This is a genomic window from Nocardioides sp. SR21 (genome assembly GCF_022761125.1).
GTDB lineage: Bacteria > Actinomycetota > Actinomycetes > Propionibacteriales > Nocardioidaceae > Nocardioides.
Genome location: NZ_JAKWJR010000011.1, coordinates 1 through 57,671 on the forward strand (window position 1 = coordinate 1; position 57,671 = coordinate 57,671).

The following is a 57,671-nucleotide window of genomic DNA, read 5'->3' on the forward strand; positions in this document are numbered from 1 at the left end:
CCACCCGGGGGTTCTCTTTCACGTCAATGACCAGGACCGCTACCAACGTCCCGGCCGGGTACAGCTAGCAGCCGTGGTTGACCTGGGCGCAGGTGTGCGGGCCCCAGTCGAGCGCGTAGTGCTCCTGCACGCCTGAGTACGACACCGTCACCTCGATCGGCGGCTGCTTCATCTCGTTCCCGGCGGTCTCATAGGTGTGCACCACGCGCCACCACGTGTGCCCGCCACCCTCGGTGGTCTCCGCCCGGACGGTCTGGCCGTCGGGGAAGGTGTACGCGACGTCGAACGCCATGGCTCCGTCGGGGACCACCCCGCCGGCGACCCGCGTCACCTCGCCCGAGGCGGTGTAGACCGAGCTGACGGCGTACGTGTCGACCTGCTCGGCCGGCTCCAGGGACCGCGGGCCCTGCACGGTGGTGCGGTCCCGCTGGTCGCACAGCGCGAACCGGTCGCCCTTGACCCAGAAGCTCGTGTGCTCGTCGAACGACGCCGCCAGCTCGGCACCCGGGAGCGGGTGGCGCAGCTCCTGTGCACACGGCCCGTGCCCGGCCCAGTGGTCACCGGGGTCGTCCGGGTCCTCCGGGCCCGTCGCCGTCGGCTCCGGCTCCGGTGTCGGCTCCGGAGTCGGCGCGCTGGTCGGGGCGACCGCCGGACCTCCGGACTCCTCGCCCGGCCCCAGCTGCACCGCCCAGGCGGTGAGCGCGGCGACGAGCACGACCGCCGCCGCCACGCCGGCCGGCACCAGCCAGCGGCGCGACCGTGACGGCGCCTGCGCCGTCTCGAGCAGCTCGGCCCGCATGCGGGCCCGGGACTGGTCGGGCAGCGGCTCGTCGGGCGGCGGGTTCAGGTCACTCATCTCGGTCCCCTTCAGAGGTCAGTCCGGCGAGCCGGGCGCGGGCGCGGGAGAGCCGGGACCGCACGGTCCCGACGGGTACGTCGAGCGCGGCGGCCGCCTGCTCGTAGGTCAGGCCGGACCACGCGACGAGACCGAGCACCTCGCGCTCGCGTGTCGGGAGGGCGTCGATCGCGCTCAGCACGGCCTGCATCCGCGCGGTCGATCCGAGGCGGTCGGTCACGCGCTCGGCGTGGTCCGGCTCGGTGACCGGTCGCGGCAGCGCCGAGATCGCCCGCTGCCGGCGACGCCGGGACCTGGTCAGGTTGCGGCAGACGTTCGTCGCGACGCCGTACAGCCACGGCAGCGCGCTGCCGTCGTGGAGCTGCACCCGACGCCGGTGCCGCCAGACCTCCAGGAAGACCGTCGACGTCGCATCCTCCGCCTCGGCCCAGTCACCGGTGGCGCGGAAGCAGTGGTTGTAGATCCGGTCGCCGTAGTGGTCGAACAACGCGGCCAGGGCGTCAGGGTCGCCGTCGTGCAGCCGCTCCACGAGATCGCGCTCGACGGCCACCGCTCCTCCTTGCTGCATACCCGGACATGTCCGCAGCCCGGGAGGGGTTCCCACGCATCGTTCCCCGCGAGGCGTGCGCTCACCCGACCTGGGGGATGCGGACCCGCACGGGCGAGCGTTGACTTGAAGGTCCCCTCGCTCGGAAGGAGCACCTCGTGCGCGCCGTCGTCTTCGAACAGTTCCAGACCTTCCCCTCGCTCACGGAGATCGACCGGCCCGCCCCAGGCCCCGGCGAGGTCCTGCTGAAGATCGCGGGCGCGGGCGCCTGCCACTCCGACGTCGCGGTCTACCGCGAGTTCACCGCCGACGGGCCGGCCTCGATCCCGCCGCCCTTCGTGCTCGGCCACGAGAACTCCGGCTGGCTCGAGGAGGTGGGCCCGGGCGTGAGCGGGTTCGAGAAGGGCGACGCGTACCTGGTCTACGGCCCGATCGGCTGCGGCCACTGCGCGGCGTGCTCGCGCGGCCAGGACACGTACTGCGAGAACGTCGCCTCGATGCCCTACCTCGCGGTCGGCCTCGGCCGCGACGGCGGGATGGCGGAGTACATGACCGTGCCCGTCCGCAACCTGGTGCCGCTCGGCGACGCCGACCCGGTCGATGCCGCGCCGCTCGCGGACGCCGCACTCACCCCGTACCACGCGATCAAGCTGTCGCTCCCCCAGCTGGGCGGCGGCGGCAAGCACGCACTGGTCGTGGGCCTGGGCGGCCTCGGCCAGATCGCGGTCCAGATCCTGACCGCGCTCACCGGCGCGACCGTGATCGCGACCGACATGAAGGAGGAGGCGATGCGGCGCGCCGAGGCCAACGGCGCGGTCACGGTGCCCGGCGGGCCCGACCAGGTCGCGCGGATCCGCGAGCTGACCGGCGGGCGTGGCGTCGACGCCGCCTTCGACTTCGTCGGTGCGAGCGGGACGATCGCCGCGGCGCAGGGTGCGATGGCGCAGCGCGGCCGCCTCACGGTGGTCGGCATCGCGAACGGCAGCGCCACCTGGTCGTTCTTCACCAACCCCTACGAGTGCGAGCTGACGAACACCTACTGGGGCACCATCGAGGACCTGCACGAGGTGGTCGCGATGTACCGCGCCGGCCAGATCCGCCCCGACGTGCAGCGCTTCGGGATGGACCAGGCCCTGGATGCCTACGAGCTGCTCGAGTCCGGCGGCCTGAACGGACGCGCCGTGGTGATGCCGAACAGCTAGTGGCCTGAGTCGTCTGGATTCAGGCCACTTAGCCCGCGAAGCGGCGGCGGTACTGCTGCGGGCTCAGCCCGCGCACCCGGCCGAAGTGGTGGCGCAGGGTGGCGGCGTTGCCGAAGCCGACCTCGTCGGCGATCCAGTCGATCGAGTGGTCGGTGCGCTCGAGGAGCTCCTCGGCGGCCTGCACCCGCTGCTTGGTCACCCACGAGTGCGGCGTCGTCCCCGTCTCGGCGCGGAACCGCCGGGCGAACGTGCGCGCGGACATGTGGCTGCGCCGCGCGAGCGTCTCGACGCCGAGGTCGTCGGCGAGGTTCTGCACGATCCACTCCAGGAGCGGCCCGAGCGTCTCGGCCTCGCAGTCGGGCACGGCGTTCGCGATGAACTGCGCCTGTCCCCCGTCGCGGTGCGGGGGTACGACGATGCGGCGTGCGGTCGCGGTCGCCACCTTGGCGCCGAACTGCTCGCGCATCAGGTGCAGTGAGGCGTCGATGCCGGCGGCCGAGCCCGCGCCGGTGAGCACGCTGCCGTCGCGGCAGTAGAGGACGTCGGGACACACCTTGGCCTCGGGGTACATCTGCGACAACAGGTCGGTGTAGCGCCAGTGCGTCGTGCACTCGCGACCGTCGAGCAGGCCGGCGGCACCGAGCTCGAAGACGCCGGAGCAGTGCGCGTAGATGATCGCGCCGCGCTCGTACGCCGCCGCCACGACCTCCAGGACGGCCGGGTCGTGGTCGAGGAAGCCGTGCTTGGGGCTCAGGCAGACCAGGTCCGCGTCGAGTGTGGCCTCCAGCCCGCGGTCGACGAACAGGTCGTAGTCGGAGCGGCCCTTCACACGGCCCGGGCGCGGGGTGCACACCTGGAAGTCGAAGACCGGCGTGCCGTCCTCGGGGTGCTCCGGCTCGCCCCACACCTCGACGAGCGAGCCCAACCCGAACGGCTCGGCGCCGTCCTGCACGATCACGGCCACCTTCTGCATGAAGACAGCGTGCCTCACATGTGGCAGGAAATCAACGAACCCTGACTTTTCTGCCACTCGTGGCAGGATCACAACAGGCGCAGGATTACTGCCATGACCTTCCTGATGATCCTCCTCGTGATCGCAGCCGCCATGGCCGTTGCGACGATCCGCTCCATCGCCCACGACGGCCGCGGCCCCCAGCGTCCGCCCACGTCCCACTGGGACGACACCCGCTTCCGCGCCCCGCTCGCCGGCTGACCGAACGACCTGACCGCACCGTCAGCGCAGCGGCAACGGCGCCAGCGTCGTCCGCTCGATCCGCTCCAGCTTCGACCGCAACCGCTTGAACTGGGCCCGCTGCGCGTTCGTCATCTTCGCCGGGTCGTGGGCCAGGTTGTGCCGCTCGAGCGGGTCCCGCTTGAGGTCGTACATCTCCCACTCGGTGGGCTCGACGTCGTTCGGGTCGAAGTACTTCGCGAGCTTCCAGCGCTTCTCGCGCAGCGAGCGGATGTGGTTCGGCTGCCGCACGTAGGGCCCGGACTTCTGGCCGGCCTGGTAGTCGTCGTACGTGAACACCACGCGGTCCTGGGTCTCACCGGACGCCGTGCCCAGGACGTGCCCGGAGTAGTCGATGCCCCGCCACTGCCTGCTGCGTGCCTCGTCCGGCGCCTCCACCAGGGAGGCCAGCGTCGGCAGGATGTCGACGTGCGAGACCAGCTGCCGCGAGGTCCGCGCCTTCGGGAACAGCTCCGGGTTCGAGTAGACGAGCGGGACCTTCATGGTCTCCTCGTAGAAGTTGAAGTTCTTCTGCTGCATCTGGTGGGCCAGGCCCTGCTCGCCGTGGTCGGACGTGCGCATCACGAGGGTGTCCGCCAGCTGGCCGTTGGTCTCCAGCAGGTCGAGGATCTCGACCAGGTAGCCGTCGACGAGCTTCATCAGGTTGCCGTAGAAGTTCAGGTAGTTCTGCTTCTCCTCGATCGTCCGCGGCCGCCCGAAGGCGTTGAGCAGCCGGACGTAGCTCTTCTGGGCCGACGGCTTCGTGGAGAGGTCCTCGTCGTGGGTGACCGGGATGCCGATGTCGCCGTCGTACCAGGATGGGTCGCCGTACCCGGCCTGCTCCCACTTCGGCGGGTCCATGTTCGGCGGGCCCGGGTAGAACAGCACGTCGTGCGGGTTGATCAGCGACACGATGAGGCACCACGGCTGCTCGGCGCCGGCCCGCGCGTTGAGGAACGCGTGGACACCCTCCTTGCCCTCCTCGTTCGGTCCGTCCTCCGAGAGGTAGCGCCAGTCGTTGTCCGCGACCCCGCCGCCGCCCTCGACGATGTCCTGGTTGCCGCCGGCGTCCGGCGGGTTCCACCGCGAGAACCCGAAGCGCTCGAGGTCGGCCTGCGTCCAGTTGCCCGCGTAGCTGCCGTCCTCGCGCTCGACCACCCCGTCCAGCGGCTTGGTCAGGTGGAACTTGCCCTTGAAGACGACCTCGTAGCCGGCCGCTGACATCACCGACGCGATGTTGGTGAGGTCCGGCGACAGCTCGGTCTGCGGGTAGAACTCGGCCGGCATGTCGAGCTCGAGGGTGTTCTTGACGCCGTGCTGCGCCGGGTAGAGCCCGGTGAACAGCGTCGCCCGCGACGGCGAGCACATGCACGCGTTGCAGAAGGCGTTCTCGAACGAGACGCCGTTGGCCTTCAGCCGGGTCAGCCCGGGCAGGTTCTCCTGCTCCCAGCCGGCCGGGAAGTGCTGGATGTTGCGCTCCTGGTCGGTGATGAAGATCAGGATGTTCTTGCCGGCCGCGGCCGACTCGGCCGCGCGTGCGGGATCGGCGTACGCCGACGCCTCGGCGGCGGTGAGGGCGATGGCCGGCGGCGCCGCGGCGGCCGACTGGAGCAGGCTCCGACGGGTGATCGACATGGCCCGAGATTAGGGCGGCTCCGCCGGGCGCGTCTTGGTTTCGAGACAGGTCCGAACGGCTCGAAAATGCCCGAAGGCCCGCCCTGGTCTCCCAGGGCGGGCCTTCGTGGTCTAGCGCAAGCGGATCAGTTGCCGCCGCCGGTCAGCTTCTCGCGAAGAGCCTGCAGCGCCTCGTCCGAGGCGAGCGAGCCGCCCTCGGACTCGGCGGCCTCGTCGGTGCCACCGCTGGAGTACGACGTCGCCTCGCCGGCCTCGGCCTCGGCAACCTTCGCCTCGGCCTGCTGCTTGACGTGCGCCTCCCAGCGAGCGTGCGCCTTGGCGTACTGCTCCTCCCAGATGGCGCGCTGGTCGTCGAAGCCCTCGAGCCACTCGCCGGTCTCCGGGTCGAAGCCCTCGGGGTAGACGTAGTTGCCCTGCTCGTCGTACGTCGCCGCCATGCCGTACAGCGTGGGGTCGAACTCCTCGACGTCCGCCGCGGTCGCGGTCTCGTTGGCCTGCTTGAGCGACAGCGAGATCCGGCGACGCTCGAGGTCGATGTCGATGATCTTGACCATGACGTCGTCGTTGACCTGGACGACCTGCTCCGGGATCTCGACGTGGCGCTCGGCCAGCTCGGAGATGTGGACCAGGCCCTCGATGCCCTCCTCGACGCGGACGAACGCGCCGAACGGGACGAGCTTGGTGACCTTGCCCGGGACGATCTGACCGATCTGGTGGGTCCGGGCGAAGTGCTGCCACGGGTCCTCCTGGGTCGCCTTCAGCGACAGGGAGACGCGCTCGCGGTCCATGTCCACGTCGAGGACCTCGACGGTGACCTCGTCGCCGACGGCGACGACCTCGGACGGGTGGTCGATGTGCTTCCACGACAGCTCGGAGACGTGGACGAGACCGTCGACGCCGCCGAGGTCCACGAACGCACCGAAGTTGACGATCGAGGAGACGACACCCTTGCGGATCTGGCCCTTCTGGAGCTGGGTCAGGAAGCCGTGGCGAACCTCGGACTGGGTCTGCTCGAGCCAGGCGCGGCGCGACAGGACCACGTTGTTGCGGTTCTTGTCGAGCTCGATGATCTTCGCCTCGAGCGTCTGGCCGACGTACGGCTGCAGGTCGCGGACGCGACGCATCTCGACGAGCGAGGCGGGAAGGAAGCCACGCAGGCCGATGTCCAGGATGAGACCACCCTTGACGACCTCGATGACGGTGCCCTCGACGACGCCGTCCTCCTCCTTGACCTGCTCGATGGTGCCCCAGGCGCGCTCGTACTGGGCGCGCTTCTTGGACAGGATCAGGCGGCCTTCCTTGTCCTCCTTCTGGAGGACGAGGGCCTCGACCTTGTCGCCCACGGAAACGACCTCGTTGGGGTCGACGTCGTGCTTGATCGACAGCTCGCGCGAGGGGATGACGCCCTCGGTCTTGTAGCCGATGTCGAGGAGAACCTCGTCGCGGTCCACCTTGACGATGGTGCCCTCGACGATGTCGCCGTCGTTGAAGTACTTGATGGTCGCGTCGATCGCGGCGAGGAAGTCCTCTTCGGAACCGATGTCGTTGATCGCAACCTGCGGCGCGTCGTAATCGGGAAGAGTGGAGATGGTGCTCGTCATAAGGGAGGTAGTTCCTTGGATGGATGGAGTCGTGCGGGCACGTCGAAAGGGCTGTTTCGTCAACTCAGGCGAGTCGTCGAGCGAGAGTCCACTCCGTCTGGGATTCAGGCAGACCTCCGGCGCAGCGTTCAGCCTACGCGGGCGCCGTGACGTACGTCCAACCGCGGGAGGCACTGCACCCACCCCGAGGGTGACATAGGGCACTCGGGTGTGGGTACGGTCGGACCGAGTGGCGTTCGCCCTCGATGGTAGGCGCCACGCCGGAGTTTTCTCGGACTCCGTCAAGTGCCTGTGCTCCGGGCGCGTTCGAGGCGAGGTTCGAGGCATGGGACTCCGGTCCGCTCCTCGGTCCTTGGAGGCCCGATGAGAACTCGCCCATCCCTCGCCATCGGCGTGGGGCTCAGCACGATCGCGCTCTACTCCTTCACTCCGGTCGGCGCTCCGACCACCGCCGCCGGCGCCGCGCCACCGACAGCGGTCAGGGCGGCCACGTCGGCCGAGATCCTCCACGTGACCGCTCTCGACGTCCCCGGCGTCACGACGCTGGCCGACGCCGGCGTCGCCACCGCCACCGGTCGCGTCGACGGGGACGCCAACCCGCGCAGCACCGCCGCGGCGTCCAACCTCTCCGTGGCGCTGGCCGAGCAGGCCCTCCCCGACCTGCTCACCCGCGTCGAGCAGACCGCCAGGCCCGACAACCACACCCCGGCCAGCGGTCGGACCGCGGGCGGGACCGTCCCCGGTCTGCTCGAGCTCGGCGTCTCGACCGCGAGCGCCCAGGCCCGCTGGGCCGGGGACACCGCCTGCCCAGCGCCCGGCGTCCCGCTCTCCACGTCGACGATCTCGACGGCCGACGTCAGCACCACCGCGGTTCCCGGGGCGGGGCGGCTGCTCAGCCTCGACGGCACCGCGTCGGTCCGGCAGGCCACGAGACTGGTGGGCGCCGGCTCCCGGTCGGTCGTCTCGACCGCGCGCGGCAGCGCCGCCGACCTACGCCTCCTCGGCGGGCAGGTGCGGGTCGCCGTCGCGGACGCCCCGACCCTCACCGCGAGGGCGAGCGGAGGCGCAGGCGGTGCCCAGGTCCGCTGGTCCGCCCCGGTCGTCACGGTCAGCGTCGGTGGCCAGGAGCGGACGCTCCCGGCCGACGGGAGCCCGATCGACTTCACGTCGCCGGACAACCCGCTGCTGCACGTCGAGCTGAGCGTGGGCCGGCCCACGAACGTCGTGGAGAGCGCGAACGGCACCCGCGCCTCCGCCAGCGCCTCCCTCCTGCACGTGGAGGTCGGGCTCAGCGAGGCGACGCTCCTCGAGGCGAACCTGTTCCCGTTGCGGGCAGCCGCGACCTCACCGGTCGGTGGCGTGACCTGCGACGCCGGCTCGGCCGACGCGGACGGCGACAGGCTGACCGACGCCGAGGAGGAGTCCGGCACGGCCAACGACGGGTTCGAGAACGAGCCGACCGATCCGTCGGACGCCGACAGCGACAACGACGGCATCGACGACGGTGACGAGGTCGCCGCCGGCACCGACCCCAACGACGCGGGCGACCCCGGCGACGGCGGCTCCGGGTCCGAGGGCCCCGGGCTCCCGACGGTCGACGACCCCGACGGTGACGGGCTCGACGACGAGGAGGAGCAGCAGGCCGGTACCGATCCGGCGGTCGCGGACAGCGACGGCGACGGGCTGACCGACGGCCGCGAGGTCGACGACACGGACACCGACCCGACGGACCCGGACACCGACGGCGACGGGCTGACCGACGGCCGCGAGGTCGACGACACCCAGACCGATCCGAACGACCGGGACACCGACGGCGACCGCCTGACCGACGGACGTGAGGTCAACGGGACCCGGACGGACCCGACGGACCGGGACACCGACGGCGACCGTCTCTCCGACGGACGTGAGGTCATCACGACGCACACGTTGCCGACGGACCCGGACACCGACGGCGACCGCCTGGAGGACGGCCGCGAGGTCACCAGGACGCGGACGAACCCGAAGCGGAAGGACACCGACCGCGACGGGCTGACCGACGGGCGCGAGGTGCTGCGCCACGCGCCGGGCTACCGGAGCTGCTTCAGCAACCCGAAGCGGAAGGACACCGACCGCGACCGGCTCAAGGACGGGCGCGAGGTGAAGCACGTCCACACCAACCCGTGCGACTGGGACACCGACGACGGCGGCAAGAGCGACGGCGAGGAGGTACGACGGGGCAGCGACCCGCTGGACCGCCGCAGCAGCCCGAGCAACCCGCGCGTGGCCCGGACCGCCGCGACGAGCTGGTGGTAGCGGTCGCCGGATACGCTCCGCACCGTGGAGAACCATCCCCCGGTGCGGGTCGAGCGCCGTGCGGTCTCGGAGGAGGAGTCCCGCCGGGCCAACGGCCCGGACTGGGACCGCTACGCCGACGAGTACCAAGCCACCCACGGCGAGTTCCTCGGTGACGCCGGCTTCGTCTGGGGTCCCGAGGGACTGACCGAGGCCGAGGCACGAGTCCTCGGGGACGTCGCGGACCGCGACGTCCTCGAGGTCGGCTCGGGCGCCGGCCAGTGCTCACGCTGGGTGCGTGCCCAGGGCGGTCGTTCCTACGGCCTCGACCTGAGCATGCGCCAGCTCCAGCACTCGCGGCGGATCGACCTCGAGACCGGCGCACCCGTGCCGTCGGTCCTCGGCACGGCGACCGCGCTGCCGTTCGCCGACGACTCCTTCGACGTCGTATTCTCGTCGTTCGGCGCGCTGCAGTTCATCAGCGACATCGAGACCGCCGTGGCCGAGACCGCGCGGGTGCTGCGGCGAGGCGGGCGCTACGCGTTCTCGATCACGCACCCGACCCGGTGGATGTTCCCCGACGACCCCGGCGAGGAGGGCCTGACCGCGAGCCAGTCCTACTGGGACCGCACGCCGTACGTCGAGGTCGACGACGAGACCGGGCGGGTGTCGTACGTCGAGCACCACCGCACCCTCGGCGACTGGGTCGCGCTGCTCGCCGGCCAGGGGTTCGTGATCACCGACCTGCGCGAGCCGGAGTGGCCGGACAACCACGAGCGGGTCTGGGGCGGCTGGTCCGGCGTCCGCGGTCAGTTCACGCCGGGCACGGCGATCTTCGGGGCGACGTACTCCCCCACGACCACGCCGTGAGCGGTGTAGAGCAGCCGGTCGTAGCCCGCTGACCAGACCTCGTCGACCGGCACCTCCCGCCACCGGTTGCGGTGCTGGTCGCGCCGCAGCGCACGCAGGGTGAGGCCGAGCTCGCCGGAGCGCAGCTGCGCGTCGAGGTCGGGGTTGTAGCCCACCGGGTGGGTGATCCACAGGCGTCCGCCCGGCTTGAGCAGCGAGCAGAGGTGCCCGACCGCGCGGGCCGCCTTCTCCGGGTCCCGGACGTCCTCGTCCAGCCCCACGTGCTCCAGGGTGGAGACCGCCAGGACGAGGTCGAAGCGACGATCGGTCTCGAAGTCGACGGCGTCGACGTTCAGGACGCCCGGTGCCACCTCGTACTTGTCGATCACCAGGTGGTCGACCGGGTGGTAGTGGCTGAGCACGTTGCCGACCTCGAGCACGTCCGCACCGCCGTGCTCGGCGAGCGCCTCCAGCGCCAGCGGCGTCTCGACGGCGCGCTCGTTGAGCCAGGTGTAGTGGTACGCGTGGCTGAAGTACGGCACGTCGCGGCCGTCCCAGCGGAACGTGCGCGTCGACGGCCGGCCGGCACGGGGCCGCCCGGCCACCCAGCCGACCGCCCAGCCGAGACTCGCCCGCAGCACCGAGACGAGACCCCTCTCGCGGCTCAGCGTGACCAGGCGACCAGCGATGTCGGTCAGCATCATGGGCCACGAGGCTAGCGACCCTCGCGTGCGATAGTTCGGACCATGCCACTCGAGGAGTCCCGCGCCGTCGTCGCCCGGGCCCGGGGCACCCTCCCGGCGCTCGACTCGATGCGCGCGGTGGCCTCGATCGCGGTGCTCGCGACGCACGCGTCCTTCTGGGGTGGCGCCTACGCCCGTGAGGGCTACGGCACGGCGCTCGCCCGGCTCGACATCGGCGTCGCGATCTTCTTCGTGCTCTCGGGCTTCCTGCTGTCGCGGGCGTGGTTCGAGCAGCACGCGCACCGGGCACCCGCTCCTCGCACGAACGTCTACTTCTGGCACCGCCTGCTGCGCATCTACCCGATGTACGCCGTCGCCGCGGTCGCCGCACTGGTGCTCCTCCCGGGCAACGACGACGCGAGCCTCCTGACGTGGGCCCAGACGCTCACGCTCACCAACATCTACGCCGACACCCAGCTGCCCGACGGCCTCACCCAGATGTGGAGCCTGGCGACCGAGGTCGCGTTCTACCTGGTGCTGCCGCTGCTGATGTGGCTGGTGCTCGGCCGCCGCCGCGAGCGCCTGACGCTGGTGCTCACCGGCATGCTCGTGGCCAACATCGGCTGGCTCGTGGCGTCGGCCACCGTGCTCAGCGACACCGGTGCGAACGTCACCGTCTGGCTCCCGGGCTACCTGTCGTGGTTCGGTGTCGGGATCGCGATCGCGGCCGCCGCCGTACGCCTCGAGGCCGGCCCGGACGCCGCCGGATCCGTACGCGTCGCCGACACCCTGCAGCGGATGGGCCGCTCCCCCGGCACCTGCTGGGTCGCCGCGCTCGCCCTGTTCGCGATCGTCTCCACCCCGATCGCCGGCCCGGCCTCGCTGAGCTCGCCGGCAGCCGGAGAGGCGATCGTGAAGAACGTCGCGTACGCCGTGATCGCCGGGCTGGTCATCCTGCCGGGGGTCTTCGCCCTCCCGAGCGGTGCGTACATCAAGACGTTGTCGTGGGCGCCGCTGCGCCACCTCGGCCGCATCTCCTACGGCATCTTCTGCGTGCACCTGGTGATCCTCGAGCTCGTCGCCCGCTGGCGGGACATGGAGCTGTTCGCCGGACGCACGCTGGAGCTCTTCACGCTGACGCTGGTCATCAGCATCGCGGTCTCAGAGGTGCTCTACCGCGTGGTGGAGCGCCCGGCCCTGCGCTGGAAGAACGTCTTCGACCGCCCGTCGTCGAGCACCAGCGCGAGCAGCACGCCGAGCCCGGCGAACACCAGCAGCTGAGGCGCGATCATCGTGCCGGCCCAGCCGTCGGGCGAGCCGAGCGGGCGCCACCAGTAGAAAAGCCCGGCGGATCCGGCGAGGAGACCGCTGACCCAGGCGGCGCCGTCGCGCGGCAGTCCGCGGTCCAGGGCCAACCCGGTCAACGCCAGTGCTCCCCCGCTGACCGCGAGGGCCCACCAGCCGCCGACGACGCCGTACGTCACGAGCCCCACGACGGCGACCAGCGCCGGCGGCAGCGTGCGCGCACCGATCGCGGGCAGGTCCGAGGTCTCCCTGCGGCGGACGACCGCCAGCGCCACCAGCAGCAGGAGCAGCACGCCGCCCACGAGGAGCGCGACGCGGTAGAACGCGTCGGGGACGAACCGCAGCTCGATCCGGTCGACGTCGCCGTCCAGGCGCCAGGCCTGCTGCCAGCCGTCGACGGTCATCGACTCGACCGTGCCGTCGTCCGGCGTCGTGCCCACCCAACCCGGGTTCTGGTTCTCCCGGATCGCGGCGATCGAGGCGTCGTCGGTCGGCACCTCGAGCACGCGCGACGCCGGCGACTCGTCGACGAGCTCGGCGGGGGTCACCTCCGCCGACGGGACCGGCGCCCGGGTCAGGACCAACCGCCGGCCCTGGAACGCCGGTGCCGGCGAGAGCACGACGCGCGTCTCCCCCGACTCGAGCCGCAGCTCGTCGGGGCCGCACACCCGGGCCGGCAGCAGCCCTCCGTCGAAGAGCTGCTGGGCCGAGGCCGTCACCGCGCTCGGGTAGAAGGAGCCGTCGACGCGCACGGTCGGCCCGAACTCGCAGCCGAGGTCCCGCGGCACGTCGGACAGCGTCACCGGCAGCAGCCCGACGCCGCGGAGCCGGACCTCGCTGACGCCGACGCCGAGGGTCTGGGTGCTGCCGTTCGGAGCGAGGTTCTCGGTCTCGTCCTTCGACGTCAGGTACAGGTCGACGCTGGTGCTCCGGAACGGCTCGACGTCGGCGTGCCCATCGTCCAGCTCGACGGTCTGCTGGCCGCCCGGGTAGCGGAGCACGACCTTCGTCACCGGCGACGCCGCGGCGTCCCGGTCGAGCCTGAGGTCGAGGCCACGGACCGTGCGCTGGCCGATCCAGTTCAGCGACAGCGCCGGACGCTGGTCGTCGGGGTCGGCGACCCAGGTCGTCCCGAGGTCGCCGTCGATCGCGGCGATCGCGGAGGCACGGGCGTCCTCGACGGCCTGCGACGACGCCCGCGCGTTGATGAGCTGGTCGCGCTGGATCAGGCCGTGCAGGGCCTGGCCGTCGGTGGGGTTCACCTCGACCGCGACCTGGTACGCCGCTCCCTCGCCGAGCCGGACGGTCCGGTCGAGGGCGCCCGGCTCCTCGCCGCCGCGCCCGCGGCTCGGGGAGCAGCGGACGTCCTCACCGACGGTCACGCACGCGTCCCGCCACCCGGCGGTCGAGGACAGCAGCACCGACGCGGGCGGGCCCCAGCTCGCCGGCACCTCGGGCAGCACCAGGGTGCGGTCGACGTCGATGCCCGTGGCGTAGACCTCCGCGACCGCCATGGCGCCACCGCCGACACGGTGCCGGATCACCGTCACCGAGGACGTCTCGCCCGCGGGCACCGCGACGGTCACGGGCTCGCCGGCTCGCGCCTCGACAGGATCGCTCGACCCGTTGTCGGTGAGCACCCGGATCACCTCCGGCTTCGTGCGTCCGGTCTCACCCGCGACGACCACGACGCTGCTCAGGTCGACGGGCTCGGCGAGCTCGACCCGCACCCACGGGGCCTCGTCGTCGAGATCGGACTCCCACTGCGTCGACGTCAGCCCGTCGAACGCCGAGAACGGCTGGTACTCCGGGACGACCGGCCCCGAGCGGTCGGCGTACGCGCGCGACGACGAGGCGCTCACGGACGTCGCCCCCTCGAGCTCGGCGTACGTCTCCCACCGCTGGTCCCCGAGCGTGTAGTCACGGGCCGGAGCTTCTCGGCGCCCGGGGTCGTCGCGCTCGAGGGTCGCGGACGCCGCGTCGCGCAGCCGGCCGAAGTTCCGCTCCCGGCGGCGCAGCCCGTCGGTGAGCACCACGTCGCTCGTGTCGACGTCCTCGGGCGCGTCGGCCGCCAGCACCGCCGGGGCGTCGCCGATCAGCCCGGTCTCGAGCAGCTCGAGCAGGTTCTCCGGTCCACCGACGACCAGCGGCCCCCGGGTCGAGGCGACGGCCTGCTCCGCGCCGTCGACCGCGTAGATCTGGACCGCGCGGTAGCGCTCCGACCACCCGTTGTCGATCGCGACCCGCTCTTCGTCGTCGTCCTCGTCCGGCGTGACCACGGGCCGGCTACCGACCACGGGACCGAACGCCGCGACCTCGGTGATGCCGGGCGAGCCGTCGAGCACCTGGTGGACGGCGACGGCCGGGACCTGTTCCGCACCGCGCAGGTCGTTGCGCACGACGAGGTGGCCGATGCCGGCGCGGGTGAGGTAGTCCGCGAGCCCGGCGGACGGCCGCCCGGACGCGAGCTGCTCCTCGATCGCGTCGAGCATCCGGATGTTGCCGGCCGGCGCGAGCGGGACCGCGTTGCGGACCGCCCACGGCGACGACGCCAGCGGCTGCAGCGGCTCGTCGTCCGGGTCGCCCCACGTGTAGTAGCCGAAGCTCGAGCCGGGGACGAGCAGCGCGGTCGTGTCGCCCGCGTTGTCGTCCAGCCAGGCCGCCGTCCGGTACCAGTACGACGGGATCTCGTCGAAGTCGTTGGCGGTGCCGAGCCGGCCGGCGACGGCCGGGCCCGCGATGCCGACGACGGAGGCGATCGTGAGCACCAGGGCGCTGAGGTGCACGAGCCGGTCGCCGACCGCGTCGGAGCGGATCGACCGGTCGCGCTCCCGGGCCTCGCGAGCGCGCGCGGCCGTGACCGCGAGCAGGTGCGCGAGTCCCAGGACCAGCGGGATCCGGATGATCGGGTCGAACTTGTGGACGTTGCGGAGCGGGGCCAGCGCCGCGTCGAGCAGGTCGCGCTCGGCCCCGGCGAACCACCCGGCCAGCTCCCCGCCGTGGCCGGCCGTGACCATCAGCAGCCCGACGAGCACGGACAGCACGAGGAACTGGCGGTGCGGGTTGTGGCGCAGGGCGAGCCCCGCGACGCCGAACGCGACCAGGGCGCCGGTGTTGATCGCGATGTACGCCGCCGTGATCAGGTCGTTGCCGGCCTGCCACGTGGGGTCGACGTACGGCACCCAGTGCGAGGTGCCGCGCAGCGCGTCGAACGCGGTCGTCGGGATGGTGGTGACGCTCGCGCTCTCGATGTAGTCGAGGAACGGTGGGCTGTAGCGGCCGAGCAGGAACAGCGGCACCAGCCACCACGCGGTGCCGACGAGCACGAACGCCGGCCACCACAGCATCATCGAGCGCCGACGCGGGCCCGGCTGCCGCGTCAGCAGCCACACCGCGCCGAGCGGGATGACCGCGAACGTCGCCGCCGCGTTGACGCCACCGACCGCGGCGACCGCGAGCGCCGAGAGCAGCGCGGCCCGCCGGGGCGAGCCGCGGCTCGCGCCGATCACCAGCGGCACCAGCACCCACGGGGCGACGGCGCTCGGCCAGCCCTCGATGGAGATCGGGCCCAGCACCGTGAGGATCCGCGGCGACAGCGCGTAGGCGAAGCCGGCCACGATCCGGGTCATCGGCGAGCCGAGGCCGAGGACGCCGCACAGCTTGACGATGCCCAGGAACGCCACGACCAGCAGCAGCGACCACCACGTCCGCTGCACGACCCAGGCGGGCAACCCCACCAGGTCGCCGAGCCAGAAGAACGGTCCCATCGGGAACAGGTAGCCGTAGCCCTGGTTCTGGACCTGCCCGAAGCTGCCGTTGGCGTCCCAGAGGTGGAGCGAGCGGGCCAGCAGCCCGCCCGGGTCGACGACGAGGTCGAGCTTGGTGTCGCCGACGATGCGGCCGGGTCGCTGCGAGAAGGCGACCGCGACCAGGACCAGGCAGCTCGCCACGAGCCGGAACCGCCAGGTGAACCGATCCGGGGCGGACCCCGAAACAGGCTCCGTCATCGCCGCCGCAGGACGATCACGAGGTTCCACGTGATCAGCTCACGGACGAGCGGGACCCGGGTCAGCCAGTAGGCGAACCGCGGGTTGTAGCGCGGGATCAGGTCGAGGACCTCGGCCTGGTCCTGACGCCCGGCCCAGTCGAGCCCGGCGGCGACGGTGACGGCGAACAGCGACTCGCCGAACTTGTTCTTGGGCTCCTTGCCGTGCCGGCGCCGGTAGCGGGCGCGCGCCCGCCGGCCGCCGAGGAAGTGCCAGGGCGCGGTCTCGTGGCCGCCCCACGGTCCGTACCAGACGGTGTAGGAGATGAACGTGACGCCGCCCGGCTTGGTGACCCGCACCATCTCGTCGGCCATCCGCCACGGGTCCGGCACGTGCTCGAGCACGTTGGACGAGTAGCAGAGGTCGAAGGTCTCGTCGCCGAACGGCAGGTCGAGGCCGCTGCCGATGACCGTCCGGCGCTCGATCTCGCCGAGCCCGGACAGCTCGCCGACGTCCGCGTCGAGGGCGAAGTACGTCGCTCCGCGCCCCTCGAACGCCCGCCGGAAGTAGCCCGGCCCGCCGCCGACGTCGAGCATCGCGGCGCCGTCCAGGGACAGGTAGCCGGACAGCTGGTCGGCGGAGTCGGTGGCCAGCGCCTCGTAGAAGACCGCGGGGTCGGTCTGCTCCTTGCGGAACGCGCGGAACAGCCGGACCGATCGCCGCAGGTCAGCAGCCCAGACGGGCGCGCCGGAGCGACGGTCGTGAAGCACGCGCCGACCCTATACTGCGCGCATGTCGGCCAGCACGAGCGTGTCGGTGGAGGAGGACACCTCGCCCGCCGAGCCCCAGTCGGACCGCGAGGTCCAGGTCGCCGCGCTCACCGGCCTGCGCGGCTTCGCGGCGCTGGTGGTCGTGCTCGTGCACGTCTCGGTCCGCACCGACTACCCGTGGCTCGGCCTGCCTGCCTACGGACCGATCTGCCTCTTCGTGCTGTCGGGCTTCCTGCTGTACCGACCCTGGGCGCGCTGGACGCTGCGCCTCGGTCGCGAGCCTGGGATCCGGGGCTACACCCGGCGACGGCTGGCCCGGATCTTCCCGGCCTACCTCGTGGTGGTCTTGGCGGTCGCGGTGATCTATCCGCCCTCCCGACCGGACGGCGCGGCCGACTGGTTCTACAACCTCACCCTCACCTGGATCTACGTGCCGGGACACTTTCCCGACGTGATGGCCCAGTCATGGAGCCTGTGCACCGAGCTGTCGTGGTACGCCGCACTGCCCGTGATGGCCGTGGCCAGCGGGGCGTTCGCGCGCCGGTACCCCCCGGCGACCGCGCTGCGGATCATGACCGCGCTCATCGCCCTGTCGCTTCCGGCCACCGTCGGCTGGTGGGTCTGGCTCCATGCGAACGGCCTGCACGTGCACTTCACCTACCGGTTCTGGCTGCCGGGCTACCTGGTGTGCTTCGCCGGCGGCGCGCTGATCTCCCTGTACGCAGAGGCGAAGGCGGCCGGGATCGCCTCGACGTCACGTCTCGAGCGGCTCGCCTCGGACCCGTGGGCGCCGCCACTCCTCGCCGTGACCGCCGCGCTGTTCAGCACCTCCACGTTGGGAGGCGCCGACGGCTTCGGTTACCGGCCACTCAACTTCTCCGAGGAGCAGCTGCGCCTGGCGACCTCGACGCTGGTCTCGCTCGTCCTGCTGCTGGTGGTGGTGTTCGGCCCCGCGGCCTCGCCGATCAGCAGGCTGATGAGCACCCGTCCGCTCGTGGCGTTCGGCCGGTGGTCGTACAGCATCTACCTGTGGCACCTGCCGCTGCTGGTGATCCTCGACTACAAGGTCCCCTACCCCGAGGGCTCACTCCCGGAGCTGGCCGTCAAGCTGATCTGGGCACTCGCCCTCTCCGTCCCGCTGGCGGCGGCGACCTACGTGTGGGTCGAGAAGCCCGCCATCGACTGGTCGCGTCAGCCGTGGTCCGGACGGCGCTCACGCGGCCGTCGAATCGCCGAGCCCGCGCCGAGGACCCCGAGGCCGGTCGCGAGCAGCACGACGAGGAGCCAGCCAGCCGACGCGACGAGCGCGCCCCGGGTGAGCGCCTCGCCGGAGGTGTAGCGCACGGTCACCTCACCGTCGCCCGCCGGCACGACCCAGCCCTGGGCCCACCCGTCGAGCGTGACGGCGTCGAGGTCCTCGCCGTCGACGCTCGCCCGCCAGCCGGGGTCGGCCGGGAGCGCCAGGGCGAGGGTCCGCTCGCGAGGAGCGGTGCCCAGGTCGATCGTGACCGGCTCGGAATGGTCGTCGCGGCCGAGCAGGTCGGCGGCGACCGCCGCCGGGGCGCCCGTCGTCATCACGGTCGACGACCTCGCGGCGAGCAGCAGGCCCCGGGCCCACCAGTCGAACGTCGTCCTGAGCGTCACGTCGTTCTCACCGGTCCCGAGCACGGGGCGTCCGCAGACGGTGGCCAGCACCGTCATGCCCCGGACGATCTCGCGCGGGGTCACCCGCATCGAGGTGCCGTACTCGACCCCGTCGACGCTCACCGGCGGTCCCTGGTCGCAGCCCAGCCGCTCGCTCCGGTTGGCGTCGTACCGCACCGGCGGTCCCCCGACGAGCTCGACCTCGCCGACGGCGACCGGCATCCGGTCGATGTCCGCGCTCGTCGAGTCGGCGGTCGGCACGTCGGTGTCCTCGAGGATCGTGATCGCGAGCTCGCGGGTGTAGACCCGCGGCAGGTCGATCGTGCCGTCGTCCTCGACGTCGACCTCCGTGGCCAGGCTCTCGACCGGCTCGCCGGTACGCCGCCCCAGCTGCTCGGCCTCGACCCGGACCCGGGTCGGTCGCGAGCCCGGGTCGCCCTCAGGCGCGATCAGCCGCACGGCCGACAGCTCGGCCGGCCGTCGCCACGACAGCGTCAGGCGCGGCTCGCGGTCGGCCGCCGCGGGACGCCAGGCGGTGGTCGGGTCGGCGTCGGCCGCCGCCTGCGGCCGGGTGCGCAGGTCAGCGGCGGCGACCGAGTCGCTCGACGCCACGACACTCGGCCCGGCGATGCCGTCGGCGAGCGACGCTGCCTGCTGGGTGCTCGACGCCACCAGCCAGGCGCGACCGACGACCGGCGTCGGCCGCGACGCGAAGACCACGCGGTCGAGCACCCCGCCGTCCGGGCCGCTCACCTCGAGCTCCCCGTTGCAGGCGGTGCCGGAGACGTCCTCCGTCCCGCGCGGGACGGCCGGGACGCAGTGCGCGGTGCTGCCGGGGCGCAGCGCCATCAGCCAGGCGGGGGCCGGGGTGTGGTCGAGGGCCAGGGGCGCCCGGACCTCGACGTCGGGGACGCTGACCTCGACGATGCCGACACTGTCGCGCTCGCCGTACGTCTCGTTCACCGCGGTGACCGTGATCCGCAACCGGCGCACCTCGCCGACGTCGTCGAGCACGACGAGCCCGTCGTCACCCACGGGGTACGTCGCCTCGTCGCCATCGGTCGAGACGAGCACCTGGGCGGCCGCGCCCGCGCCGACGGCGTTGCGCAGGACCCGGATGCTGGTCCCCGAGAGCGGGGTGGGCTCGCCGAGGTCGACCTGCCACCACTGGCCGACGCCGCTGCCCGGCCTCGACCGCCACGACGTGAAGGGGTTGCCGTCGATGCCCGCGACGGGCGCCGCGGTGGGGTCCCGGTCGGAGGCGTCCAAGTCCGCGGCGGACGACGAGGCGGTCACGGCCCGAGCCCCCTCGAGCCGGCTGTACGCACTCGTCACCGGGGCGGCGTCGGCGGGGACGACCGACCGAGGCGCACCGATGCCCAGGTCCGGTCCGTAGGGATCGGTCGCGACCCGCTGGTCGACGTCGCGGCGGCGGGCGCTGTCGGAGACCAGCACGGCAGGCGCACCGGACCCCGGTCGCAGCACGACCGCCCGGTCGCCCAGCACGCCGGCCGAGGCCAGGTCGCTCACCGTGCCGGCATCGCCGACCGCGTCGATCGGCGGACCGGCGTACGCCCAGCCGTCGGCGGCGGTCCGTGGCGCCCAGACCTCGACCAGGGGCGTGCTCGTGCGGACGCCGAAGTCGATCAGCGCCTCGGGCCCGTCGGCTGCCGGGAGCACGGCGAGGCGCTGCGCCCCGAGCGAGTCGAGGGAGGCGCGCACGAGCGCCGTCGGCCGGTCGCGATCCGCCTCGACGGGACCGCCGAGGCGCACCAGCACGTAGGTGACGCCGAGCCGCCGCAGCGCGCTCGACGTGCCGGGACCGGCGTCGCCGCGCCCCAGGCGGGCGACCAGGTCGTCGAGCGCGGTCGTCCCGGCAGCGCCGGACGTCGGCACGTCGTCGCGACCGATCCAGGGGCGGGCGCCGAGCGCGGACCCGATCGCCGCGAGGTCGGTGCCGCCGGTGTCGACCGGCATCACCAGGACCCGGCCGGCCGGTGCAGAGGCCGACCAGTCGGCGACGGCGTCGAGCAGGCGGTTCTCCTCGGCGCTCTCCGGCGCCGGCTCCGCGACCGTGGCGGTGATCCCGGCGCACACCGCGATCGTGGCGAGGACGGCGACGAGCGTCCCGGCGACCTCGCGCCCGCCGGTCGGCAGCCGTCCCTCCCGCGTCCAGGCGAGTCGGCTCCGCAGGTCCTCGACCAGCGGGCACCAGGCCACCAGCCCGGCCAGGCCGAGCACGCCCAGCGCCGGCGACACGAGGCCGGCGGGGAGGACACCGGACGCCGGCGCGGGCACGTGCGGGCGCCAGTCGCCGACCCAGACGAGCAGCACGACCGCCGCCACCACGACGAGCGAGGCCGCCACGAAGAAGCGCTCCAGCTGCGGGCTGCGGAGTGCGAGCGCCCCGACAGCGATCACGAGCGAGCCCGCGACGACCGCCACGAGGAGGAGCAGCGCGAGGTCCGTGCGGCCGACGGCGGCGGCCACCTGCGCGCGCAGGGTGTCGGCGCTGAGGGCTGCCACGTCGACGGTGTGGCGGGTCTCCCACACGAGCAGGAACCACCACCACGCCGAGGCCGCGGCGGCGAGCACCAGCCATCGCCAGGCGAGGGCGAGGTCGGCGCGGCGACGGGGTACGACGGCGAGCCCGCCCACGACGAACGCCGCGACCGCCCAGCCGGCGCTGCCGACTCCGGCCAGCCCGAGCCACGCGGCGGACGCGGCCGCCGCCCGCCAACCGCGGCCGGGCCCGAACAGGGGCGCGACGACCCATGGCAGCGTCGCCGCGGCGAGGGCGTCCACCGGCGAGAGCACGCTCGTCGGGACCAGCACGGTGCCGAGGACGAAGAACACGGCCCCGGTCCACGGCGCCCACGACTGCGCGGAGTCGGTACGACCGGACCGTGACGCCAGGGTGCGGGCGAGGTGGACCGCACCGAGGACGGCGACCACCAGGACGAGGATCCGCCAGCACGTCTCCACGGTGTGGGCGGACAGCCCGACCTCGGTGCCGACGGCGAGGGCCAGCGCGAACGGCAGCTCTCGAAGGCCCTCGACGGTGCTGCCGCCGAGCGTGCCCACGAACGTCCAGCCGTCCCCGGCCGACCGGACCGCGGCCCACGGGTCGGTGGCGATCCGGGCGGTGACAGCGGACACGGGCTGCGACAACGACCACCGCAACGCGATCACGGCCACCAGCAGCGCGACCAGCGCCGTACGCATCCGCGGGATCACGCCGTCTCCTCGACCCGCTCGCGACCGAACAGCACGCGTCCGGCGACGATGCCGACGACCCCGGCCGTCAGGACGTCGGCCGCCGACGGCGGGGTGATCACCGTGCTGACGTCGCCGATCGAGACCGTCACGGCGACCGCGAGCAGGGACGCGCAGGCGGCACCGACCTCGGCGAGGCTGCGGCGGCGCGCCGCGACGCCGGCGAGGGCGCCGACGGCGAGGGGGAACGAGGCCAGCGCGAGCAGGCCGCAACCCGCGGCCACGGCGACCGCCATCAGCACGGGGCCGGGCGACGCGGGTGCTCTGGGGGCGGCGGCGCGGAGCCGGGGCGGCCGCCGACGGAACCACACCAGCGTCACCAGCGCCGCCACGTTGAGCAGGCCCGCGAGCACCAGGCCGATGACGATGCCGTTCTGGAACGACGACTGCGGGACGAAGACCAGCTCGACCTCGCCGACCGAGCCGGCGGGGACCCGCCAGGCCTGCTTCCAGCCGTCGACGACCACGGTGTCGAGAGGCCTGCCGTCGAGGCGCGCCTCCCAGCCCGGGTTCTCGCTCTGGGACACGGTGAGGATCGACTCGCCGGAGGTGCGCACCGCGATCGTCCGCGCGGTCGGCGTCCAGCGCACGACCCGGACGTCCGACGCGTCGGCTGCCGGCTCCGGCGACGGGGATGCCGGGGTCAGCCACAGCCGCGAGACGGCGAAGCCGGCGGCGCTCGTGACCCGGATCCGCTGGGTGCCGGCGCCCATCCGGACGGGCTCGTCGCCGCAGGGGACGATGGTGAGCTCGCTCCCGTCGACGACCTCGGAGAGGTCGCCCACGATCCTGGTCTGCACGGTCCGGCCACCGACCTCCACGGTCGGGCCGAACCCGCACACCACGCCCGTGGCCGCCGTCGGGTTCGCGGTCTGGCGCAGGTCGTCGAGGCCCAGGATCTCGAGCTCGCCGATACCGACGCCGACGCTGCGCAGCGGGTCGGCGACCGCCGTGATCCGCAGCCGCGTGGTCCGCACCGGCTTCATGAACCCGGCCCGCTCCCCGGTCGTCGACACGACCTGGGGCGTGCTGCCCGGGATCATCGGGTCGACCGTGAGCGACTCGGGGAGCACGCCCGGCTGGTCGGCGCCGAGCCTGGCCAGCACCGACCTGATCGTGCGCGGCTGTCGCCACGACAGCTGGATCCCCGGGGTCGGGTCGAGCGGCGACGCGTACCAGCTCGTGTCGTCGAGGCCGTCGTACGCGTTGACGCCGACGACGGCGGGGTCGCCGGCGTACGTCGAGCTGACCTCGACCTCGACCGCCCGGCGGCCGAGCGGGGCGAACAGGCGCTCGATCGCGGCGCCGCCGGTGGCGACCGCGCGGCCGGACAGCTCCCACAGGCCGGCCTCGGTGACGGTGACCGTGCGGTCGAACCCCGGGGTCTCGGGCGTCTCCTGCTGCCAGCCGCCGCCGCAGGTGACCCGGATGTCGACGACGACGCAGGCGCGCCGGCTCGGCTCGCTGCGGAAGAAGATCGAGGTGTCGGCGGAGACCTCCCCGGGCACGCGCAGGCTGCGCCGGACCTCGACACCGCCGATCGAGACGTTGGCCAGCCGGACCTGCCGCCTGTCGCCGCGGATGTCCTCGACGGTGATGCGCAGCGTCGAGGTGAGACCGTCGGGGAGCTCGATCCCGTCCGCGATGCCGTCGGCGCCGACCTCGGCCGTCACGGAGCCGGCATCGGTCGACAGCCGGACCAGCGACACGTCGGCACCGGCCCCGTTGTCGAACAGCAGCGTCACCGGGCCCAGCCGGGCGGGCGCGGCGAACTCGACCTCGATCCACTGTCCGACCGGATCGGCGAGCGGCGCGGTCGTCCAGGCGGTGAAGCCGGAGGCGTCGAAGGCGGCGTACGGGTGCTCGCCCGAGCGGATCGGACCGAGGACGTCGGCGTACCCGCCCGACGACGAGGCGGTGATCGCGGTGATCCGGCCGTAGTCGGCGACGGTCGTCGCCTCCGGGACGGACCCACCGGTGAAGTCGTGCTCCCGGCGCCCGAGCCGGTACGGCTCGTCGCGGGTCATGACACCCGAGACCGCGTCGGTGATGCGCCCGAAGGAGCGCTCCACCCGCTGGTTGCTGTCGGTGACCACGTCGACCGGCTCGCCCTCGGCCGCGCCGCCCGCGGCGTCGGCGAGCAGGACCGGCTCCTCGGCGGACACCAGGCCGACCTGCGCCAGGTCGTTGACCGCCTCGGGCCCACCCTGGACGATCCGGCGGCTGTCCCAGTCGTCGAGCGCGACCCGCGGGTCGTCGCCATCGGGCTGCACCTCGAACACCGCCACCGCGGGGTACCCGTCGCTCGTGCTCCCGAAGACCGCGGCCGAGGTGAGGCCGGTCGTGCTGCCGAGCGACGCCATGACCACCGGCACCGGCGGGGCGTCGGTCTGCGCGGGGTCCAGGTCGTTGCGCGCGACGACATGGGTGATGCCCATCCGGCGCAGCGAGGAGGCGAAGCCGGAGATCGGGTGGCCGTCGGCGATCTGGTTCTCGATCGCGTCGAGCAGCCGCAGCGTCCCGGCGGGGGCGACCGCGCTCTGCGAGCGCGACGCCCAGGGCGGTGCGTTGAGCACCTGGATGGGCTCGTCGATCGTCCGGCCCCAGGTCTGCACCGAGAAGATCGTGCCCGGGAGCACCAGGACGCCGACGGGTCCCTCCTGCTCCCGCAGGTACTCCGCCGCGTCCTGCCACGACGTCGAGATCCGGACCGCACCGTCGGCGACGCGCAGGTCGCCCGACGCCGCGGGCTGCGCCGCGGCACCGACCAGCACCACGACGGCCGCCGTCAGCGCCACCGCGGCGGTACGCCGCCGCGGCGCCGAGAGGCGGCGGGAGCGCGCGACCAGGCGCGGCACGGCGGTCGTCACGAACGCGCCCAGCCCCAGCGCCAGCGGAAGCCGGATCAACGGGTCGAACTTGTGGACGTTGCGCAGCGGCGCGAGCCAGGAGTCGAGCGCGTCGAGCCACTCCCGGCCGAACACCGACCCGGCCGGCTCCGGGCTGCCGACGGTCAGGAACGCGAGCCCGACGAGCATCGAGGTGACCAGCACGCGGCGCGCCCACAGGCCCGGCTCCATCAGCCCGAGCAGGCCGATCCCGGCGACCGCCACGGTCGTCGCCAGCAGGACGGCGGACGAGACCAGCTCCCAACCGCCGACCCAGCCCGCGCTGCCGCCGCCGGGGAAGAACGCCACCCAGTGACTGGTGCCGCGGAACGACGCCAGCCAGCCGGTCTGGCTCGCGGTGTCGGCAGCAGACTCGATGAACGAGAGGAACGGCGGTGCGTACTCCCCCATGAGCAGCAGCGGCACGAGCCACCACAGGCTGGCCAGCAGCGCGGCGCCCGTCCATGCCGCCGCGTCGCCGATCCGCCGTGGCCAGCTGCGGCCGTCGGTCAGCAGCATGAGCAGGCCGGGGAGCATCAGGCAGGCGACGACCAGGGTGGCGTTCTGGCCTCCCATCCACGGGATCGTGGCGGACGACCACAGGATCGCGACCCACCAGCGCAGCCGCCCCCGCAGGTAGAGCACGACGGGCAGCACGGTCCACGGCAGGATCGCCGACGGCAGGGTCTCCCCGCTGAGGCCGCCGACGGTGGTCAGCACGCGCGGCGCCAGCATGTAGGTGAGGCCGGCGAGGACCGCGCCGGTGGCGCCGATCCCCGGCCAGCTGCGGGCGAGCCGCAGCATGCCGAAGTACGCCAGCAGCATCACCGCGGCGGTCCACAGCCGCTCCCAGATCCACATCGGCAGGTGCAGCAGGTCGCCCAGCCAGAACGCCGGCCCCATCGGGACCAGGTAGCCGTACGCCTGGTTCTGGAGGCCGCCGAGCGTCCAGTCACCGGTCCACACGTCGAGGCTGCGGGTCAGGAACCCCGTGACGTCGAACTGCAGGTCGAGCTTGGTGTCGAACGTGACGAGGCCGGGCTGCTGGATCAGGTTGAGGGCCAGGACGCCGACGGTCACCACGAGCGACACGAGACCCTGGGCACCGACGTGCGGTGCCGGCGCGTGCCGATCGTCGACCGGGGCGCTGTCTGCCAATGCGCCTCCCTTTGTCCACGCGCGGCCCGGAGTCTATAGGGTGCAGCGCAGGCTCCAGCCCGGTGCCGAGAAGCAGAGGAGGAGCGGATGTCGCAGCCGAGGAGCACGGACTTCTCGAGCGCGTGGGCCGTGTCCTCCGACATCGCCGGATGGCTCACGCAGGACCAGGCGGCACTGCTCTGGGACGCCACCGAGGACCTGCCCGACGGCGCGGTCGTCGTCGAGATCGGCAGCCACCAGGGCCGGTCGACGACCGTGCTCGCCGCCGCCCTCCGCGGCCGGGGCGGCCGGATCGTGGCCATCGACCCGTTCGTCGACGGCCGGCTGTTCGGCGGCAAGAAGACCCGCGAGATCTTCGAGGCCAACATCGCCCGCGCGGACGCGACCGAGGTCGTCGAGCTGCTGCCGGAGTACAGCACCAGGGCCCGGCCGACCTGGACCACGCCGTTCGACTACCTCTACATCGACGGCAAGCACGACTACTGGACGCTGTCGGACGACCTGAAGTGGTCGGCGCACCTCCCCCCGGGCGCGCCCGTGCTCATCCACGACTGCTACTCCTCGATCGGCGTCACGCTCGGCATCCTCGCCCACGTGCTCCCGTCGCGGAGCCTGGTCTACGAGCGCCGGGCCGGGTCGCTCGCGCTGTTCCGCGTCGGCCGCCCGACCCTGCGCGACCGGATGCGGATCCTCGGCGAGATGCCGTGGTGGCTGCGCAACGTGATGATCAAGGTGCTGCTGCGGCTGCGCCTGAACCGGGTCGCGGCCGCCGTCTTCAACCACGACAGCCCGTACGACCCGTACTGAGTCCTACTGGGTCCGACCGGGTCCTACCGGGTCCTACCGGGTCCTACCGGGTCCTACCGGTAGATCCGCCGCTCCAGCACCGGGTCGTCGGGCCGGTGCATCTCGGGCTTGACGATCTGGTTGTAGCGCAGCTCCACGCGCCGGCGCCGGCGCTGGGCGCGCGCGGTCAGCACGCTGGTGAGCCGCTGGACGACGACGGTCTCCCACGTGCGCTGGTGTCCCGGCGCGGCCATCGCCGCAGCCGCGAACTCCGGGTCGAGCTCCCCCTCGACGCGCAGCTTCACCGCACCCGTCCAGTGCAGCTGGATCACCCGGTGCTCGAACCGGCTGTTGAGCACGTCGTCGAGCGCCTGCCGCACGCCGGCCTGCTCGATGTAGGCGTTGATCTCCGGGTCGAAGTACGGCGCGGTCTTCGCGGTCATCACCAGCGTGGGCGCGGCCGCGTCCTGCTCGTCGAGGCGGCACCACCAGATGTGGCTCGGGAAGTCGACGATCTTCGCGCTCGCGGCCTCGGGCACCTCGATGTAGCCCGCCCGGGCGACGCGGGTGAGCTCGGAGGCGACGCCGACCGGGTCGGTGACGTGCTCGAGCAGGTTCGAGCAGATCGCGTAGTCGAAGACGCCGTCGGCGAACGGCATGTCCGCGGCGTCGGCGTCGAACAGGGGCCGGCTCACCCGCGCACTCGACCGGCCGGAGCGCTGGGCGGCGTACTCCGCACCCGCGTAGCGATCCAGGAGGACGTCGGCGCGCCAGGACGGCTTGTCGCCGCTGCCGACGTCCAGCACCAGGTCGTCGTCGCCGACGGGAACGCGGATCCGTCTGTCGAGGAACGACTGCCACTGCGAGAGGACCGACACGAGCGGAGAGTATGGCATCGGCGCAAAGGTCGGCCCTTCTCGTGACCGGCGAGTAACCTGTTGTCCATGCAGGGAGGGAGGCCCGAGCGCATCCGGGGCCGACACGTCGTCTTCTTCAACTGGCGAGACACCGCCAACCCCGAAGGCGGCGGTTCGGAGCGCTACGTCGAGTCGATGGCGCGCGGCGTCGTGCGCCACGGCGGTCGGGCGACGATCTTCTGCGCCGCGCACGGCGAGGCGCCCTCCGAGCAGACCGTCGACGGCGTCCGCTACGTGCGCGAGGGCGACCACGTCATGGTCTACCTGCGTGGCCTCTGGAACCTCGCCCGGCGCCGGTTCGGCAAGGTCGACGTCGTCGTCGACGTCCAGAACGGCCTGCCGTTCTTCACCCGTCTCGGCACCCGCAGGCCGGTCGTCGTGCTGGTCCACCACGTGCACCGCGAGCAGTGGCCGATCGTCTTCCCGGGGCTGATGGGCACCGTGGGGTGGTTCATCGAGCGCCGGCTCGCGCCGGTGCTCTACCGCCGCAGCCAGTACATCGCGGTGTCGCGGGCGACCCGCAACGAGCTGGTCGAGCTCGGCGTGGGCCGTGAGCGGATCGCGGTGGTCCACAACGGCACCGCCCCGCCGCCGGTCACGGACGCGCGCAAGTCGGCGTACCCCTCGATCGTGGTCGTCAGCCGCCTGGTGCCGCACAAGCAGATCGAGCACGCGATCGACGCGGTCGCGGCGCTGCGCTCCGACCACCCCGACATCCGGCTCACGATCGTCGGGAGCGGCTGGTGGGAGGACGACCTGCGCAAGCACGCCGCGGACGCCGGTGTCGGCGACGTCGTGTCGTTCGAGGGCTTCGTGACCGAGGCCCGCAAGCACGAGGTCCTCGCGGAGTCGTGGCTGATGCTGCTGCCCTCGGTCAAGGAGGGCTGGGGGCTGGTGATCGGCGAGGCCGGCTCGCACCGGGTCCCGACGATCGCCTACACGTCGGCCGGCGGCACCCGCGAGTCGATCGCCCACCTGCGCTCCGGGCTGCTCGTGGAGGACGAGGCGGAGCTGATCTCGGCCACCCGCCGGTTGCTCGAGGACGCCGAGGAGCGCGAGCGGCTCGGGACCGGGGCGCTCGAGATGTCGCACACCTTCTCGTGGACGCACTCCCAGGACTCCTTCGCCCACGTCCTGAGCGACGTGCTCGCGGGCCAGCGCGTCAGCGTCGAGGACCCGGACGGCCCCTGAGGCGAGCGGGCGGAAATGACAGAACCCGCCGCGTTCGACGCGGCGGGTTCTGTGGAGTCTGGTGCGGGTCGACTACTTGGTCGAGCCGTAGGAGATGACCTCGCCGTTGGACTGGTTGCCAGAAGGAGCGGTCGCGGCGTTCACGACGCCGAAGGCGGTCGCGCCGGCGAAACCAGCGCCAGCCAGGAGTGCCACCGCACCGATGATGATTCCCTGCACGTTCAGTCCCTCTCCACTAGGTGGGCACAACCTACCAGCCAGTTGGGCATTTCAAAGCATTTCCGACGAGCCTGATCTAGAACACGTTCCGATGGGCTCGCGTACGCCGCCGCAGCAGGGCCGCGACCGCGGCGGCGAGGGTGCCGAGCCCGGCGAGCCACGCCACGGCCATGGCCACCTCGCGCGCCGTGCCGGCCCTCGCGGGGTCGGCTCCGGGCAGCTCCCAGACGACCAGGTCGGTGCCCTCGTGGACCACCGGCAGGCCGGCGAGGTCGGCCGACGGCGCGGCGTCGCCGACCATCTCCTGAGCGTCGCGCTCGAGGACCACCCACGCGATCCCCTCCGCGGCGAGCGCGCCGGCGAGCGCCTCGGGCTCCAGGTCGGACTCGAGCAGGTCGCTGACCCGGGCCGCGCGCTGGTCCTCCCCCGCGATCGCCTCGCCGTCGACGTAGAGCACGTCGCTGGCGAGGTAGTTCGGCGTGAGGTACCGCCCGGTCGGGTCCAGCGTGGGCCGGTCGTCGTTCCAGGACGGCAGCCGGTAGGAGCTGAACGGCAACAGCAGCACGTCACCCTCCACCCCGGCGTCCTGCCGCTCCTGGATCGCGCTGCGCGCGGCGGCATACTCCTCCGGGTAGTCGACGGCCGACAGCCGTCCGGCGAGGGCGAGCCCGAGGTCGGGCATCAGCGCGAGCGGCACCAGCGCCAGCACGGTGGCGACCAGGATCCTGCTGGCCCGCTCCGCGACCTTGGCCACCAGCACGGCGGCACCGGTGCCGAACAGGCTCGCGGCCAGCGGCGCCAGCAGCGCGACGAACCGGGAGCCGTCGCGGAACAGCCCGCCGCCCGGGATGTTCGCGACGACCCAGCCGAGCAGGTCCGGTGCGACGCTGCCGACCAGCGCGACGACGAGCCCGATCACGGCGGCGAGGCCGAGCCCGAGCCGGTCCCGGAGCAGCACGCGCGAGCGCCACGTGCTCACGCCGACCAGGCCGACCGCCACCACGACGACGAGCTGCACGACCGCCGCCCAGCCCTCGCGCGACGGCGGCACGACCTCGGCGTTCCAGATGCCGCCCAGGCCGAGCAGGGTGAGCGGTAGCGGGAGGTAGCCCTCGGCGCGCGCGGCGAAGGCTTCGACGCCGCGCGGGTCGCTCAGCGCTCCGCTGCCGTGGAGCGCGCCGGCGACCAGCCAGGGCGCGTTCACCGCGACCGCGGCGGCAGCGACGAGGACGGAGCGTCGTACGGCGTCCCTGCTCCGGCCCGCCACGCAGACGATCGCGAAGACGGCGGCGATGACGCCCCCGGCGGCGCTGAGGCTGGCCAGGCCGAGCCACAGCACGAGCTGCGGGAGCGTCCGCTCCCCTGCCCGGCCGCGGCGGGCCGCGTCGTAGATCCACGGCAGCGCGGCGTAGGTGAGCAGCAGCGGCCAGTGGCCGATCCCCAGCCGCTCGGCGACGAAGGGGCTCCACAGGTACAGCGAGGTCGCAGCCAGCTGGGCGGCGACGCTGTCGTCGGCCACCAGCCGCCGGGCGCCGGTGCCGGCGAGGCCCAGGGCCGCCAGCAGCAGGACCTTCTGGAGGACGTCGCCCGGCACGACCGTGTCGAGCGCCGCGACCACGGCGTCCGACGGCACGGCGCGCGGCAGGCCCGTGCCGAGGCCGAGGAAGTCCGACCGCATCGCCAGGTCCGGGACGAAGACCATGTCGTACGTCAGGACGTAGCCGCGGCCCAGCAGCGGGCCCAGCACCAGGAACGCCAGCAGCCACGGCCAGAGCCGCACGAGCACCAGCTGCGGACGGCTCACCGGCCCAATGTATCGAGGTCAGGGCGGTCTCGTAGGCTCTGCGCCGTGACGAACGGCCGGTCGACGACGCTCTGGCGGTCCGGCGCATTCGTGGCCGTCGCCATGGGCGTCATGAACGTCGGCACGTACGGCTTCCAGATCATCGCGGCCCGCGCCCTCGGCCCGAGTGAGTACGGCGCGGTCGCCAGCCTGATGGCCGTGCTCATCGTGGTCGCCGTGCTGCAGCTCGGCCTCCAGGCCACCGCGGCGCGCCGGATCGCCGGCCAGCCCGGGCACGTCGCGCAGATCGAGCGGGAGATCCTGCGCGTCACCTACCGCGCCGCCCTCGCGCTCGGCGCCCTGATGCTGGTGCTCTCGCCGGTCGTCTGGCAGGTGCTGCGCCTCGACGGCCTCGCGCCCGCCATCGTGCTCGCGGTCGCCGCCGTACCGGTCACGATCATGGGCGGCCAGGCCGGCATCCTCCAGGGCGAGCGCCGCTGGCAGCCGCTCGGCCTGCTCTACCTGGGCGTCGGCATCCCCCGCGTCGTGATCGGCACCGTCTGCGTGGCGATCAGCCCGACCGAGACCGGCGCGCTGGTCGGCGTCGCGATCGCGATGTGGGTCCCGGTCGCGATCGGCTGGTGGGCGCTGCGAGCCCACCGCGACCCGGGCGAGACCAGCGAGGAGCACCGGATCCGCCCGATCGCCGCCGAGGCGGTCACCGCGTCGCTGGCGCTGCTCGCGTTCTTCCTGCTCTCGAACATCGACATCATCGTCGCCCGCAACACCCTCGACGAGCACGACGCCGGCCTGTACGCCGGCGGCCTGATCCTCACCAAGGCGGTGCTGTTCCTGCCGCAGTTCGTGGTCGTGATCGCGTTCCCGGCGATGTCGACGGCGAGCGAGCGCCGCAAGGCGTTGGTCCGCAGCCTCACGCTGATCGCCGCGCTCGGCGCGGTGTGCATCGCGGGCGCATGGCTGCTGTCCGACCTCGCGCTGGTGTTCGTCGGCGGCGACGAGTACGCCGAGGTCGAGTCGAAGCTGTGGCTCTTCGCCGTGCTCGGCACGGTGCTCGCGATGCTGCAGCTGCTCGTCTACTCCGTGCTCGCACGCCGCGGCACCCGCTCGACGTACCTCGTGTGGGCCGCGGTCGTGGTCATGGTGCTCGCCACGCTCACCGCCAGCTCGCTCGACACCCTGCTGGTGACGGTGATCGTCGTCGACACCGCGCTGCTCGTAGTGCTGACGGCGATCAGCTTCTGGCGCCTGCGCGAGCCGATCCCCGAGCCGGACGCGCAGGTTCCCCTGGCTGGTTAGTGAGCGGCCTCGTGCCAGCTGCGGCCGAACCCGACCGACACGTCGAGGGGTACGGCGAGGTCGGCGGCGCTGCCCATCTGCTCACGGACCAGCGCCTCGATCGCGTCCTTCTCCCCCGTCGCGACCTCGAACACGAGCTCGTCGTGGACCTGGAGCAGCATCCGCGACTTCAGCCCGGCGTCGAGGATCGCGCGGTCGACGTTCAGCATCGCGATCTTGATCAGGTCAGCCGCTGAACCCTGGATCGGCGCGTTGAGCGCCATCCGCTCGGCCATCTCCCGGCGCTGGCGGTTGTCGCTGGTCAGGTCGGGCAGGTAGCGCCGCCGGCCCTTGATGGTCTCGGTGAAGCCGGTCTTGCGGGCCTCCTCGACGACACCGCCGAGGTAGTCGCGGATGCCGCCGAACGTCTCGAAGTACTCGTCCATCAGGCCGCGCGCCTCGCCCGGCTCGATGCCGAGCTGCTGGCTGAGGCCGAACGCCGACAGCCCGTAGGCGAGGCCGTAGTTCATCGCCTTGATCTTGGCGCGCTCCTCCGTGCCGACCTGGTCGGCCGGCACGTCGAAGACCCGCGCCGCGGTGATCGAGTGGAAGTCGTGGCCCGACCTGAACGCCTCGATCAGCAGGGCGTCCTCGGACAGGTGCGCCATGATCCGCATCTCGATCTGGCTGTAGTCCGCGGTCATCAGGCACTCGTAACCGGGCCCGACCATGAAGCCTTCGCGGATCCGGCGGCCCTCCTCGGTGCGGACCGGGATGTTCTGCAGGTTCGGGTCGGTGCTCGAGAGACGTCCGGTCGCCGCGATCAGCTGGTTGAACGTCGTGTGGATCCGGCCGTCGCCGGCGACGGTCTTGAGCAGCCCCTCGATGGTCTGCCGCAGCCGCGACACGTCGCGGTGGCGCAGCAGGTGGAGCAGGAACGGGTGCTCGGTCTTGACGTACAGCGCCTGCAGCGCGTCGGCGTCGGTCGTGTAGCCGGTCTTGGTGCGCTTGGTCTTCGGCATGTCGAGCTCGTCGAACAGCACCACCTGGAGCTGCTTGGGCGAGCCGAGGTTGATCTCCTTGCCGATGACGGCGTACGCCTCCTCGGCGGCGTTGCGCACCTCGGTCGCGAAGTGGCCCTCCAGCGTCTCGAGGTGCTCGGCGTCGACGGCGATGCCGGTCTGCTCCATCTTCGCGAGCAGGTCGACCAGCGGCAGCTCGATGTCGTTGAGCAGACGGGTGCCGCCGCGCTCCTCGAGCTCCTCGTCGAGGGCCGCGGCCAGGTCGAGCACCGCCCGGGCGTGCAGCATCTCCACCTCGCCCGCGGAGTCGTCCTCGAGCCCGAGGCTGAGCTGACCGTCGTCGACGGCGCCGCCGGTCTTGAGCTCGCGCTTGAGGTAGCGGACCGTCAGGTCGGCGAGGTCGTAGGAGCGCTGGTCGGGGCGGGCGAGGTACGCCGACAGCGCGGTGTCGCGGTCCAGCCCGGACAGCGGCATCCCCCACGCCGCGAGCGCGAGCATCGGGCCCTTGGCGTCGTGCAGCACCTTGGGCTGCGTCGGGTCGGCGAGCCAGGTCGCGAGGACCCCCTGGTCGGCGGTGTCGAGGTCGTCGGCGCCGATGAACGCGGCCGTCCCGGCCGTGGTCGCCAGCGCGAGTCCGGTGACGTCACCGGAGCCGGCGCCCCACCGGCCCACGACGTGCACGCCGACCCGCTCGCCGGCAGCGGCGTGCTCGGCGAGCCAGGGTCCGAGCTCCCCCGCGCCGAGGAGCTTTGTCGACATGTCGAACCCGCCCTCCTCGATCTCCTCCTCCGAGGAGAGGGTCTCGAAGAGCCGGTCGCGCAGCACCCGGAACTCCAGGCCGTCGAACAGCGTGTGCACCTCCTGCCGGTCCCACGGCTGCAGCGCGAGGTCGGTGGGACCGAGGTCGAGGTCGAGGTCCCGCACCAGTGCGTTCAGCTGGCGGTTGCGGATCACGTCGCCGAGGTGCTCGCGCAGCGCCTCGCCCTTCTTGCCGGTGATCTGGTCGGCGTGGGTGATGACGTTGTCGAGGCCGTCGTACTCGTTGATCCACTTCGCGGCGAAGCCCTGACCCACACCGGGGACACCCGGGAGGTTGTCGGAGGTCTCCCCGACGATCGCGGCCAGCTCGGGGTAGCGGCTCGGCGGGACCTTGTACTTCTCCTCGACCGCGGCCGGCGTCATCCGGGCCAGGTCGGACACCCCGCGCATCGGGTAGAGCACCGTCGAGCGCTCGGTCACCAGCTGCAGCGAGTCGCGGTCGCCGGTGAGGATCAGCACCTCCATGTCGTCCTCGGCGAGCGCCTGGGTCACGAGCGTGGCGATGATGTCGTCGGCCTCGTAGCCGTCCTTCTTCAGGAACGGGATCCGCAGCGCGTTCAGCACCTCCTCGATCAGCGGCAGCTGGCTGCTGAACTCGGAGGGCGTCTTGTTCCGCTTCGCCTTGTACTCGGAGTACTGCTCCAGGCGGAACGTCTGGCGCGACACGTCGAACGCCACACCCACGTGCGTGGGCTGCTCGTCGCGCAGCACGTTGATGAGCATCGAGGTGAAGCCGTAGACGGCGTTGGTGTGCTGGCCGGTGGTCGTGGAGAAGTTCTCCACGGGCAGCGCGAAGAACGCGCGGTAGGCGAGCGAGTGACCGTCGAGCAGCAGCAGGCGTGGCACCCTGCGACTCTATCGGCGCCCGCCGACAGGCAGGATGGCGACATGAGCGACGAGCTGAACATCGACGACTTCCTCGCCCAGATGCCCCACGGCATGGGTGGCCTCAACGAGAAGATGGGCATCGAGCTCGTCGAGATCTCCGCCGAGCGGGTCGTCGCGACCATGCCCGTCGAGGGCAACACCCAGCCCTACGGCCTCCTCCACGGCGGCGCCTCCGTCGTGCTCGCCGAGACCCTCGGCTCGATCGGCTCGGCCATCCACGCCCACCCCGACCGCCTCTCGGTCGGCATCGACATCAACGCCACCCACCACCGCTCGGCCACCTCGGGCGTCGTGACCGGGACCGCCACCGCCATCCACCTCGGCCGCACCAGCGCGTCGTACGACGTCGTCATCACCGACGAGCGCGGCAAGCGGGTCTGCACCTCCCGCATCACCTGCGCCCTGCTCCCCAAGGAGCGCCTCGTCGGCTGATCGGAACCGCGCCAGCGGGTCCGATCGTCGGTGGTCGAGTAGGACGTCGCGACTGAGGAACGAAGTCGCCAAGGAGCGCCTCGTCGGCTGATCGGAACCGCGCCAGCGGGTCCGATCGTCGGTGGTCGAGTAGGACGTCGCGACTGAGGAACGAAGTCGCCAAGGAGCGCCTCGTCGGCTGATCGGAACCGCGCCAGCGGGTCCGATCGTCGGTGGTCGAGTAGGACGTCGCGACTGAGGAACGAAGTCGCGACGGTCGTATCGAGACCCGGTGACGCGAGAACCGGGGCCGAGTGGTCTCGATACGCCGTCGCTCGTTCCTCGCGACGGCTACTCGACCAACGAGGCGGTTGTCAGCCCTCGGCCGAGGCTCGCGACCTCCGCAGCGACCGCCGCGCCGCCAAGACCTGAGTCAGCTGACGCCCGCCCGCCCCCGACTGCCGGGCCGGGCGGCGCTGGGCACCGAGCCGGTTGCGGACCGCGTGGGTCGTCGCGACGCGCAGGACGGCGTACGGCCCGAGGGCGATCCGCGCCATGAAGCGGTTGGCGTCGCGCGAGCCGGCCACGGCGGCCGTGGCGACGTGCCCGACGCCGAGGTCCTCGGCCCAGGTCACCGCTGCGTCCATCAGGGCGCTGCCGATGCCGTGGCGTTGAAAGCGCGGCAGCACGTGCGGCGACAGCGCGCGGACGACCGGCTCGAGGTTGAGAGCGGACATCGTGGTCGTCTGGAGGTGCACGGCACCGGCGAACTCGCCGTCGTACTCCGCCACCACGATGCGCTCGTCGACCGAGTCCGTGAGCCTCGCGAGCACCGCCTCCATGTCGACCACCTGGTCCTCGGGACCGGTCCGACGCAGCACGTCGGTCCACAGCCCGGCGAGGTCTGCTGCGTCGCTGAGAACCGCTGGACGCAGGCACACCAATGAGCGGGTCATCGAGTCATTACCTTTTCGACCTCCGCCTGTTCGCCGTGTCTCCTGTCCCCCGAACACGGCACCACTGCACGAGACTACGCTCAGGGCCGCTGTCCTGTCAGAGGAGTCCTGTGATCCCCGGTATCGGCACCGCCGTGAACGTCGCCACCGTCCTGCTCGGAGCCACCCTGGGGGTCCTCCTCGGGAACCGCCTCCCGACCCGCACCCGCGACGTCGTGACCGACGGGCTGGGCCTGCTGACGCTCCTGATCGCGGGTACGTCGGCGATGGCGGTCCTCAGCGACGACCTGACCGACGAGGTCGGGACCGGCGCCCCGATGCTGATCGTGCTGGGGGCACTGCTGCTGGGCGGGATCGCCGGCTCGCTGCTCCGGCTCGAGTCCCGTGTCGAGGGCCTCGGCGGCTGGCTGCAGTCGCGGCTGAGCGGTGAGACCGGCTCGGTCGAGCGGCACCGGTTCATCGAGGGCTTCGTGGTGACGTCGCTGCTCTTCTGCACCGGGCCGCTGACCATTCTCGGCTCGCTGAACGACGGCCTGGGGAACGGCGCCGAGCAGCTCTACCTGAAGTCCGCGCTGGACGGGTTCGCCGCGATCGCGTTCGCCGCGTCGTTCGGCTGGGGCGTCGCCGCGAGCGCGATCACCGTGCTCGTCGTGCAGGGCTCGCTGACCCTGCTGGGGCTCGGACTGGGCGACGTCCTGCCCGACGCGCACCTCGCCTCGCTGGAGGCCACGGGCGGGCTGCTGCTCGTCGGCGTCTCCTTCCGACTCTTGCGAGTACGCGAGATCCCGGTGGCCGATCTCCTGCCCGCCCTGCTGTTCGCGCCAATTCTTTGCGAATTGGCGGTCGCGCTTCATTGACGTAACGGTTCGCTAACGACAGGGTGGCGCCCATCCCGTTGCCAGACTGCCGGTCCTACGGTGGCAGGGCTATGCCCAACCTTTCGGGGGGCGGGCGCGGTGAAGTGCATCAACGCGACAGAAAGGTTCACCCCGTGAATCGAACGAAAACCGCCTCGTGGGTCAGGCTGATGGCGGGCACTGCCGTCCTCGGTCTCGCCCTGGCAGCCTGCGGCAGCGACTCCGAAGGCGGAGACGAGCCGACGGCCGAAGACACCCCCACGGCTACCGCCTCTGAGGAAGCTCCGCCGGCAGACACATTCACCGACGACAAGTGCTCGGCAGCCCAGACCAGCGCGGACACCCTCCGCGTCGGCGGAATCCTGCCGCTCACCGGAAGCCTCGCCTTCCTCGGCCCGCCGGAGATCTCCGGTGTCGGCCTGGCCGTCTCCGACATCAACGCCGCCGGTGGCGTCGCGGGCGCCCAGGCGTGCCACGACGTCCAGGACTCCGGTGACTCGGCCGACATGTCGGTCTCGACGCAGTCCGCCGGCACGCTGGTCGCCACCAAGCCGTCGGTCGTCATCGGTGCCGCGTCGTCCAGCGTCTCGCTGAACGTCGTCGACACCTTCGCCGACAACAAGATCGTCCAGATCTCGCCGGCCAACACGGCCGTCGACCTCTCCGGCTACTCCGACTGGTACTTCCGGACGGCTCCGCCGGACGGCGTCCAGGGCAACGCGCTCGGCACCCTGATCACCAACGACGGCTACTCGAAGGTCGGCTTCCTGGTGTTCAACGACACCTACGGCACCGGTCTCCGCAACGCCATCGAGGCGACGGTCACGGCCGCTGGCGGCGAGTGCACGTACGGCTGCGAGGGCAACGGCGAGGAGTTCCCGCCGGCTCAGACCACCTTCTCGGCCGAGGTCGGAGGCGTTCTCGCCTCCAAGCCCGACGCGATCGTGATCCTGGCGTTCGACGAGACCAAGTCGATCGTGCCGGAGCTGAAGTCGCAGGGCTGGGACATGTCCAAGACCTACTTCTCGGACGGCAACACGGCCGACTACAGCGAGGACTTCGCCAAGGGCACCCTCGAGGGCGCTCAGGGCACCATCCCCGGTGCCGACCCGGACCAGACCTTCAAGGACCGGGTCAGCGGTTGGGCCGAGGTCGGCCTGGGCGAGCCGCTCAGCGACTACTCGTACGCCGCTGAGTCCTACGACGCCACCATCCTCGCCGCGCTCGCCGCGGTGAAGGGCGGCGCCACCGACCCGGCGACCATCCAGAAGAACCTGGCCGCGGTCTCGGGTGCCACGGACGGCGAGGAGTGCACCACCTACGCCGACTGCGTCGCCCTCCTCGATGGCGGCAGCGAGATCCGGTACACCGGTCCCTCGGGCATCGGTCCGATCGACGACGAGAACGACCCGTCGTCGGCGTTCGTCGGCATCTACACCTTCAACGCCGACAACAAGAACGAGCTGACCTCGGCCGTCGAGGGCAGCAAGTGATCTGAGGCTGGTTCCTGACTCGTCAGGGCATCAGTCAGCAGCAACGCGAAGGGCCCCGGACCTCACGGTCCGGGGCCCTTCGTCATGCCCGGGGTCCACCCGCCGTCGTACCGCCTGGCTCCGGGGCGACAGCTCGTCCGATGTCACGGCCGCGCCCCACGGGTGCCCAGGAGTGCACGAAGGCCCCAGACCGGCGGTCTGGGGCCTTCGTGGAGGTGCTCTGCGGTCTAGTGCTCGCGCGACTCGTCGACGTCCTTGGCGAGGGTGCCGAGGTACAGCTCGATCACCTTCGGGTCGTTGGCCAGCTCGCGGCCACCGCCGGTGTAGGCGTCCCGACCCTGGTCGAGCACGTAGCCGCGGTCGCAGATCTGCAGGCAGCGGCGGGCGTTCTGCTCCACCATCACGACACTCACGCCGGTCTTGTTGATCCGGCGGGCACGCAGGAACGTCTCGTCCTGGCGCACGGGCGACAGACCCGCGGACGGCTCGTCGAGCAGCAGCACCGAGGGCTCCATCATCAGCGCCCGTGCCATCGCCAGCGACTGGCGCTCACCACCGGAGAGCGCGCCGGCGCTCTGGTTGCGGCGGTCGTGGAGGACCGGGAACAGGTCCCACATCGCGGCGAGCCGCTCCTGCACCTTCTTGGGGCGCAGGTAGAGCCCCATCCGGAGGTTCTCCTCGATGCTCAGCGAGGGGAAGACGTTGTTGGTCTGCGGCACGAAGCCGACGCCCATCTCCACCAGCTTGTTGGTGCGGAGGTTCGTGATGTCCCGGCCGCCCAGCATCACCGAGCCGGAGTGGATCCTCACCAGGCCGAACATCGCCTTCAGCAGCGTCGACTTGCCGGCGCCGTTCGGGCCGATGATGCCGATCATCTCGCCCGGATAGGCGACCAGGCTGCACCCGTTGAGGATGTTCACGCCCGGCAGGTAGCCGGCGACCAGGTCCTTGGCCTCGATCACCGCGTCCGTCCGGGTCGGCGTCGCGGTACCCGCGCCGCCCTGCTGCTGCTCACTCATCGAAGGCCCTCCGCCTCTTCCTCGGCCTCACGTTCGGCATCCTCGGCCGCGACCTCCTCGGCCAGCTCCTGCATGTGCTCCTCGCTCAGCAGGGCGTCGTCGCCGAGGTCGGTGTCGTGGTGCGCACCGAGGTAGGCGTCGATCACGGCCGGGTCCGACATCACGGTGTCCGCGGAGCCTTCCGCGACCAGCCGGCCCTCGGCCATCACCGCGACCCAGTCGGAGATGTGGCGTACGACGTGCATGTCGTGCTCGACGAACAGCACGGTCATGCCCTCGTCGCGCAGCGACTGGATGTGCCCGAGCAGCGACTGCGTCAGCGCCGGGTTCACGCCGGCCATCGGCTCGTCGAGCATGATCATCTTCGGGTCGCTCATCAGCGCGCGGGCCATCTCGAGCAGCTTGCGCTGGCCGCCCGACAGGCTGCCGGCGTAGTCGTACTTCTTCTCGTAGAGCTTGAAGCGACCGAGCAGGTCATCGGCCTTGGCCTCGATCGCCCGCTCCTGGGCACGCCAGGTCGGGCGGAACATCGACTTGAAGAGGTTCTCGCCGGCCTGGTCCTGCGCTCCGAGCATCATGTTCTCGATGACCGTCATCCGGCTCAGCGCCTTCGTGAGCTGGAACGTGCGGACCATGCCCGCACGCGCCACGCTGGACGCGCTGGTCTTGTCGAGCGTGCGCCCGTCGAAGGCCCAGTGCGCGCCCTTGCCCGCGCTGGTCGGCCGGTCGAAGCCGGTGATCAGGTTGAAGAACGTCGTCTTGCCGGCGCCGTTCGGGCCGATCAGCGCGGTGATGAGCCCACGCTGGACCTCGAGGTGCTGGACGTCGACGGCGGTCATGCCGCCGAACTGACGCACGATGTTGTCGACCACGAGGATCGAGTCCGGCTTGCTGGCGCCCGGGGTGGCCTCGAAGCCACCGACCAGGGCCGCGCGAGCGGCCGGGTCGGCGAGTCCCGACGGGTTGATGGTGTGCTCAGACATTGAAGCGCAGCTCCCTCTTGTCGCCCAGGACGCCTTGCGGCCTGAAGATCACCAGCAGCATCAGCGCGACGCCGACCACGATGTAGGAGAAGAAGGCAGCCTCCTGGGTGTTCAGGATGCTGTCGGGGACGTAGGCACGCGAGGCCTGGAAGATGAACGCGCGGCCGACGTAGAACATGATCGTTCCGAGGACCGGCCCGAAGATGGTCGCCGCGCCACCGAGCAGCAGCGCCGTGTAGCAGAAGAATGTCAGCGTGCGGCCCATGGAGTCCGGCTGAACACTGCTGGCGAGCACGTAGACCATGCCGCCGAGAGCACCGAACAGACCGCCGATGATCAGCGCCTGCATCTTGATCGCGAAGACGTTCTTGCCGAGCGAGCGGATCGCGTCCTCGTCCTCGCGGATACCGCGCAGGAGGCGGCCCCAGGGGCTGCGCACCAGCAGGTAGACGATGAAGCAGCAGACCGCCACGAGCGTCCAGGCGACGAAGCGCAGCCACCAGCCGTTGACGCCGACCTTCTGGTAGTCCAGCGGGAACAGGAACAGCAGCAGGAAGACGCTGAACACGACGAGCAGCACGACCAGGCCGTTGCGGGCGACGCCGCTGAACTTGTCACCGCTGCGCAGCAGGTAGACGAGCGATGCGATGGCCCCGATCGCGATCGCCCAGCCGAGCAGTCGCACCCAGACGGCGCCGTCGGCGACGTCGTGGTAGTTGAACGGGAGCAGCACCCAGGAGCCGCCGCCGGTGAACGGCCAGAAGGCCACGCTCCGGAACGGGTCGCTGTACTGGCTGCCCGGGATGCCCTGCGCCGAGCCGGTGAAGTCGGTCAGCAACGACGATCTACCGACGTACCTGATGATCTCGGCGGCCGAGATCGTGACGATCGCCAGATAGTCACCGCGCAGCTTCAGCGTCGGGACACCGAGGATCAACGCGAAGATCAGGGCGGCTCCGAGGCCGAACAGGATGCCGACCGCGAACGGCAGGCCGTGCCACACCGAGATGCCCATGCCGTAGGCGCCGAGCAGCATGAAGCCGGCCTGGCCCATGTTGAGCAGCCCGGTGAAGCCGAAGTGGATGTTGAGGCCGATGACCGCGATCGCGACCGCCGCCGTACCCGGCGACAGCATCTCGCGCATCATGCCGTTGAGAATCAGCTGGATGTTGTCCATGATCCGTCCCCTTCCTCAGCCGACCCGCTGCGGCTTGCCGAGGAGGCCCTGGGGCCGCACCAGCAGGAGCAGGATCAGGATCAACAACGCGGTGGCGTACTTGAAGTCGCCCGGCATGCCGAACACCGGCGCGAGCTCGACCACCAGACCGATGATCAGCGCACCCAGGAGCGCACCGAACGCGGTGCCGAGGCCACCCAGCGTGACCGCCGCGAAGAGCAGCAGCAGGATCTGGAGACCCGAGTCCCACTTGATGCCGTTCACGACCAGCGCGTAGAGGATGCCGGAGAGGCCGGCGAGCCCCATCGCGACCGTCCACACGAGGCGGATCACCTTGTCGGTGTCGATGCCGGAGGCCATCGCGAGGGCCGGGTTGTCGGAGACGGCGCGGGTCGCGCGACCGACGCGGGTCCGCAGCAGCGCGAAGCCGACGGCGGAGAGCACGACGACCGAGATCACCATCGCCACGATCGACTGGTGAGTGATCGTGACCGGGCCGAACGTCGAGACCTCGGGGTTGTCCTGGACGACGCGGACGGTGCGGGCGCCGACGACCAGCTGGTAGGTGTACTGCAGCGCCAGCGAGAGACCGATGGTCACGATCATCATCTGGGTCAGGCCGAGACCTCGGCGGCGTAGCGGCTGCCAGAGCCCGCGGTCCTGGAAGTAGCCGGTACCGGCACAGAAGACCACGACGCAGATGCCGCCGAGCCAGAGTGGGAGCCCCCACTGGTTGACGAAGAAGTAGCCCATGATGCCGCCGAGCGTCACCTGTTCGGCGTGCGCGAAGTTCGAGAGCCCGGTGGTGCCGTAGATCAGCGAGAGGCCGACCGAGGCGAGCGCGAGCAGCAGACCGAGACGCAGACCGTTGACGGTGCTCTGGATCAGCTCGTCCACCTTGCTGGTCTCGGCGCTGTAGTCCTCGGAGCGGAGCTGGAGGATCGCGCCGAAGGACTTGCCGAGCTGGTCGACCTTCACGTCGACGGTCTCGTTCTCGAGCTCGAAGCCGTCCGGCAGGGTCTTCGCGTCGGCGGAGACGACGTAGTCACCGGTTTCGGTGATCTCGAAGCTCCACTTGCCGTCGTCGCCGGTGGTGACGCGCTGCTCGGTGCCGTCCGGGGCGGTCAGGATGACGTCCACTCCGGCGATCGGCTCGGCGCGGCTGCCCATGGTGCTGGCGATGCAGGCCGTCTCGTCGGCCTTCGGGAGGCACATGACGGTGACGGCGCTCGCCGATCCCGAGGTCATCAGCACGAGGAACGGGGCGAGCAACAGCGCAAGCAACAGCCCCGCTGTTCCCCTGACCACCGTCCGCTCGCGGACTGCGTGTGGTGACGTCAAGTCGGTCCTCCCATCCAGGAGCCCGGTCCGGGCTCGGGGGGCAGTCTAGGGGCCAAGGACGTGTGCGGCGCCACATCGGGGGGCCTTGACGCGCGGGTCGGCGCAGGCCTTTACCGAAGCGTGACCGAGAGGTGATCTGAGAGGGCGTATCAGAAGGCGGGCTGCTCAGCCGGCGAGGTCGGGTCCGTGCTCGATGACACCGTCGGCGACCTGGCGCATCGACAGCCGCAGATCCATCGCGGTCTTCTGGATCCACCGGAACGCGTCCGGCTCGGAGAGCTGCAGCTGCTTCTGGAGCACCGACTTCGCGCGCTCCACCGCCTTGCGGGTCTCCAGCCGCTCGGTCAGGTCGGCGACCTCGGCCTCGAGCATCGCCAGCTCGGTGAAGCGGCTGACCGCCATCTCGATCGCCGGCACCAGGTCCGACTTCGAGAACGGCTTGACGAGGTACGCCATCGCGCCGGCGTCACGGGCCCGCTCGACCAGGTCGCGCTGGGAGAACGCGGTCAGCATCACGACCGGCGCGATCCGCTGCCCGGCGATCTGCTCGGCCGCGGCGATGCCGTCGAGGACGGGCATCTTCACGTCCAGGATCACCAGGTCGGGGCGCAGCTCCTCGGCCATCTGGATCGCCGCCGCCCCGTCGCCGGCCTGGCCGACGACGTCGTACCCCTCCTCGGCGAGCATCTCGGCGAGATCCATCCGGATCAGCACCTCGTCCTCGGCGATGACGACGCGACGGGACGGCTCGGCAGGCTGGCTCACGGGGAGCAGATTATCCGGCCGCCACCCCGGCGTACGCCGGGAGGCGTCAGGCGGGACGGCGGACCGGGGCCACGACCGGTCGCTGGACCGGACGCTGGGCCGGGCCCTGGGCCGTGCGCTGGGCCGGTCGCTGGGCCAGGTACAGCTCGACCTCCTGGCGTTCGACGCGTCGCCGGTTGAGCTCGGTGGCCGACGCACGAGCGTTGCCGATCGCCCGCTCGTTGCTGCCCCTGCTCCACGTCCACGGCTTCCACATGTCGATCCTCCACGGTCCCGAGCACCCCTGACCCGATAACTGTAGTGGTTTAGTCGACTTTGGCAAGAGGGGTGTCGGCGCGGGGTCGGCTAGGGTTTTCGCGCTGCCGGCCCCGGTAGCCCAACGGCAGAGGCAGTGGTCTCAAACACCATCCAGTGTGGGTTCGAATCCCACCCGGGGCACCAGCTCCACGATGCGCAACCGATGGTTGCGCATCCGCGCTCGTCGTCGTAGCCTGATGCAACCAAAGGTTGCGAGAGGTGAGGACATGACGACGCAGAGCAGGGAGCACGGGCCGATCGTGCGGGACATCCGGATCGACGCTTCGCCCGAGGTGGTGTTCGAGGTGGTCAGCCGCCCCGAGCACGTACGGGAGTGGTGGCCCGACGACGCGGGCTTCGAGTCCGTGGCGGGAGCCCTGGGCGAGCTGGTCTGGCGCAACACCGAGACCGGCGAGACGACCACGGTGCTGATGAGCGTCGTCGAGGTCGACGCACCGCGGCTCTTCTCCTTCCGGTGGTGCTTCCAGGAGCCGGACCGCGGCGGCGACTCGCTGCTCGTCACGTTCGAGCTCATCCCGGACGACGGCGGCACCCTGCTGCGGATGACCGAGACCGGGTGGCGCGAGATGGGCTGGGAGATCGCGGTCCTCGAGGAGCACTACCAGGACCACATCGACGGCTGGAACCACTACATCCCCCAGCTCGGCGCGTACGTCGCCCGCCTGGTGGCGACGCCATGAGCGCTACCGCGGTCGACGACGACCTCTGGTCCGCGATCGGCGACCCCACGCGGCGCACGATGATCGACCTGCTGCTCCGCGAGGGCAACGGCACCGCCACCTCGCTCAGCGAGCGGCTGCCGGTCACCCGGCAGGCGGTGTCGAAGCACCTCGCCGTCCTCGACCGGGTGGGACTGGTGCACGCCTCCCCCGCCGGCCGGGAGCGGCACTTCCAGGTCGACGAGGCCCAGCTGGCCCGGGCCGTGGCCCAGCTGGCCGCCGTGGGCGACGCGTGGGACGCCCGCCTGCGCCGGATCAAGCGCCTCGCCGAGCAGATCCAACAGACCCAGAACACCCAGAACACGAACGAAGGAGAGTGAGATGGTCGACATCCTGCACCGCGTCGGCGTGATGGCGCCGCTCGACGAGGTCTACCGCGCGGTCACGACCCGCGAGGCCCTGGCCGACTGGTGGACCACCGACACGAAGGGCACCGGCGACGTCGGTGACACGCTGGCGTTCCGCTTCGGCGAGGCCGGCGGCTTCGACATGGAGGTCCTCGAGCTCGACCCGTCGGGCCGGGTCCGCTGGAAGGTCGCCGACGGCCCCGAGGAGTGGATCGGGACCGAGATCGACTGGCGGCTCGACCAGCGCGGCGACTACACGATCATCCAGTTCGGCCACCACGGCTGGACGGAGCCCGTGGAGTTCATGCACCACTGCAGCACCCGCTGGGCGACGTACCTGCTGAGCCTCAAGGAGCTCGTCGAGACCGGGACGGGGAAGCCGCACCCGCACGAGGTCCCGATCAGCGACTGGACCTGACGGCTGCGAGCGACGACGCGCCGCGAGGTGCGTGCTCGGGGTGTGCTGCTACTGGTGGTAGGCGGGGGCCAGCTCGTTGATGGCGTCGCCCATCCGGTGGATGCGCAGGGCGTTGGTCGAGCCGGGGATGCCCGGGGGCGACCCGGCGATGATCACGACGAGGTCGCCCTCGCGCACCCGGCCGATCTGGAGCAGCTGCTCGTCGACCTGGCGGACCATCTGGTCGGTGTGCTCGACGAACTGGGTCAGGAACGTCTCGACGCCCCACGTCAGCGCCAGCTGCGAGCGCACCGCCGGCACCGGGGTGAACGCGAGGACCGGGACCGGGCCGCGCAGCCGCGACATCCGGCGCGCCGAGTCACCGCTGGTGGTGAACGCGACGACGTACTTCGCGCCGACCCGCTCGGCGACCTCCTCGGCCGCCTTGGCGATCACGCCACCGCGGGTGTGCGGGTCCCAGTCGATGACCTTGACCTCGCCGAGGCCGTCGCGGTCGAGCGCGTGCTTCTCGGTGGCCGCGATGATGCGGGCCATCGTCTCGACGGTGTGCACGGGGAACTCCCCCACGCTGGTCTCGCCGGACAGCATCACGGCGTCCGCGCCGTCGAGGACGGCGTTCGCGACGTCGGAGGCCTCGGCGCGGGTCGGCGCCGGGTTCGAGATCATCGACTCGAGCATCTGGGTGGCGACGATGACGGGCTTGGCGTTGAGACGCGCCTTCTCGACGATCGTCTTCTGCAGGAACGGCACGTCCTCCAGCGGACACTCCACGCCGAGGTCGCCGCGGGCGACCATGAAGCCGTCGAACGCGGCGATGATCTCGTCGAGGTTGTCGATCGCCTGCGGCTTCTCGATCTTGGCGATGACGGGGACGTGCACGCCCTCCTCGTCCATGATCCGGCGCACGTCCTCGGCGTCCTTGGCGTCGCGCACGAAGCTGAGCGCGACGAAGTCGACGCTGAGGCGCAGCGCGAAGCGCAGGTCCGCGATGTCCTTCTCCGACATCGCGGGCACCGACACCGCGACGCCGGGCAGGTTGATGCCCTTGTTGTTGCTGGCCTTGCCGCCGACGAGCACCTCGGTGTGGACGTCGGTGTCGTTCTCGACCCCGGTCACCCGGAGCCGGATCTTGCCGTCGTCGATGAGGATCGGGTCGCCGACGTTCACGTCGCCGGGCAGGCCCTTGTACGTCGTCCCCGCGATCTCGGCGTCGCCGGGCACGTCGCGGGTGGTGATCGTCCACGCCTGGCCGCGGACCAGCTGGACCGGGCCGTTCTCGAACTTCTCCAGGCGGATCTTCGGGCCCTGGAGGTCGGCGAGGATGGCCACCCCGTGCCCGCTGGCGTCCGAGGCCTCACGCACGAGGCGGTACACCTCGGCGTGGTCCTCATGACTGCCGTGGCTCATGTTCATCCGGGCGACGTCCATCCCGGCGTACACGAGTTCGCGGATCCTCCGGGGGGTGTTCACCGCCGGGCCGAGGGTGCAGACGATCTTGGCTCTACGCACGTGCCTACCCTACCGCCACTTTGATCGTTCAAATACCTAACTCGCCCGGCGGTCCCCCGAAGATCACACGACGAGCGGCCGCTCCGTCGGCGGGATCGGCGCCGGCAGCGTGGTCGAGCCCGTGAGGTACTCGTCCACCGCGGCCGCGGCGGCCCGGCCCTCGGCGATCGCCCAGACGATCAGCGACTGGCCCCGACCGGCGTCGCCGGCGACGAACACGCCGTCGACCGAGGACCGGTACGACGCGTTGCGCGCGACGTTGCCCCGCTCGTCGAGGTCCACGCCGAGCTGCTCGACGAGGCCGGCCTTCTCCGGGCCGAGGAAGCCCATCGCGAAGAGCACCAGCTCGGCCGGGATCTCGCGCTCGGTGCCCTCGATCTCGGTGAGCCTGCCGCCCTCGAAGACCACGTCCACCAGGCGCAGCGCCCGCACGTTGCCGTTCTCGTCGCCCAGGAACTCCTTGGTGGAGACGCCGTACACGCGGTCGCCGGCCTCCTCGTGCGCCGAGGAGACCCGGAAGATCATCGGGTAGGTCGGCCACGGCTGGCCCGCGGGCCGGGCGGCGGGCGGCTCGGCCATGATCTCGAGCTGCGTGATCGACGCGGCGCCGTGCCGGGTGGACGTGCCGAGGCAGTCCGCGCCGGTGTCGCCGCCGCCGATGATCACGACGTTCTTGCCGGTCGCCAGGATCTGGTCCTCGACCGTCTCGCCGACCGCGACGCGGTTGGCCTGCGGCAGGAACTCCATCGCCTGGTGGATGCCGCCGAGCTCGCGCCCCGGCACCGGGAGGTCACGCGGCTCGGTCGCGCCCATGGCGAGCACGACGGCGTCGTACCGGTCCTTGAGCTGGTCGCCGGTGAGCTCGGCGCCGACGTCGACGCCGGCGCGGAACACCGTGCCCTCGCGGCGCATCTGCTCGAGGCGCTTGTCGAGGTGCTGCTTCTCCATCTTGAACTCGGGGATGCCGTAGCGCAGCAGGCCACCGATCTTGTCGGCGCGCTCGTAGACCGCGACGGTGTGGCCGGCGCGGGTGAGCTGCTGGGCGGCCGCGAGGCCCGCCGGGCCCGAGCCGACGACCGCGACGGTGCGGCCCGAGAGCCACTCCGGCGGCTGCGGCCGGACCAGGCCGGACTCCCAGGCCTTGTCGATGATCGAGACCTCGACGTTCTTGATCGTCACCGGGTCCTGGTTGATGCCCAGGACGCAGGCGGTCTCGCACGGCGCGGGGCACAGCCGCCCGGTGAACTCCGGGAAGTTGTTCGTCGCGTGCAGGCGCTCGATCGCGCCCTCCCAGTCGTCGCGCCAGACCAGGTCGTTCCACTCCGGGATGATGTTCCCGAGGGGGCAGCCCTGGTGGCAGAACGGGATGCCGCAGTCCATGCAGCGCCCGGCCTGGGTCTTGATGATCGGGAGCAGGGCCCGCCCGGCGCTGCCGGGGTAGACCTCGTTCCAGTCGTTGACCCGCTCGTCGACGGGGCGGCGGGTCGCGACCTCGCGGCCGTTCTTGAGGAATCCCCTCGGGTCAGCCATGGAGAGCCTCCATCATCGCGTGGGCGGTCTCGTTCTCGTCGAGGCCGTCGGCTTCCGCCTTGGCCTTGGCTTCCAGAGACTTGCGGTAGTCGGTGGGCATGACCTCGGTGAACCGCGTCAGTGCGGTCTCCCAGTCGGCGAGCAGCTCCTCGGCGACCGTCGAGCCGGTCTCCTCGAAGTGCGCGCGCACGAGCTCCTCGAGCTCCTCGGCGGCGGCGCCGACCACGGGACCCAGCTCGACGAGCTCGGGGTTGACCCGGCCCGAGTTGAGGTCCAGGACCCAGGCGATGCCGCCGGACATGCCGGCCGCGAAGTTGCGGCCGGTCGGGCCGAGCACGACCACGCGTCCGCCGGTCATGTACTCGCAGCCGTGGTCGCCGACGCCCTCGGTCACGGTCCGGGCGCCGGAGTTGCGCACGCAGAACCGCTCACCGACACCACCGCGGATGAAGATCTCTCCCCCGGTCGCGCCGTACCCGATCACGTTGCCGGCGATGATCTGCGCGCTGGCGTCGAACGTCGCCGCCCGGTCGGGGCGGACGACGATCCGACCGCCCGACAGGCCCTTGCCGACGTAGTCGTTGGCGTCGCCCTCGAGGCGCAGCGTGATGCCCTTCGGCACGAACGCGCCGAACGACTGGCCCGCCGAGCCGGTGAAGGTGATGTCGATGGTGCCGTCGGGCAGGCCCGCGCCGCCGTACTTCTTGGTGACCTCGTGGCCGAGGATCGTGCCGACGGTGCGGTTGACGTTGCGGATCGCGACCTGGGCGCGCACCGGCTCGCCGGACTCGATCGCCGGCCGGGCCAGCGGCACGAGGTCGGTGACGTCGAGCGCCTTGTCGAGACCGTGGTCCTGGCTGGTGGTGTTGCGCAGCGAGGCGCCCTCGGGCAGCTCGGGCCTGTGCAGGATCGGCGACAGGTCGAGGCCGGCCGCCTTCCAGTGCCCGACCGCCTCGCGCACGTCGAGCGCGTCGACCTGGCCGATCGCCTCGTCGAGGGTGCGGAAGCCGAGCTCGGCGAGCAGCTCGCGCACCTCCTCGGCGATGAACTCGAAGAAGTTCACGACGTACTCGGCCTGGCCGCTGTAGCGCTCGCGGAGCACCGGGTTCTGCGTCGCGACACCCACGGGGCAGGTGTCGAGGTGGCAGACCCGCATCATGATGCAGCCCGAGACCACCAGCGGTGCCGAGGCGAAGCCGTACTCCTCCGCGCCGAGCAGCGCGGCGACGACGACGTCGCGACCGGTCTTGAGCTGGCCGTCGGTCTGCACGACGATCCGGTCGCGCAGGCCGTTCAGCAGCAGGGTCTGCTGGGTCTCGGCGAGGCCGAGCTCCCAGGGACCGCCCGCGTGCTTGAGCGAGGTGAGCGGGGCCGCGCCGGTGCCGCCGTCGTGGCCGGAGACCAGCACGACGTCGGCGTGCGCCTTCGAGACACCGGCCGCGACCGTGCCGACGCCGACCTCCGAGACCAGCTTCACGTGGACGCGGGCGCGCGGGTTGGCGTTCTTCAGGTCGTGGATCAGCTGGGCGAGATCCTCGATCGAGTAGATGTCGTGGTGCGGCGGCGGGCTGATCAGGCCCACGCCCGGCGTCGAGTGCCGGGTCTTGGCCACCCACGGGTACACCTTGTTGCCGGGCAGCTGGCCGCCCTCGCCGGGCTTGGCGCCCTGCGCCATCTTGATCTGGATGTCGTCGGAGTTCGTGAGGTACTCCGCGGTCACGCCGAAGCGGCCGGACGCGACCTGCTTGATCGAGCTGCGGCGCTCCGGGTCGTAGAGACGCTCCGGGTCCTCGCCGCCCTCGCCGGTGTTGGACTTCGCGCCCAGCCGGTTCATGGCGATCGCGAGGGTCTCGTGCGCCTCCTTCGAGATGGAGCCGTACGACATCGCGCCGGTCGAGAAGCGCTTCACGATCGCCGAGACCGGCTCGACCTCGTCGATCGAGACCGGCTGGCGGCCGCCCTCCGAGGCGTCCTTGAAGCGGAACAGGCCGCGCAGCGTCATCAGCCGCTGCGACTGCTCGTCGACGCGGGAGGTGTACTGCTTGAAGACGTCGTAGCGACCGGTGCGCGTCGAGTGCTGGAGGCGGAACACCGTCTCCGGGTCGAACAGGTGCGGCTCGCCCTCGCGGCGCCACTGGTACTCGCCGCCGATCTCGAGCTCGCGGTGCGCCGGGGCGATGCCGCCACGGGGGTACGCCGCAGCGTGCCGACGCGCGACCTCCTCGGCGATGGTGTCGAGCTCGACGCCGCCGAGCTTCGAGGTCGTGCCGGTGAAGTACTTGTCGACCAGCGACTGCGACAGGCCGATCGCCTCGAAGATCTGCGCGCCGGTGTAGGACGCCACCGTGGAGACGCCCATCTTCGACATGACCTTGAGGACGCCCTTGCCGAGCGCCTTGACGAGGTTCTTGACCGCCTTCTCCGGGTCGGAGGTGACGTAGTAGCCCTCGCGGGCGAGGTCCTCGACGGACTCCATCGCGAGGTACGGGTTGACCGCGGCCGCGCCGTACCCGACGAGCAGCGCGACGTGGTGGACCTCGCGCACGTCGCCGGCCTCGACGAGCAGGCCGACCTGGGTGCGGGTCTTCTCGCGGACCAGGTGGTGGTGGACCGCGCCGGTGAGCAGCAGCGACGGGATCGGCGCGAGCTCGGCGGTCGAGTGCCGGTCGGACAGCACGATGACACGGGCACCGTCGGCGATCGCCGCGGACACCTCCTGGCAGATCTCGTCGATCCGCTCGGCCATCGCCGCGCCGCCGCCCTCGACGGAGTACAGGCCCCGGGCCACGTGCGTGATGAAGCCCGGCATGTCGCCGTCACGGTTGATGTGGCGGATCTTGGCCAGGTCGTCGTTGGAGATGACGGGGAACGGCATCACGACCATCCGGCACGACGCCGGCGCCGGCTCGAGCAGGTTCGCCTCCGGGCCGATGGTGCCGGCCAGCGACGTCACGAGCTCCTCGCGGATCGCGTCGAGCGGCGGGTTCGTCACCTGGGCGAACAGCTGGGTGAAGTAGTCGAACAGCAGCCGCGGCTTCTGGCTGAGCGCCGCGATCGGGGTGTCGGTACCCATCGACCCGAGCGGCTCGCCGCCGCTGTTGGCCATCGGCGTGAGGATGACCCGCAGGTCCTCCTCGGTGTAGCCGAAGACCTGCTGGCGACGGGTGACCGAGGCGTGCGTGTGCACGATGTGCTCGCGGTCCGGGATGTCGTCGAGGTGGATCAGGCCGGCGTGCAGCCACTCGTCGTACGGGTGCTCCGCGGCGAGCTCGGACTTGATCTCGTCGTCCTCGATGATCCGGTGCTCGTCGGTGTCGACGAGGAACATCCGGCCCGGCTGGAGCCGGCCCTTGCGGACGATCGAGGCGGGGTCGAGGTCGAGCACGCCGACCTCGGACGCGAGCACGACGAGGCCGTCGTCGGTGACCCAGTAGCGCGACGGGCGCAGGCCGTTGCGGTCGAGGACCGCGCCGATCTGGGAGCCGTCGGTGAACACCACGCACGCGGGGCCGTCCCACGGCTCCATCAGCGCGGAGTGGAACTCGTAGAACGCGCGGCGCTTGGCGTCCATCTCGGCGTGGTTCTCCCACGCCTCCGGGATCATCATCAGCACCGAGTGCGGCAGCGAGCGGCCACCCATGTGCAGCAGCTCGAGGACCTCGTCGAACGACGCGGAGTCCGAGGCGCCCGGGGTGCAGATCGGGTAGAGCCGCTCCAGGTCGCCCGGGATCAGGTCGGAGTCGAGCAGCGCCTCGCGGGCGCGCATCCAGTTCCGGTTGCCCATGACGGTGTTGATCTCACCGTTGTGGGCGATGAACCGGAACGGGTGCGCCAGCGGCCAGCTCGGGAAGGTGTTCGTCGAGAAGCGGGAGTGCACGACGGCCAGCGCCGAGGCGACGCGCGGGTCGACCAGGTCGGGGAAGAAGTAGTCGAGCTGCTCGGTGGTGAGCATGCCCTTGTAGGCGAGCGTGCGCGACGACAGCGACGGGAAGTAGACGTCGGTCTCGCTCTCGGCCCGCTTGCGCAGGCAGAACGCCAGGCGCTCCAGGGCCATGCCGGTCACGCGCGAGCCGGCGCCGGCGACGAACAGCTGGCTGAACGCCGGCATCACGCCGAGCGCGGTCGAGCCGAGCACGTCGGGCTGGACCGGGACCTCGCGCCAGCCGAGGACCGAGAGGCCCTCCTCGACCGCGATCTCCTCGATCCGGCGGCGGGTCTTGGCGACCTGCTCCTCATCACCCGGCAGGAACGCCGTGCCGACGGCGTACGAGTGCTGCGCCGGCAGGTCGAAGTCCACGACCTCGCGCAGGAACGCGTCCGGCACCTGCATGAGGATGCCGGCGCCGTCGCCCGAGTTGGGCTCGGCGCCCGCGGCGCCTCGGTGCTCGAGGTTCTTCAGGGCCGTGAGGGCCTTGACCACGATGTCGTTGCTGGCAACGCCGGTCAGGGTCGCCACGAAGGCCACGCCACAGGCGTCCTTCTCGTGGCGGGGGTCGTACAGCCCTTGGGGCGGCGGGAACGCGTGCGAGTAGGGCACCGGGTTCTCCCGTCGTCTCTGCGCCGCGCGGCCCCACGACGTTGTCGAGGCCGGCGCCGGCGGTGCGGTGATGTCAATCGCTGCTGGGGGACGACATTGGCCCTAGCGGAAGGGTCAGACTAGCACCCGGTCACCCGGGAAGCTGACCCGTATCAGTCTGCTCGTCAGTCTGTTCTTCACTCGGCTCCGAGCGTACGTCGTCGTCGCGGCGTCCGTCGACGTAGATCTGCTCCTCGCGCCCAGGGTGGCGGCGCGCGCTGACCACGAAGTACACCAGCGCGAGCACGAAGAGAACGATCGACGTCCAGACGTTGAAGCGCAGGCCGAGGACGTCCTCGAGCTCGACGCTGTCGATGCGGAGCATCTCGATGAAGCCGCGGCCAGCCGTGTAGACCATGACGTACAGCGCGACCACGCGGCCGTGGCCGAGGCGGAAACGCCGGTCGGCCCAGACGACGACCGCGAAGCCGAGCAGGCACCACAGCGACTCGTACAGGAACGTGGGGTGGAACAGGAGGTCCGGGTCGGTGTACCCGGGCGGCCGGTGCGCGGCGTCGATCTCGAGGCCCCACGGCAGGTCGGTGGGCTTGCCGAACAGCTCCTGGTTGAACCAGTTGCCCCAGCGGCCGATCGCCTGGGCGACCAGCACGCCGGGCGCCATCGCGTCGAGCACCGGGAGCAGCTTGATGCCGGAGCGCTTGGCACCGATCACCACACCGAAGGCGCCGAGCGCGATCGCGCCCCAGACGCCGAGGCCGCCGCGCCACACGTAGAGCGCCTCGATCGCGTTGCCGCCGGAGCCGAAGTAGAGCTCGCTGTCGGTGAGCACGTGGTAGATCCGGCCGCCGACGAGGCCGAACGGCACCGCCCAGATCGCCAGGTCCTGGATCTCGCCGGCGCGGCCGCCGCGAGCCACCCACCGGCGCTCGCCGATCCAGACCGCGGCGACGATGCCGAGGATGATCGCCAGGGCGTAGCCGCGGATCGGCACCGGGCCGAGGTTCCACACCCCCTCCGACGGGCTCGGGATCGAGAGTGTGATCAGCTCAGCGAGCATCGGTCAGTCCTCGTTCAGGAGCGTGTGGATGTCGGCGGCGAGATCCGCGGACGACGAGTTGCCGTCCCAGTAGACCGTGCCCTCGTCGTCGGCGTCGATGCCGGTGATCGTGGTGCCGTGCGTGACGTCGTACCCGCCGGACGGCAGCTTCTCGCCCTGCGTGATGCCGACGCCGAGCGGCTTGGCGACCTCGATGATCGTGTCGAGGTCACCGGTGAGGCCGACGAAGTCCGGGTCGAAGTGCGGCAGGTAGTCGGCGATCGCCTCCTGCGTGTCCCGCTTCGGGTCGGTGGTGATGTAGACGACGTCGATGCGCTCGCGGTCCTCGTCGTCGAGGCGGGTCATCGCCGACGACAGGTTCGACATCACGACCTGGCAGATGTCGGGGCAGTTGATGTAGCCGAAGAAGACCAGCGTGAGGTCCTTGTCGGTGTCCTCCGTCAGGGAGTACGGCGCACCCTCGGTGTCGGTCAGCGGCGTCGCGGAGACCTCGAACGGCGGGTCCAGCTCCGTGCCGTGCAGCTCCCCGCTGCTCTCGTCGGAGCCGCCACCGCAGGCGGTCAGCGCGAGGAGCAGGGCGACAGCGACGGCACCGGCCCTACGCACGCCGTACCCCGGCGGCGAGCTCCTCGGTGAGCGCGGTGAGAGCGGGGAGGCCCTCACCCAGGGCGCGGACCAGCGCGGACCCGACGATCACCCCGTCGGCGTACGCCGCGAGGTCGGCGGCCTGGGCGCCGGTGCTGACACCCACGCCGACGCCGACCGGAAGGTCGGTGGTGGCCTTGGTGCGCTCGATCAGCGGAGCGACGCCGGCAGCGGTCGCCTGCGTCGTGCCGGTCACGCCCATGATGCCGGTGGCGTAGACGAAGCCCCGGGACGCGGCGGTGGTCATCGCGATCCGCTCGTCGGTCGAGGACGGGGAGACGAGGAAGACCTTGTCGAGGTCGTGGGCGTCGGCCGCGGCGATCCAGTCCTGGGCGAAGTCCGGCGTGACGTCGGGCGTGATCAGGCCCGCTCCCCCGGCGTTCGCGAGGTCGGCGGCGAAGCGCTCGACGCCGTACTTCTCGACGGGGTTCCAGTAGGTCATGATCAGCGTCGGCGTGCCGGTGGCCGCGACCGCCTCGACCGTGCGCAGCACGTCCTTGGTGCGGACGCCGCCCTCGAGCGCCTTCTGCGCGGCGGCCTGGATGATCGGGCCGTCCATGACCGGGTCGCTGTAGGGCAGGCCGATCTCGATCACGTCGCAGCCCGCGTCGACCAGGGCGAGCAGCGCGTCGATGCCGCCCTGCACGTCGGGGTAGCCGGCAGGCAGGTAGCCCACCAGCGCGGCCCGGCCGTCGGCCTTCGCCTTCGCGAAGGCGGTGGACACGCTCACTCCGTCTCTCCCAGCTTGAAGTACTCCAACGCGGTGCCCATGTCCTTGTCGCCACGGCCGCTGAGGTTGACCAGGATCGTCTGGCCCGGGCGGTCCGCCGCGACGCGCAGCGCACCCGCGAGCGCGTGCGCGGACTCGATCGCCGGGATGATGCCCTCGGTGCGAGCCAGCAGCGCCATCGCGTCCATCGCCTCGGTGTCGGTCACGGGCTCGTACGTCGCCCGCTTGACGTCGGCGAGGTGGGCGTGCTGCGGGCCGACGCCCGGGTAGTCGAGCCCGGCCGAGATCGAGTGCGACTCGATGGTCTGGCCGTCCTCGTCCTGCAGCACGAACGTGCGGGCGCCGTGCAGCACCCCGCGGTCGCCGGCGTAGATCGTGGCGGCGTGCCGGCCGGTGTCGTAGCCGTCTCCCCCGGCCTCGAAGCCGTAGATGTCGACCGACTCGTCGTCGAGGAACGCGGTGAACAGGCCGATCGCGTTGGACCCGCCACCGACGCACGCGGCGATCGCGTCCGGGAGCGCGCCGTACTGCTCGAGGACCTGGGCGCGCGCCTCGTCGCCGATGCCGCGGCAGAACTCGCGGACCATGCTCGGGAACGGGTGCGGGCCGGCGGCGGTGCCGAAGAGGTACGCCGTGTGGTCGACGCTGGCGACCCAGTCACGCAGCGCCTCGTTGATCGCGTCCTTCAGCGTCGCGCTGCCGGAGTCGACCGCGACGACCTTCGCGCCGAGCAGGTTCATCCGCGCGACGTTGAGCGCCTGGCGCTTGGTGTCGACCGAGCCCATGTAGACGGTGCAGTCGAGGCCGAAGTACGCCGCGGCCGTCGCGCTGGCGACACCGTGCTGGCCGGCGCCGGTCTCGGCGATCACGCGGGTCTTGCCCATCCGCTTGGTGAGCAGCGCCTGGCCGAGCACGTTGCGGATCTTGTGGGCGCCGGTGTGGTTGAGGTCCTCGCGCTTGAGCAGGATCCGCGCGCCGACCTTCTCGCTCAGCCGGTCCGCGAGGTAGAGCGGGCTCGGGACCCCGGCGTACTCACGCAGGATCTGCTCGAACTCCGCGACGAACGTCGGGTCGGCCATGGCCTCCTGCCACGCCACCGTGAGCTCGTCCAGCGCGGCGACCAGGGCCTCGGGCATGAACCGCCCGCCGAACCCTTCAGCGCCGCCGAACCACCCCCGCTCATCGGCGTCGAAGCTGGAAACCGTCATGGCTGGACTCCTGTCATCGAGGCGACGGCGGCCTGGGGGTCGCCGTCCTTGACCAGTGCTTCACCGACGAGCACCGCGCGGGCGCCCTCGGAGACGAATCGCTGCACGTCGGCCGTGCTGAAGATGCCGCTCTCCGCGACCTTGACCCGGTCGTCGGGGATCAGCGGCGCGAGCTTGCCGAACATGTCGTCGTGGATCTCGAGCGTCTTGAGGTTGCGCGCGTTGACGCCGATCAGCTCGGCGCCGAGCGCGACCGCCCGCTCGGTCTCGGCCTCGTCGTGCACCTCGACCAGCACGGTCAGCCCGAGCTCTCGGGCCTCGTCGTGCAGCCGGCGCAGGGTGTCGTCGTCGAGAGCGGCCACGATCAGCAGCGCCAGGTCGGCGCCGGCGGCGCGCGCCTCGACGAGCTGGTACGACGTCACGATGAAGTCCTTGCGCAGGACCGGGGTGTCGACGGCCGCGCGCACCGCGCGCAGGTCGTCGAGGCTGCCGCCGAAGCGGCGCTGCTCGGTGAGGACGCTGATCGCGGCCGCGCCGCCGGCGGCGTACTTCGCGGCGAGCTCGGCCGGATCGGGGATGTCGGCGAGGTCGCCCTTGCTGGGGCTGCGTCGCTTCACCTCCGCGATCACGCTCGACCCGGGGGCGCGGAAGTGCGGCATCGGGTCGCGGGGCGCGTCGACGTCCGCGAGCGCAGCACGCAGGTCGGCGAGCGTCGTCGCCGCCTCGCGCTCGGCGAGGTCGATCCGCACGCCGGCCACGATCTCGTCGAGCACGGACATGACACGAGTGTTTCACGCGGGTCGGCACGGGCCGTCGTGTGGGCCATAC

At 71.6% G+C, this 57,671-nt stretch carries 43 protein-coding genes, 1 tRNA gene and 1 pseudogene; 16 read left to right on the forward strand and 29 right to left on the reverse strand.

Going from position 1 to position 57,671, the window contains the following annotated elements; genetic code table 11:
* Positions 1-64 precede the first annotated feature (64 nt).
* Together MJ604_RS19185 and MJ604_RS19190 are read right to left on the reverse strand one after the other, a co-directional pair.
* A complete protein-coding gene (locus tag MJ604_RS19185; RefSeq protein WP_243060202.1) occupies positions 65-856 on the reverse strand; it encodes a hypothetical protein in 792 nt (263 codons plus the stop codon).
* Positions 849-1,406, reverse strand: coding sequence for an RNA polymerase sigma factor (locus MJ604_RS19190; protein WP_243060203.1), 558 nt, complete (start codon positions 1,404-1,406; stop codon positions 849-851). Before MJ604_RS19190 ends, MJ604_RS19185 begins: the two co-directional genes overlap by 8 nt.
* A gap of 155 nt (positions 1,407-1,561) precedes the next feature.
* Here MJ604_RS19190 and MJ604_RS19195 point away from each other — a divergent pair, with 155 nt between their 5' ends.
* The gene (locus MJ604_RS19195; RefSeq protein WP_243060204.1) at positions 1,562-2,605 is read left to right on the forward strand and encodes an NAD(P)-dependent alcohol dehydrogenase; all 1,044 of its coding nucleotides are present in this window, start codon (positions 1,562-1,564) and stop codon (positions 2,603-2,605) included.
* A 28-nt stretch (positions 2,606-2,633) separates the two neighbouring features.
* On the opposite strand, the gene MJ604_RS19200 is transcribed toward MJ604_RS19195, so the two are convergent.
* Positions 2,634-3,578 carry a GlxA family transcriptional regulator gene (locus tag MJ604_RS19200; RefSeq protein ID WP_243060205.1) on the reverse strand — a complete coding sequence of 315 codons (945 nt, stop codon included), beginning with the start codon at positions 3,576-3,578 and terminating at the stop codon, positions 2,634-2,636.
* A 93-nt stretch (positions 3,579-3,671) separates the two neighbouring features.
* On the opposite strand from MJ604_RS19200, the gene MJ604_RS19205 reads away from it, so the two are divergent.
* Positions 3,672-3,818 carry a hypothetical protein gene (locus tag MJ604_RS19205; RefSeq protein WP_243060206.1) on the forward strand — a complete coding sequence of 49 codons (147 nt, stop codon included), beginning with the start codon at positions 3,672-3,674 and terminating at the stop codon, positions 3,816-3,818.
* 21 nt (positions 3,819-3,839) lie between these two features.
* On the opposite strand, the gene MJ604_RS19210 is transcribed toward MJ604_RS19205, so the two are convergent.
* Positions 3,840-5,471: a sulfatase-like hydrolase/transferase gene (locus tag MJ604_RS19210; protein WP_243060207.1), complete on the reverse strand. Its 1,632-nt coding sequence runs from the start codon at positions 5,469-5,471 to the stop codon at positions 3,840-3,842.
* A 125-nt stretch (positions 5,472-5,596) separates the two neighbouring features.
* Positions 5,597-7,072 (reverse strand): 30S ribosomal protein S1, encoded by a 1,476-nt coding sequence (rpsA, locus tag MJ604_RS19215; RefSeq protein ID WP_243060208.1) that lies wholly within the window; start codon positions 7,070-7,072, stop codon positions 5,597-5,599.
* A gap of 363 nt (positions 7,073-7,435) precedes the next feature.
* Here rpsA and MJ604_RS19220 point away from each other — a divergent pair, with 363 nt between their 5' ends.
* Positions 7,436-9,364, forward strand: a complete 1,929-nt coding sequence (locus tag MJ604_RS19220; protein WP_243060209.1) for a hypothetical protein — start codon at positions 7,436-7,438, stop codon at positions 9,362-9,364.
* Positions 9,365-9,388: 24 nt separating this feature from the next.
* The gene (locus tag MJ604_RS19225) at positions 9,389-10,213 is read left to right on the forward strand and encodes a class I SAM-dependent methyltransferase (protein WP_243060210.1); all 825 of its coding nucleotides are present in this window, start codon (positions 9,389-9,391) and stop codon (positions 10,211-10,213) included.
* On the opposite strand, the gene MJ604_RS19230 is transcribed toward MJ604_RS19225, so the two are convergent.
* Complete coding sequence (locus tag MJ604_RS19230) at positions 10,153-10,896, reverse strand: class I SAM-dependent methyltransferase (RefSeq protein WP_243060211.1); 744 nt, start codon at positions 10,894-10,896, stop codon at positions 10,153-10,155. The genes MJ604_RS19225 and MJ604_RS19230 overlap by 61 nt on opposite strands.
* Positions 10,897-10,938: 42 nt before the next feature.
* Between MJ604_RS19230 and MJ604_RS19235 the strand changes: the two genes are divergently transcribed.
* On the forward strand, positions 10,939-12,156 hold the full coding sequence (locus tag MJ604_RS19235; RefSeq protein ID WP_243060212.1) for an acyltransferase: 1,218 nt from the start codon (positions 10,939-10,941) through the stop codon (positions 12,154-12,156).
* On the opposite strand, the gene MJ604_RS19240 is transcribed toward MJ604_RS19235, so the two are convergent.
* A complete protein-coding gene (locus MJ604_RS19240; protein WP_243060213.1) occupies positions 12,048-16,130 on the reverse strand; it encodes an alpha-(1->3)-arabinofuranosyltransferase in 4,083 nt (1,360 codons plus the stop codon). The genes MJ604_RS19235 and MJ604_RS19240 overlap by 109 nt on opposite strands.
* A gap of 53 nt (positions 16,131-16,183) precedes the next feature.
* Positions 16,184-16,936 (reverse strand): class I SAM-dependent methyltransferase, encoded by a 753-nt coding sequence (locus tag MJ604_RS19245; protein WP_243060214.1) that lies wholly within the window; start codon positions 16,934-16,936, stop codon positions 16,184-16,186.
* Positions 16,937-16,958: 22 nt separating this feature from the next.
* On the opposite strand from MJ604_RS19245, the gene MJ604_RS19250 reads away from it, so the two are divergent.
* Positions 16,959-18,275: an acyltransferase gene (locus tag MJ604_RS19250; RefSeq protein ID WP_243060215.1), complete on the forward strand. Its 1,317-nt coding sequence runs from the start codon at positions 16,959-16,961 to the stop codon at positions 18,273-18,275.
* A gap of 1,274 nt (positions 18,276-19,549) precedes the next feature.
* On the opposite strand, the pseudogene MJ604_RS19255 reads toward MJ604_RS19250, so the two are convergent.
* Both MJ604_RS19255 and MJ604_RS19260 read right to left on the reverse strand, forming a co-directional pair.
* A pseudogene (locus MJ604_RS19255) lies at positions 19,550-21,805 on the reverse strand (alpha-(1->3)-arabinofuranosyltransferase family protein); the annotation flags it as partial.
* A gap of 8 nt (positions 21,806-21,813) precedes the next feature.
* A complete protein-coding gene (locus tag MJ604_RS19260; protein WP_243060216.1) occupies positions 21,814-25,902 on the reverse strand; it encodes an alpha-(1->3)-arabinofuranosyltransferase family protein in 4,089 nt (1,362 codons plus the stop codon).
* 87 nt (positions 25,903-25,989) lie between these two features.
* Here MJ604_RS19260 and MJ604_RS19265 point away from each other — a divergent pair, with 87 nt between their 5' ends.
* Positions 25,990-26,709 carry a class I SAM-dependent methyltransferase gene (locus MJ604_RS19265; protein WP_243060217.1) on the forward strand — a complete coding sequence of 240 codons (720 nt, stop codon included), beginning with the start codon at positions 25,990-25,992 and terminating at the stop codon, positions 26,707-26,709.
* 53 nt (positions 26,710-26,762) lie between these two features.
* On the opposite strand, the gene MJ604_RS19270 is transcribed toward MJ604_RS19265, so the two are convergent.
* Positions 26,763-27,566: a class I SAM-dependent methyltransferase gene (locus MJ604_RS19270; protein ID WP_243060218.1), complete on the reverse strand. Its 804-nt coding sequence runs from the start codon at positions 27,564-27,566 to the stop codon at positions 26,763-26,765.
* A gap of 66 nt (positions 27,567-27,632) precedes the next feature.
* Here MJ604_RS19270 and MJ604_RS19275 point away from each other — a divergent pair, with 66 nt between their 5' ends.
* Positions 27,633-28,796 carry a glycosyltransferase family 4 protein gene (locus tag MJ604_RS19275; RefSeq protein ID WP_243060219.1) on the forward strand — a complete coding sequence of 388 codons (1,164 nt, stop codon included), beginning with the start codon at positions 27,633-27,635 and terminating at the stop codon, positions 28,794-28,796.
* 72 nt (positions 28,797-28,868) lie between these two features.
* Here the strand turns inward: MJ604_RS19275 and MJ604_RS24025 are convergent, their stop codons facing one another.
* Together MJ604_RS24025 and MJ604_RS19280 are read right to left on the reverse strand one after the other, a co-directional pair.
* Positions 28,869-28,991 (reverse strand): hypothetical protein, encoded by a 123-nt coding sequence (locus MJ604_RS24025; protein WP_279236335.1) that lies wholly within the window; start codon positions 28,989-28,991, stop codon positions 28,869-28,871.
* A gap of 100 nt (positions 28,992-29,091) precedes the next feature.
* Complete coding sequence (locus tag MJ604_RS19280) at positions 29,092-30,819, reverse strand: hypothetical protein (protein ID WP_243060220.1); 1,728 nt, start codon at positions 30,817-30,819, stop codon at positions 29,092-29,094.
* Positions 30,820-30,864: 45 nt separating this feature from the next.
* Here MJ604_RS19280 and MJ604_RS19285 point away from each other — a divergent pair, with 45 nt between their 5' ends.
* Positions 30,865-32,115 carry a lipopolysaccharide biosynthesis protein gene (locus tag MJ604_RS19285; RefSeq protein ID WP_243060221.1) on the forward strand — a complete coding sequence of 417 codons (1,251 nt, stop codon included), beginning with the start codon at positions 30,865-30,867 and terminating at the stop codon, positions 32,113-32,115.
* On the opposite strand, the gene polA is transcribed toward MJ604_RS19285, so the two are convergent.
* Positions 32,112-34,781 (reverse strand): DNA polymerase I, encoded by a 2,670-nt coding sequence (gene polA, locus MJ604_RS19290; protein ID WP_243060222.1) that lies wholly within the window; start codon positions 34,779-34,781, stop codon positions 32,112-32,114. The genes MJ604_RS19285 and polA overlap by 4 nt on opposite strands.
* A gap of 42 nt (positions 34,782-34,823) precedes the next feature.
* On the opposite strand from polA, the gene MJ604_RS19295 reads away from it, so the two are divergent.
* On the forward strand, positions 34,824-35,255 hold the full coding sequence (locus tag MJ604_RS19295) for a PaaI family thioesterase (RefSeq protein WP_243060223.1): 432 nt from the start codon (positions 34,824-34,826) through the stop codon (positions 35,253-35,255).
* Positions 35,256-35,608: 353 nt separating this feature from the next.
* On the opposite strand, the gene MJ604_RS19300 is transcribed toward MJ604_RS19295, so the two are convergent.
* The gene (locus MJ604_RS19300) at positions 35,609-36,190 is read right to left on the reverse strand and encodes a GNAT family N-acetyltransferase (protein WP_243060224.1); all 582 of its coding nucleotides are present in this window, start codon (positions 36,188-36,190) and stop codon (positions 35,609-35,611) included.
* Between the two features lie 110 nt (positions 36,191-36,300).
* Between MJ604_RS19300 and MJ604_RS19305 the strand changes: the two genes are divergently transcribed.
* On the forward strand, positions 36,301-37,047 hold the full coding sequence (locus tag MJ604_RS19305; RefSeq protein ID WP_243060225.1) for a DUF554 domain-containing protein: 747 nt from the start codon (positions 36,301-36,303) through the stop codon (positions 37,045-37,047).
* Between the two features lie 170 nt (positions 37,048-37,217).
* Complete coding sequence (locus MJ604_RS19310) at positions 37,218-38,540, forward strand: ABC transporter substrate-binding protein (protein WP_243060226.1); 1,323 nt, start codon at positions 37,218-37,220, stop codon at positions 38,538-38,540.
* Between the two features lie 227 nt (positions 38,541-38,767).
* Here the strand turns inward: MJ604_RS19310 and MJ604_RS19315 are convergent, their stop codons facing one another.
* The 6 genes from MJ604_RS19315 to MJ604_RS19340 form a co-directional block, all read right to left on the reverse strand.
* Complete coding sequence (locus MJ604_RS19315) at positions 38,768-39,559, reverse strand: ABC transporter ATP-binding protein (protein ID WP_243060227.1); 792 nt, start codon at positions 39,557-39,559, stop codon at positions 38,768-38,770.
* Positions 39,556-40,542, reverse strand: a complete 987-nt coding sequence (locus tag MJ604_RS19320; protein WP_243060228.1) for an ABC transporter ATP-binding protein — start codon at positions 40,540-40,542, stop codon at positions 39,556-39,558. The genes MJ604_RS19315 and MJ604_RS19320 overlap by 4 nt, the downstream gene beginning before the upstream one ends.
* Positions 40,535-41,719, reverse strand: a complete 1,185-nt coding sequence (locus tag MJ604_RS19325; protein ID WP_243060229.1) for a branched-chain amino acid ABC transporter permease — start codon at positions 41,717-41,719, stop codon at positions 40,535-40,537. The genes MJ604_RS19320 and MJ604_RS19325 overlap by 8 nt, the downstream gene beginning before the upstream one ends.
* Before the next feature lie 15 nt (positions 41,720-41,734).
* A complete protein-coding gene (locus MJ604_RS19330; protein ID WP_243060230.1) occupies positions 41,735-42,991 on the reverse strand; it encodes a branched-chain amino acid ABC transporter permease in 1,257 nt (418 codons plus the stop codon).
* Between the two features lie 234 nt (positions 42,992-43,225).
* Positions 43,226-43,825, reverse strand: a complete 600-nt coding sequence (locus tag MJ604_RS19335) for a response regulator (protein WP_308194159.1) — start codon at positions 43,823-43,825, stop codon at positions 43,226-43,228.
* 46 nt (positions 43,826-43,871) lie between these two features.
* Entirely contained in the window at positions 43,872-44,081 is a 210-nt protein-coding gene (locus tag MJ604_RS19340) for a hypothetical protein (RefSeq protein ID WP_243060231.1), read from the reverse strand.
* Between the two features lie 109 nt (positions 44,082-44,190).
* On the opposite strand from MJ604_RS19340, the gene MJ604_RS19345 reads away from it, so the two are divergent.
* The 4 genes from MJ604_RS19345 to MJ604_RS19360 all read left to right on the forward strand — a co-directional run bounded on the left by MJ604_RS19345 (position 44,191) and on the right by MJ604_RS19360 (position 45,627).
* A tRNA-Leu gene (locus tag MJ604_RS19345) sits at positions 44,191-44,266 on the forward strand.
* A gap of 83 nt (positions 44,267-44,349) precedes the next feature.
* Positions 44,350-44,823 (forward strand): SRPBCC domain-containing protein, encoded by a 474-nt coding sequence (locus tag MJ604_RS19350; protein WP_243060232.1) that lies wholly within the window; start codon positions 44,350-44,352, stop codon positions 44,821-44,823.
* Positions 44,820-45,182 (forward strand): metalloregulator ArsR/SmtB family transcription factor, encoded by a 363-nt coding sequence (locus MJ604_RS19355; RefSeq protein WP_243060233.1) that lies wholly within the window; start codon positions 44,820-44,822, stop codon positions 45,180-45,182. Before MJ604_RS19350 ends, MJ604_RS19355 begins: the two co-directional genes overlap by 4 nt.
* 1 nt (position 45,183) lies before the next feature.
* On the forward strand, positions 45,184-45,627 hold the full coding sequence (locus tag MJ604_RS19360) for an SRPBCC domain-containing protein (protein ID WP_243060234.1): 444 nt from the start codon (positions 45,184-45,186) through the stop codon (positions 45,625-45,627).
* A 48-nt stretch (positions 45,628-45,675) separates the two neighbouring features.
* Here MJ604_RS19360 and pyk read toward each other — a convergent pair whose 3' ends face one another.
* The 8 genes from pyk to trpC all read right to left on the reverse strand — a co-directional run bounded on the left by pyk (position 45,676) and on the right by trpC (position 57,622).
* Complete coding sequence (pyk, locus tag MJ604_RS19365) at positions 45,676-47,136, reverse strand: pyruvate kinase (protein ID WP_243060235.1); 1,461 nt, start codon at positions 47,134-47,136, stop codon at positions 45,676-45,678.
* A gap of 63 nt (positions 47,137-47,199) precedes the next feature.
* Positions 47,200-48,666, reverse strand: a complete 1,467-nt coding sequence (locus MJ604_RS19370; protein ID WP_243060236.1) for a glutamate synthase subunit beta — start codon at positions 48,664-48,666, stop codon at positions 47,200-47,202.
* Positions 48,659-53,203 carry a glutamate synthase large subunit gene (gene gltB, locus MJ604_RS19375; RefSeq protein WP_243060237.1) on the reverse strand — a complete coding sequence of 1,515 codons (4,545 nt, stop codon included), beginning with the start codon at positions 53,201-53,203 and terminating at the stop codon, positions 48,659-48,661. The genes MJ604_RS19370 and gltB overlap by 8 nt, the downstream gene beginning before the upstream one ends.
* 130 nt (positions 53,204-53,333) lie before the next feature.
* Complete coding sequence (gene lgt, locus MJ604_RS19380) at positions 53,334-54,260, reverse strand: prolipoprotein diacylglyceryl transferase (RefSeq protein WP_243060238.1); 927 nt, start codon at positions 54,258-54,260, stop codon at positions 53,334-53,336.
* A gap of 3 nt (positions 54,261-54,263) precedes the next feature.
* On the reverse strand, positions 54,264-54,866 hold the full coding sequence (locus MJ604_RS19385) for an SCO family protein (protein WP_243060239.1): 603 nt from the start codon (positions 54,864-54,866) through the stop codon (positions 54,264-54,266).
* On the reverse strand, positions 54,859-55,635 hold the full coding sequence (gene trpA, locus MJ604_RS19390; RefSeq protein WP_243060240.1) for a tryptophan synthase subunit alpha: 777 nt from the start codon (positions 55,633-55,635) through the stop codon (positions 54,859-54,861). The genes MJ604_RS19385 and trpA overlap by 8 nt, the downstream gene beginning before the upstream one ends.
* The gene (trpB, locus tag MJ604_RS19395) at positions 55,632-56,843 is read right to left on the reverse strand and encodes a tryptophan synthase subunit beta (RefSeq protein ID WP_243060241.1); all 1,212 of its coding nucleotides are present in this window, start codon (positions 56,841-56,843) and stop codon (positions 55,632-55,634) included. The genes trpA and trpB overlap by 4 nt, the downstream gene beginning before the upstream one ends.
* The gene (gene trpC, locus MJ604_RS19400; protein WP_243060242.1) at positions 56,840-57,622 is read right to left on the reverse strand and encodes an indole-3-glycerol phosphate synthase TrpC; all 783 of its coding nucleotides are present in this window, start codon (positions 57,620-57,622) and stop codon (positions 56,840-56,842) included. Before trpC ends, trpB begins: the two co-directional genes overlap by 4 nt.
* Positions 57,623-57,671 lie beyond the last annotated feature (49 nt).

Coding starts and splice junctions, on each gene's coding strand:
- MJ604_RS19185 (WP_243060202.1), bottom strand. CDS start 856: ATGAGTGACCTGAACCCGCCGCCCGACGAGCCGCTGCCCGACCAGTCC.
- MJ604_RS19200 (WP_243060205.1), bottom strand. CDS start 3,578: ATGCAGAAGGTGGCCGTGATCGTGCAGGACGGCGCCGAGCCGTTCGGG.
- MJ604_RS19205 (WP_243060206.1), top strand. CDS start 3,672: ATGACCTTCCTGATGATCCTCCTCGTGATCGCAGCCGCCATGGCCGTT.
- MJ604_RS19210 (WP_243060207.1), bottom strand. CDS start 5,471: ATGTCGATCACCCGTCGGAGCCTGCTCCAGTCGGCCGCCGCGGCGCCG.
- rpsA (WP_243060208.1), bottom strand. CDS start 7,072: ATGACGAGCACCATCTCCACTCTTCCCGATTACGACGCGCCGCAGGTT.
- MJ604_RS19220 (WP_243060209.1), top strand. CDS start 7,436: ATGAGAACTCGCCCATCCCTCGCCATCGGCGTGGGGCTCAGCACGATC.
- MJ604_RS19230 (WP_243060211.1), bottom strand. CDS start 10,896: ATGATGCTGACCGACATCGCTGGTCGCCTGGTCACGCTGAGCCGCGAG.
- MJ604_RS19235 (WP_243060212.1), top strand. CDS start 10,939: ATGCCACTCGAGGAGTCCCGCGCCGTCGTCGCCCGGGCCCGGGGCACC.
- MJ604_RS19250 (WP_243060215.1), top strand. CDS start 16,959: ATGTCGGCCAGCACGAGCGTGTCGGTGGAGGAGGACACCTCGCCCGCC.
- MJ604_RS19265 (WP_243060217.1), top strand. CDS start 25,990: ATGTCGCAGCCGAGGAGCACGGACTTCTCGAGCGCGTGGGCCGTGTCC.
- MJ604_RS19275 (WP_243060219.1), top strand. CDS start 27,633: ATGCAGGGAGGGAGGCCCGAGCGCATCCGGGGCCGACACGTCGTCTTC.
- MJ604_RS19295 (WP_243060223.1), top strand. CDS start 34,824: ATGAGCGACGAGCTGAACATCGACGACTTCCTCGCCCAGATGCCCCAC.
- MJ604_RS19300 (WP_243060224.1), bottom strand. CDS start 36,190: ATGACCCGCTCATTGGTGTGCCTGCGTCCAGCGGTTCTCAGCGACGCA.
- MJ604_RS19310 (WP_243060226.1), top strand. CDS start 37,218: ATGGCGGGCACTGCCGTCCTCGGTCTCGCCCTGGCAGCCTGCGGCAGC.
- MJ604_RS19315 (WP_243060227.1), bottom strand. CDS start 39,559: ATGAGTGAGCAGCAGCAGGGCGGCGCGGGTACCGCGACGCCGACCCGG.
- MJ604_RS19320 (WP_243060228.1), bottom strand. CDS start 40,542: ATGTCTGAGCACACCATCAACCCGTCGGGACTCGCCGACCCGGCCGCT.
- MJ604_RS19325 (WP_243060229.1), bottom strand. CDS start 41,719: ATGGACAACATCCAGCTGATTCTCAACGGCATGATGCGCGAGATGCTG.
- MJ604_RS19340 (WP_243060231.1), bottom strand. CDS start 44,081: ATGTGGAAGCCGTGGACGTGGAGCAGGGGCAGCAACGAGCGGGCGATC.
- MJ604_RS19350 (WP_243060232.1), top strand. CDS start 44,350: ATGACGACGCAGAGCAGGGAGCACGGGCCGATCGTGCGGGACATCCGG.
- MJ604_RS19355 (WP_243060233.1), top strand. CDS start 44,820: ATGAGCGCTACCGCGGTCGACGACGACCTCTGGTCCGCGATCGGCGAC.
- MJ604_RS19360 (WP_243060234.1), top strand. CDS start 45,184: ATGGTCGACATCCTGCACCGCGTCGGCGTGATGGCGCCGCTCGACGAG.
- MJ604_RS19370 (WP_243060236.1), bottom strand. CDS start 48,666: ATGGCTGACCCGAGGGGATTCCTCAAGAACGGCCGCGAGGTCGCGACC.
- lgt (WP_243060238.1), bottom strand. CDS start 54,260: ATGCTCGCTGAGCTGATCACACTCTCGATCCCGAGCCCGTCGGAGGGG.
- trpB (WP_243060241.1), bottom strand. CDS start 56,843: ATGACGGTTTCCAGCTTCGACGCCGATGAGCGGGGGTGGTTCGGCGGC.
- trpC (WP_243060242.1), bottom strand. CDS start 57,622: ATGTCCGTGCTCGACGAGATCGTGGCCGGCGTGCGGATCGACCTCGCC.